This is a genomic window from Roseateles sp. L2-2 (genome assembly GCF_050613215.1).
Lineage (GTDB): Bacteria > Pseudomonadota > Gammaproteobacteria > Burkholderiales > Burkholderiaceae_C > Roseateles > Roseateles noduli.
In genome coordinates this window covers 1344683-1399299 of record NZ_CP192509.1, presented here as the reverse complement: position 1 = coordinate 1399299, position 54617 = coordinate 1344683, and the positions used below count along the sequence as shown (strand labels likewise).

Genomic DNA, 54617 nt, shown 5'->3' with positions numbered 1-54617 from the left:
AGACGCGGGCGGTTGGCGACCGGACGGCCTTGACGCCACCGCCCGGGACGGTGGGCAAAGTTCGTTCCTCCTCCGCAGTTGCTCACAGTGCCCACTGGTTGTGCACCGGGCCGCCAGACTGTCCACGGCCTCTGTGGACAAGTCTGTTGGCTGCCCGGGCAAGGATGCTGCAAGTGCTTGTCGTGGCAAGGAAATACTTGCAATGCTGCGGAATGAGGCAACCCCTCCTCGGAGGTACGCCCTCAGACGATCCGGATACCCAGGTTCGGCAGGCCGTCGATGTGGCAGTCGATGACGTCGCCCTTGACCACCGGGCCGACGTTCTCCGGCGTGCCGCTGTAGATGATGTCGCCCGGCTTGAGTTCGAATGCCCGCGACAGCTGCGAGATCTGCTCGGCGACGCTCCAGATCATTTGGCTCAGATCGGCGTCCTGCTTGGTCTGGCCGTTCACCTTCAGCCAGATCGCGCCCTTGGACGGATGACCGCCCAGCCGCGCGACCGGGTGGATCGGACCGATGGGCGCCGACTGGTCGAAGCTCTTGCCGATCTCCCACGGCTTCTTCTGGTCGCCCATGCCGCGCTGCAGGTCGCGTCGCGTCATGTCCAGGCCGATCGCATAGCCGTACACGAGGGCGAGCGCCTGTTCGGTGGAGAGGTCGCGCCCGCCCTTGCTGAGCGCCGCCACCAACTCGCACTCGTAGTGGTAGTTCTTCGTCAGCGTCGGATACGGGTGATCGGCCACGGTGCCCGGCGCGACGTTCTGGATCGCGTCGGTGGGCTTCTGGAAGAAGAACGGCGGCTCGCGCGTCGGGTCGCTGCCCATCTCGCGCGCATGCGCCGCATAGTTGCGGCCGATGCAGTAGATGCGGCGCACCGGGAAACGCTGGTCGCTGCCGACGATGGGGATCGTCGTCTGCGGCACGGCGAACGGGGTGTTCGCCGTCGCGGATGTCGAATCGGCCTGGCCCGGCAGCGCGCAGCCGGCCACGGCGCCGACAGCCATCACGGCCGAAGTGTTGAGCAGGGAACGTCGGTCCATCGCGGTCTCCTTCGAGGTTGAGTTGTCCGACGCGGCACGCCCCCTGGAAAGCGGACGGACCGCCGCGGCGCTTGCAGCGTAGGCGTCGGTCCGGACCACCGCGTCGGCGTTTCCCCTCGATGCCCACTGCTCGCGGGCGAGTCGCGCACCGATCGGTCGCCCCTTACTCGGACAGGACCTCCAGCGCGATCAGCTGCGTGATCTGCGACGGACTAAAGTTGTCGTCGGAGATCAGCATCAAGGTCCGATGCCCGTTGGGCAGCCGCGGGCCCCAGGCCGCGCCCTCGATGTTGTCGACCTGCGGCAGCCCGAGCGCCATCAGGTCGAGGACCAGCCGCTTGCGCATCGGCACCGATGCCGCGCGCGGGATTGCCTCGACACCGTGCAGATCCGTCGCGCCTGTCGCGTCGGTCTCGAAGATCCGCGCGGAGAAGCGGTAAGCCCCGCCGGCGGTCTCCCTGCCGGACCGTTCCACGACCAGCAGCGCCCCCGAGGGCGTCGCCAGCAACTCGCTGACGCCGTTGTCGGCCCGCGTGCCGCCGCCCTCGGGCGCGAAACGGATCGGCTCCAGCGGGTAGGCGAACTGGCCCAGCACCCGCCCATCACGGGCGACGCGAGAGAAGCGCGTCCACGCGCCCGCAGCGAGCGAGGGGACGTCGCCGTCCTGGCGGAGCGGCGCCTCCATCGACATCCACAATGAGCGGCCGTCGGGACTGAAGGCGAGTCCCTCGATCGTCAGGTTGGGTCGCGCGCCGCGCCGGCCCGCCGGATCGAAGCGCAGGTTGTCCGGCACGGACCACGACGACACGAAGCCGCCGTCGCGCGCGCTCACGCGGACGAAAGGGTCGCCGCCTCGCGTCGGATCTCCCTCGCTGGACCAGACCAGACGACCGTCGACGGGATCGATGCGGATCGCCTCAGGGTCCGGCACCTCGCCGCTGCCCCTGGCAGTCGCAGTATCAGCGGCGGCGGAAGCGGCGGCGGCTGTGGCGTCGGCCTGGGCCCCGCTCGGATAGACGCTCCCGTCAGGGCGCCGGAGCGCGACGGTGCCGGTGATCTCCACGGATCGGATCGCCGAGGCGTCGACGGCGATTCGCGCGGTGTAGAAGCGCGCCGGCGCGTGGTCGGACCGGTCGTCGCTGAGCAGGAACCAGGTGTCACGGTCGGCGTCGTAGTCGAGCCCCGAGATCCCACCCAGCGCTCGGTCCGGACCGCCGGCGGTGGGCGGCACCGTCCACGTGCCGATGAGTCGCAGCTGCATCGGCGCCGGACGCCAGGCCGATGGCGGCGCGAACTCCGAGCCGGCGCACCCGGAGAGCGCCACGGCGAACGCAGCGAAAGAAGCCGCGACAGCGGCGCGCCTCCACGCGGTCACAGTTCCGCCCGCAGCCAGAGCACCACCGTGCGGGGTGCGCCGATGAAGTAGCGTCCGGCGGTGGACGCCGTCGTCATCAGCTCGGGCGCGATGCCGGAGATGTAGCGCTTGTCGGTCAGGTTCTCGAGATTGAGGCCGACGGTGATGTGATCGAACTGGTACGACCCGTTGACGCCGAACAGCGCGTAGCCCGGCAGGCGCTCGTCGACGCCACTGCCCGCGACACGGGGGTTCGCGTAGTAGCCGGCGCGGCTGCCGAGGTAGCGCGCGTTGGCCGCCAGCTTCAGCGCGTCGGTCGGCCGCCAGGTCGCTTCGAGGAACAGGTTGCGCGGCGCGATGCCCACCAGTTCCGCGCCGTCGCGGATGAAGCCCTTGACCGGATAGCCCTGCGCGTCGACGTCGTCGAGCCGGTACTCGGTCTTCTGGTACGTGAACGCGCCGTACAGCCGGATCGATCGGTTGATCCGGCCGCTGGCGGTCAGTTCGAGCCCGCGCACGCGACGGCCCTGACCGACGTTCTCCGACTGCAGCGAGCCGGCGATGTCCGCCGCCACCGTCTCCTTCGACGTGATGGCGAACAGCTGCGCGCCGAGCGCGTAGTCCTCGCCCTTGTGGCGCAGGCCGAGGTCGAAGGCCTTGGCCGTGTCCATATCGCGCACCGATTGCGCCGCGCCCAGCGTCGCGGCCGCGCCGCCCTCCAGCGTGGCGTCGGTGACGGTGGCGGCGTTCTTCGCATAACCGGCGAAGACCTCGGTCGCGTCGGTCAGCGCGAACACGCCGCCCGCCTTCGGCAGCACGCCGGAATCGGCGCGCGCCCGGTTGACGAAGTTCAGCTTGGCCGTCTTCGAGTCCTGGATGGGCGCGCGGTAGTCGACGCGGTTGTCCAGGTAGGTCACGCCGTAGTCGACCTTCAAGCGCCCGTCCATCAGCGTCGTGCGGTTGGCCAGGTAGCCCATCGCGCTGCGGTTGGTCCAGTGCTTGTCCTCGCTGACGGCGTCGGCGGTCGCGGCGGTCGCCGGTCCGGACGACTCGTCGAGGATGGGATACCAGCTGCGCAGCTGCGAGCGTGTGTAGCGCTCGTACCAGGCGCCGGCGCGCCAGTCGAGCCAGTCGTTGACGCGGCCCGAGAGTTCAGCGAGCGCGCCGCGCCGCGTCATGTCGTAGGCGTTGGCGCGGAAGTAGAGGCTGGTCGCCTTGCCGTCGAGGCCCGGGAATCCGCCGTTGCCCAGGCCGGTTTCCTTGCCCACGCCGTCCTGCGTGTGCACATAGGCCTTGGCCGAGAGCTTCAGCCCCGCCGGCAGGCTGGTGCTGAGGTCCGCGTAGCCGATGCGGTCCGTGCGCGGATTGCCCTTCAGGCCGCGGTAGTTGCGGTCGGTGGCCGGCACGCCGGTCCACGAGTCGGTGTAGCCGTCGCGCTTGGGATCGGTGTTGAACTGCTTGAGCGTGACGATGTTGGTACCGCTGGTCTCGTCGCGGTCGTTGTAGCTGCCGCGCAGGCGCAGCACCGTGTCCTCGCCGAGCTTGGCGAGCACCTTGAAGTCCACGTGATCGCGTTCGTTGTGGCCGGCCGGATCGTCCACGTAGGACACCTGCCACTGCTGCTTGGACACGCTCAGGTAGCTGGTGACGCCCGGCGCGAGTTCGCCTGAATCGATGCGGGCGTAGAGGCGGCCGTACTCGGCGCTCCCGGCGGCCGCTTCGGCGCGCAGGCCGAAGCGGCGCTCGGGATCCTGCGTCAGGTAGTTGATGTGGCCCGCGAGCGCCTGGTGCGACGGCGCGCCGATCACGCCGGCCGACTGCGACACATCGACCGCGGCGAGGTTGCTCGAATCGAAGTAGCGCGTCGGCACTGACCCGCCGCCCAGGGTCGTGCGGCCGTTGGGGATGCCGTCGATCGAGAAGCCGATGCTGTCCTTGCCGAAGCCGCGCATGTTGATGGTGCTCTCGAAGCCGTCGCCGCCGAAGGCGTTCGACGACCCGACCTGGATCCCGGACACGCGCTCCAGCACCTTGTCGGCGCTGACGCCGGGCGGGTACTGGTCCAGATCGACGGCGACTATCTTCACGTTGGCGCGGGTCTGGCGCACGCCGACCGCCTCGCCGAAAACGACGACCTGTCCCATCGAGCGGGTGGTTTCAGCCGGCGCCGATGCGGCGGCGGCAGGCGGGACCGCTTCCTGGGCCAGGGCGTTCGGGACAGATCCGGCCATCGAGGCGGCCAGCACGGTGAGGGAGAGGACGGGGCGGCGCATGCAGACTCCGGGGCGCGGTGGACGCGATTGAGGACAGGAATGAGGAGCGGGTGAGATCGACCGGCCGCAATGTATCGTGGTACGTACCAGTTGATGATGAACCCCGTGACTGCAGTCCACCTTTGTGGATTTCACAGAATGGACACTGAACTCTGTGATCCGCGCGCGGGCTGACGACGTGTGGACGGCGTCGGCGTGTCCGATAGGCATTGGTACGTACCATGCTAGGATGAGCCGACCATGACATGAGCCCCCGGCGCGTGGTGCCCGGGCGCGGAGACTTCCCTTGAGCGAACGACCTTCCGACGCGGCCGCGCCGCGTTATCGGCAGTTGGCCGATGCCATCCGCCACGCGATCGACGACGGCACGCTGGGCGATCACCAGGCCCTGCCCTCGGAACGCGATCTCGCCGAACAGCACGAGGTGAGCCGGGACACGGTCCGCAAGGCCGTGCGCTTCCTGGAGGAACGCGGCGTCGTCTACAGCGACCACGGCCGCGGCACCTTCGTCGCGCCGGCGCTGGTGCGCCGGATGTCGCGCTTCATCGACGGTTTCTCCCAGGACACGGTGCACCGCGGCGGCGTGCCGTCGAACCTGGTGCTGACGGTCGAGCAGGTCGCCGCGCCTATGGGCATCGCGGCCTTGCTGCGGGTCGAGCCCGGCCAGCCGCTGACCCGCGTGCGCCGGGTGCGCCTGACCGACGGCGCGCCGATCGGCCTGCACGACGCGTGGTTCCCGCTGCCGCGCGGCGTCAAGCTGACGAAGGGCGAGGTCGAACAGACGACCTCGCTGTACCGGCTGCTGACGGAGCGGGCCGGCTTCGAGCCGGTCGAGGCGGTGGAGAACCTGTTCGGCGGACTGGCCGGCGCCGAAGACGCGCGACTGCTGCAGGTGCCGGAAGGCGCGGCCCTGCTGATGTGCGAGCGCATCACGCTGTCGGAGCGCCGTGAGCCGATCGAGTACTGCGAGATGAAGTACGTCTCCAGCTATCGCTACAACGCGCGGATCACGCGCACGAGCGGGCTGTCGTGAGCACGGACCGGCGCTGGGATCTGCTGGCGCTGGGCAATCCCTGCGCGGATCTGGTGGTCGACGTGGCGTCGCCGCCGCGTGCCGGCGAGAAGGTGCTGGGCCGGCTGCGCGGTCGCTTCGCGGGCGGCACGACGGCCAACGCGGCCTGCGCGTTGGCGCGGCTCGGCGGACGGGCGGCGGTCATGGGTCAGGTCGGCGACGACGACGCCGGCCGGCAACTGCGTGCCGCCTTCGAGACGGACGGCGTCGACGCGCGCCATCTCGCCACGCTGCCGGGACGATCCACCGGCTTGGCCATCGCGATGCGCCCGACCGGCGGGGACGCCGCACTGGTCGTCATTCCGCTGATCGCCGAGGCGATGAGTGAAACGACGCTGCGCGCGGCGCTGTCGATGAGCCGCGTCGTGCTTGCGACGCCCTCCGACTTGACCGAACTTCGCCGCCTCCGGCAGCTCGCGGCCGAGACAGGAACGCTGGTGGCGATCGACATCGATCCGGTGGTGGCCGCGGATCGCGGCGCGGTCCTGGCGCGCGCCGCGCTGGCGGACATCGTGCTGCTGAACGCACGCGCCCTGCACGGAACCGGCAAGGGCACCGCAGCGCACGACACCCCGGACGACGCGCTCCGCGCGCTGCAGGATCTGCGAGCGGCGCTTCCCTCCCCGCCTCTGCTGATGGCGGCGACCCGCGGCGCGCGAGGCGCCGGCGCGATCGACGCGACCGCTGAGATCGCTGAGATCGCCTCGGAAGACACGATCGTCAAGATGGCCGACGAGTCCGGCTTCCCGCGCGACGCCGTCGACACCACCGGCGCCGGCGACACCTTCAACGGCGCGTTGATCCTCGCCTGGCTCGAAGGCCAGCCGCTGCGTGAGGCCTTGCGCTTCGCCTGCGCGGCGGCGAGCCTGGCTGTCGGCGCCGTCGGCGCGCGCACGGCCATGCCGGATCGCGAAGCGACACAGCGACTGGCCGCCTCCGACGACGCGGGGCCCGCGCCCGCGACCTAGTTCGCCGCAGCAGTCGTCGCGTCGACGATCAGCTGCAAGCCTTTCAACACGGACGCGGCGTCCTCCGCGTACTGCGCCTGCACGATCGCCCCGTCGACCGCGACGGACAGCGCCGCGGCGATCTTCTTGCGTTGACGCGATGCGGGCAGCAATCCGGCGATCGCGTCGGTCATGTCCTGCTTGTGGCGGCGCGTCACCGCCACCACCTCGGGCAGGCTGGGCCCCATCTCGCCGACGCCGTTCAGGAACGCGCAGCCGCGGAACTCCCCGAGGGCCTGACCGCCGAACCACTCGGCCATCGTCGGCACCAGCGCACCGGCGCCGGAATCGGTGCCCCTGGCCGCGCCGCCGTGGCGTTCCAGCGCCCCGTTGAACCAGTCCATCCACCGCCCGTGCCGCAGGTCCAGGTAGGCCAGGATCAGGTCGTTCTTGCTCGGGAAGTGCCGGTAGAACGTGACCTTGGTGACGCCCGACGCGGCGATCACGCGGTCGATGCCGGTGGCGCGGATGCCCTCGGCATAGAACAGGTCATGGGCGGTGCGCAGGATGCGCTCGCGGGCGGGCAGCTCGCCGATGTCCACGCTGCCGTTGGTGTCGTCCATCCGATCATTGTAGACAGACCTGTCTACATCCGCCAGAATCCGCCCCACGTAGACAGACCTGTCTACATCAGCCGATCGACCGTTCCATTCATCGATCGATCGGCTGCCTGATCTCTACCGACCTCCCGCCTTCGACGAAAGGACCTGCACCATGGACACCCGCCCGCCCCTGCCCCCGTTCACCCGCGAGACCGCGATCCAGAAGATCCGCCTGGCCGAAGACGGCTGGAACAGCCGCGACCCGGCGCGCATCGTGCTGGCCTACAGCCCGGACACCAAGTGGCGCAACCGGGCCGAGTTCCCGCAAGGCCGCGACCAGGCGCAGGCGCTGCTGGAACGCAAGTGGACGCGCGAGCTGGACTACCGCCTGATCAAGGAGCTGTGGGCCTTCGAAGGCAACCGCATCGCCGTGCGCTTCGTCTACGAGTGGCATGACGACGCCGGCAACTGGTTCCGCAGCCACGGCAACGAGAACTGGGAGTTCGACGCCCAGGGTCTGATGACGCATCGTCACGCCAGCATCAACGATCAGCCGATCAAGGCCGCGGACCGCAAGTTCCATTGGCCGTTGGGACGTCGTCCGGACGACCATCCGGGCCTGACCGAACTGGGACTTTGAGCGCCATCCGATGACAACGGAAACTTGGCGCGCGGGCTGCAGGGGGGATCAATGGCCCTGCGCCGGCCCCTGCTCCCGCCACGCGCTCGGCGACCGCCCCGTGTGCCGCAGGAAGAAGCGCGTGAAGTACGCCGGGTCCGCGAAGCCGAGACCGTCGGCGATCTGCCGCACCATCAGGTTGGTGTAGCCGAGTTCGCGCTTCGCTTCGAGCAGCACGCGCTGGTGCAGGACGGCGAGCGCTGAGCATTGCAGGTGTCGGCGGCACAGCCGGTTCAGCTGCGTCGGCGTGATGCCGAGCGGCTCGGCCAGTTCGGCCACCGGCGGCTGGCGGCGGTAGTGGCGCTCCACCTGCTCGCGGTAGCGGGCCAGGTGTTGCAGGGCACGACCGTCGACGGACGCGTGCGCATGCGCTGGGGCGTTCCCGTGCGATGCCCCGTCCGAGGCGCCGAGGCGCGCCGCCTGCGTCGCCAGCAGCGCCACCGCGTGGTCCAGCGCCGGCGCGCGCCACGGACCGGCGCCCGCATAGTCCTCCCGCAGCCCGTGGCCGACCGCGAACAACGCGCGCGTCACCGTCGCACCGCGATCGAGCGCGACGAGCCGCGGCTCGGCCAGGCTGTCCAGCAGTTCGGGCAGGTGGTCGAGCAGATCCCGCAGCCGGCTCTGGTCCAGCGTGACGACCAACCCTTCCGTCTCCGGCGCGAAGCGGAAGCCGTGCACCGCCAGCGCCGGCACCCAGACCAGCGCCGGAGCGCGCAGCACGCGCTGCTCCTCGTCCATGCGAACGGTGACGCGGCCGCGTTCGATCAGCAGCAGCTGCACCAGCGCGCCGTGGCGGTGCGGCTGGATTTCCCAATTGTGCAAGCGGCTGCGGTCGGCGATGGACTCCAAATGCAGGCCATCCAGCGCCGGGGAACGACCATCCTCGCCGTAGAGCGAATACACCGGCGTTGAACCGCGGCGGCGGGAGGAGCGACGAAGCACGGGGTCGGTTGCCATGGGTTCGGATTGTGCAAGTCCATGTCGGAGTCGTCCATTCACCGTCGGGCGGTCGGTCCGTAGGCTCCATGCCATGAAGACCTTACGCACCCAGGTGCTCATCGTCGGCGCCGGACCGTCGGGCCTGCTGCTCGGCCAGCTGCTGCACCGCGCCGGCATAGACACCGTCATCGTCGAACGACAGAGCGGCGAACACGTGCTGTCGCGCATCCGCGCCGGCGTGCTCGAACAGGGCACGGCCGATCTGATGGACGAGGCCGGCGTCGGCGCGCGCATGCATGCGGAGGGGCTGGTGCACGACGGCTTCGAGCTGGCGGTCGACGGCGTGCGCCATCGCGTCGACCTGCGCAAGCTCACCGGCGGACGGACGGTGCTGGTCTACGGGCAGACCGAGGTCACGCGCGACCTGATGGGCGCTCGCGCTGCTGCGGGACTGACCACGCTGTACGAAGCGTCCGAGGTCCGGATCGAAGGATTCGACAGCGCAACGCCGCGCGCGCAGTGCACGGTCCATGGCGAGCCGGTCGAGATCACCGCCGACTTCATCGCCGGCTGCGACGGCTTCCATGGTGTCTGCCGCGCGAGCGTTCCCGCAAGCGCGATCCAGCTGTTCGAGAAGGTCTACCCCTTCGGCTGGCTCGGTCTGCTGAGCGATACGCCGCCGGTGTCGGAGGAACTGATCTACAGCCGCCATGCGCGCGGCTTCAGCCTGTGCAGCATGCGGTCGGCGACGCGCAGCCGCTACTACCTGCAGGTGCCGCTGACCGAGCGCGTCGAGGACTGGAGCGACGCGCGCTTCTGGGACGAGCTGCGCGGACGGCTCGATCCTGAAGCCGCGGAGTCGCTGGTCACCGGCCCGTCGCTCGAGAAGAGCATCGCGCCGCTGCGCAGCTTCGTGGCGGAACCGATGCGCTTCGGGCGGCTGTTTCTCGCGGGCGACGCGGCGCACATCGTGCCGCCGACCGGGGCAAAGGGACTCAACCTCGCGGCGTCGGACGTGCGCTACCTGTCGCAGGCGCTGATCGAGCACTACCGCGAACGCAGCGACGCCGGTCTGGACCACTACTCCGCCCGTTGCCTCGCCCGCGTGTGGAAGGCGGAGCGCTTCTCGTGGTGGTTGACCAGCCTGATGCACAACTTCGATCAGGAGCCTGCATTCCAGGCGAAGCTGCAGGCGGCCGAGCTGGATTACGTGCTCGGGTCCGAAGCCGCGCAGCGCGCCCTCGCGGAGAACTACGTCGGCTTGCCGCTGTAGCCGAGGCGACTAGCCTTCGATGATGTTGAGGAAATGGTCCAGGATCACGAAGTGGTCCTCGAACATCTGCGACTCCATCGCTGGCAGCTCGTCGCGGTGGAACCAGCGCGCCTCCTTGACGTCGTCGCTGCCGACGACTTCGGGCAGCGTGCCCATCTCGCCGAACTTGAAGTGGTGCGCCATCGTGATCAGCCGTCCGCGCGCGCTGCGCAGCGGATCCTCGAAGGTCTCGACGCCGTGCAGCGCCGCCAGGATCGAGGCCGGCAGCAGCGGGAACTGCGTCTCCTCGATCAGCTCGCGGACCGCGCAGGCGACCAGCTTCTCGCCGCGGTCCAGGTGGCCGCCGGGCACCGCCCAGAGGTCCTCGCCGAACGGCCCCTTGCGCCGCACCAGCAGCACATGGTCGCCCACCGTCACCACCGCGTCGCCCGTCATGTAGGCGACCGCCGTGTACTTCTTGCGATAGCTCGCGATGGCGGCGTGCTCGGCCTTGCGCCGGCGGTACTCGGGCAGGCGGCTCCAGGCCTGCAGCCAGGCCCGGACCGGCGCGCTGACGTAAGGGGTCATCACCGTCAGCGCCGCATCCGGATCGTCGGCTTCGAAGAAGACCTGGCGCATCGCCGTCGCGTCGACGTCGGCGAGCCGTTCCACCAGTTGCTGCCGCCAGCGCGGGAAGTTGTTGAGGTAGTAGCTCGTGTGGTCCTTCTGATGACCGACCAGCACGATGTCCGCCTCCTCGCCGGCAATGGCGCGCACACCCATCGTCACGGCGGCGTTCCAGCGCTTGTCGTCGAAGTAGTCGCGCACTGGCAGCACGTGCAGACGCTGCTGCTGCTCCGGCGTCAGGTTGGCCAGCAGCATCTGCCGGCGCTCCTCATGGACGAACGGGTTGCGCGGATCGCGCGCCTTGTACGAGGAACCCAGCACCGCGATCACCTCGTCGGCGAGTCCGAAGGCCGCCTGGAACAGCGCCTCCTGCCCGAGGTGCACCAGCTGCCAGCGGCCGACCACGACGGCGACGGTCTTGCGAGTCATGAATGTCCTTCCGATGCTCAGTGCAGTGTTCAATAGTGCTTCGCCGCGATCGGCAACTGCCGGCCGCTGCCGAAGGCGCGCGCCCGCAGCCGCACGATGGGCGGCGCCTGGCGGCGCTTGTATTCGTTGCGGGCGATCATGCCCTTGATCCTGGCGATCAACGCCTGACCTTCGTCGCTCTCGCGCAGCGCGGCGACGGCGGCTTCGGCGGCGGTGCGCTCGTCGTCGGCCAGGCGTTCGCCTTCGATCAGGACTTTCAGCACCTCGTCCAGCACCTCATACGGCGGGAGGCTGTCGGTGTCGCGCTGATCGGGCGCGAGCTCGGCGCTCGGCGGCTTGTCGAGGATCGCCGCCGGGATGATCTCCCGCCCGGCCGTCTCGTTGAGATGGCGGCTCAGTGCGAAGACCTCCGTCTTGTAGAGGTCACCGATCAATCCCAGCCCGCCGTTGGTGTCGCCGTAGAGCGTGCAGTAGCCGACGGCGATCTCGCTCTTGTTGCCGGTCGTCAGGAGCAGGTGGCCCTGCGCGTTCGAGACGGTCATCAGCAGCGTGCCGCGCACGCGCGCCTGCAGGTTCTCCAGCGCGAGGCCGGACGGCCGCAGCGCCAGCGTGCTCGCCGCCATGGTGTCGCCGACCTGGCGGACGATGTCCTCGATCGGGCAGACGTCCAACGGGATGCCGAGCGCGTCGCACAGCGCCTTGGAATCGTCGACGCTGCCCGATGAGGAGAACCGCGACGGCATCGTGATGGCCGAGACCTTGTCCGCGCCGAGGGCCTCCACGGCGAGCGCCAGCGTCAGCGCGGAGTCGATCCCACCCGAGGATCCGACGACGACGCGGTCGAAGCCGCAGCGTCGGGCGTAGTCGCGCAGGCCGAGCACGATCTGCCGGCGGTAGAACGCCATGGTGTCGAGTCCAGCGCTCGCCGGGGGCGGCGGGAGCGCGCCGCCGTCACGGGACGAGAAGAGGCCGCGGTCCGTCTCGAAGCGCAGCGTGACGACGTGCGATTCGAAGCGGTCGGCCTCGAACACCACGCCGGGCTCCGGCTCGATCGCGAAGGACGCGCCGTCGTAGACCAACTGGTCATGGCCGCCGACCTGGTTCACGAACACCAGCGGCAGGCGGCGGCGCCAGCAGGCGGCGCGGAACACCGCATGGCGCTGCTCGCGCTTGCCGATGTTGCTCGGACTCGCGTTGATCGAGACGATCAGGTCCGGCGCCGCGTCGGCCAGCCGCTGGAAGGGATTGACCGCGTAGTCCTTGCCGTCGTCATTCCAGCCGTCTTCGCAGATCATGAAGCCGACCTGCGTGCCGCCGATGCGCAGCACGCGGACGACGTCCGGACCAGGCTCGAAGTGGCGTCGTTCGTCGAAGACGTTGTAGGTCGGCAGCAGCTGCTTGTGATAGTCGAGGAGCACCTCGCCGTCGCGGATCACGAGCAGTGAATTGCGGAAGGCCTTGCCGGCGCCGGGATTGCGCGTGGGCGCGCCGACGACCCAGTAGACCGAGTCGACCTCGCGCGTCGCGGCCAGCAGCGCGGTCATCGCGCGGTCCAGGCGCTGACGGAAGTCCTCGTCGTCGAGCAGGTCCGCCGGGTAGTAGCCGGTCAGCGAGAGTTCCGGGAAGACGACCAGGTCGGCGCCGTCGTGGCGCGCCTGCCGCGCGGCGTCCAGATGCAGCGCGAGGTTGCCGTCGAGGTCCCCGATCGTCGGGTTGATCTGGGCCAGGGTGATCTTGAGCATGACTTCGCTCCTTGGGGGCTTCATTACTTCAACCGCCGCTGGCCCTCACCCCTGCCCTCTCCCGCAAGCGGGAGAGGGAGTAAGAAGGGTGCCAGTCGGGCTCCCTCTCCCGCTTGCGGGAGAGGGCGGGGGTGAGGGCTGCGGTCACCCGACCTGCTTCACCCTGAACACCTGCCGCAGATAGTCCAGGAAGGTCTGGTCATCGCAGAGCGTCTTGCCCGGCGCGTCCGAGAGCTTGGCGACCGACTGGCCGTTGCACCGGACCAGCTTCATGACGATGTTGAGCGGCTTCGGTCCGAGGTCGTTGCTGAGGTAGGTCCCGATGCCGAAGCCCACCGGCACGCGCTGCGCGAAGTGCGCGTGCAGCCGGAAGGCTTCGTCGCAGTTCAATCCGTCGCTGAACACCAGGCGCTTGGTGAACGGATCGATGCGCAGCCTTGCGTAGTGCGCGAGCGCCTTCTCGCCCCACACGACCGGATCGCCGCTGTCGTGCCGCAGGCCGTCGAACAGCTTCGCGAAGTACAGGTCGAAGTCGGCGAGGAACGCATCCATGCCGATCACGTCGGTGAGCGCGATGCCCAAGTCCCCGCGGTACTCCTGCACCCAGCCTTCCAGCGCGGCCTTCTGCGACAGCCTCAGCTGCACGCCGACCGCCTGGTAGGTCTGCAGGTACTCGTGCGCCATCGTGCCGATGGGGATCAGCCCATGGCGACGCGCCAACTCGACGTTGGACGTGCCCTTGAAGACAGAGGGGATCTCGCGCTTCAGCGTGGCGACGACTTCGTCGTGCCAGTCGCCGGAGAAGCGGCGACGCAGGCCGAAGTCGAAGAACTCGAAGGGATAGGCGTCCTCACCGAGCGCCGCCGGCACGGCCGCCGCGTAGTCGCACAGCCGCCGCGTCTTCGCCGCGAGCCGCGCGCGGCCTTCGGCCAGCACCTCGGCCTCGCGGCCCGCGCACAGGCGCCGGAAGTACAGCTCGTTCACGATGGCGAGCACGAAGATCTCGAACGCCATCACGTGGACCTGGGGGCCCTTCGCGACGATGACGAGTTGCCCCGCCTCGGCGCCCTCACCCGGCCGTGCCTCGATGAACCGGCGCTGGAAGCGGAAGATCCGCAGGAAGTCGATGAAGTCCGACTTCATGAAGCGCAGGCCGCCGAGGTAGGCCAGCTCCTCATCGCTGAAGCTCAGCGTGCAGAGATGGTCCAGCTCGCGGTTGACCGCGTCACTGAGCTCGCTCAGCGGAAAGGCCGGCGTGTTGCGGCAGACGAAGCGGTACTCGGCGTCGTTGGCGGGGAACGCGTGCAGCAGCGTCTGCCACATCGTGAACTTGTAGAGGTCGGTCTCCAGCAGCGAGCGGATGACGGGGGCGAAGGTCGTGTCGGAGGTGTCGTTCATGACATCGCTCCGCTCAGGCCGACAGCAGACCGAGCGCCTGCGCCGCAGTCATCGTCCGCACGCCGAGCGCCCGTGCCCGCTCGACGAAGGCCGTCGCGCCGGACTCGAATCCACCGACCGGGCTCATCGCATCCTCGATCAGCACGACGCGCGCGAGCCGCTCGGCGCTCATCTCGGCGAAGAGGTCCTCCGCCGTCGCCGCCACGCAATGGCTGCTGGCTTCCCCGGCGATGAAGGTCAGTCCCGGGAAGTCGACGATGCGGTCGACCAGCGCCCGGTTGGTCTGCGTGCGCGGATCGGCGGCGATGGGGACCTCGGCGCGCACGGCGCTGTACTGCTCGGTCATCGGGTTCTGGCCCTTGAGGACCTTCTCCACCGTGCGCAGCCGCGTGGCTTCCCATCGGCCCAGCGCGGCGGCGAGATCGCCGTGCACGTTGTGACCCCAGGTTCCGACCACGCAGTGCGTCGGCCACACCATCAGGATGTACTTCTTGGGGCTGGCCTCCAGCGCGTCGAGATAGGCCAGGACCTGCTCGCGCAACGCGGCGTCGCGCGGCGCGAAGCGGCCGGCGCGGACGTCCTCGGCCTTGATCTGCGTGAAGGGCGCGACGGGCGCGACGGGCGCGACCGGTTGCGGCGCGCCGCCCGCCGCGTCGGCGCCGTCAACACTGACAGCGCCCGGCTGTTGCCAGAACGCCGGCCGCTCGATGGCGTAGACCGGGTGCGAATCCAGGGTCACGACGATGTCCGCGATCGCGCCGCCGGCCTGGTCCACCAGCGCGGCCAGGCGCTTCATGTCCGCGTCCGCGCCGGTCACCGGCAGCGTCGCGCCGTCGATGTCGCAGAAGTCGTTCTGCGGGTCGACGATCAGCAGTTGGAGGGGCTGGGTGCGTGGGGTGGTCATGAGAACTCCGATTCCGTCTTTGTCATGTCGTGGCGCCAGCATATCCCACTTCGTGCTTGTTTGCACTAAGTCGTTTGGCAAGCATGTACCGAAGGTGCAACGAGGTGTAGCGCCGTGTGCCATTGATTCCAAGATGCGTTCAGCGCGCCGGTTTGACGTCCGGAATCGTTGCCACCCATAATTCGTGCCTTTGCGCACTAAGAAGAACAGGCTCGTGGACTTCCAACGCCCCATCGTCACCGTCGACATCGTCCTGCTGACGCTGCGCGACGGCGTGCTGCACGCAGGTCTTGCGCAGCGGGACAAAGCGCCGGCGCTCGGCGCGTGGACGCTGCCCGGCGGCTGGGTGCACACGGACACCGACCAGGACGCCGACGACGCGGCCACCCGCATCCTTCGGGAGAAGGCCGGACTGGTGTCGCCTTATCTGGAGCAGTTGAAGACCTTCTCGGGGATGCATCGCGACTCGCGCGGGTGGTCGCTGTCGGTCAGCTACTACGCGGTGGTGCCCACGGACGTGGAAGCCGCCGGGGCGGACGCGTCGGGCGGCGAGCGCTTCCGTTGGGCGGCCGTCGACAGCCTGCGCTCCCTGCCCTTCGACCACGCGCAGATCCTGCGCACGGCGGTCGAGCGCGTGCGGTCGAAGACCTTGTATTCGTCGCTGCCGGTGCACCTGATGCCGGCCGAGTTCACGCTCGGCGAGCTGCAGCGCACCTATGAGCAGGTGCTGGGCGCCGAGCTCGACAAGCGCGGCTTCCGCCGTCGCATCGAGGAGCTGGACGTGATCGAGGAGATTCCCGGCTCGTTCACCAGCGGCGGCAGCCATCGGCCCGCGCAGCTGTTCCGCAAGAAGGCGCATGCGCCGGCGTTGAAGACGGTGACGAGCAATCTGGCGGTGGGCTGAACGTCAAGGGCGTTCATCGCGCCCGCCGCGCTCACCGCGCGCTCAATCCCTTGAGCAGCGCCTCGTGGAATTCCTTCGGCGACTCCACCTGCGGCGAGTGCCCCAGCGCGGGGAACTCGATCAGCGACGCGCCGGGAATCATCTTCGCCGTCGAGCGCCCCAGCATCGCGTAGTCGCCGAGCTTCTCCGCGATCTCCTTCGGTGCGCGGATCGCGCCGGGCGCGGTGCGGTCCTTGCCGCCGATCATGAGCAGCGTGCGCACCTGCAGTCGCGGCAGCTCCTGCACCACCGGCTGCGTGAAGATCATCTCCGAGGTCTGCGCCTGGTTCCACGCCACCTGCTCGCGCCCCGGTCCCGCGTACTGGCCGGCGGACATGCGCACCCAGCGGTCGTACTCCGGCTTCCACTGGCCGTTGTAATAGAAGCGCAGCTGGTAGGCCTTGATGGTCTCCGCCGTGGTCTTCAACTCCTGCGCGTAGAGCTGGTCGATCGTCGCGTACGGGACGCCGGCCGCCTGCCAGTCTTCCAGGCCCAGCGGATTCACGACGACCAGCTGCTCGACCTGCGTCGGGTACGCGAGCGCGAAGCGCATCGCGAGCATGCCGCCCATCGAGTGGCCGATCACCGTCGCCTTGGCGATGCCCAGCGACTGCAGCAGCGCCTGCGTGTTGGCCGCGAGCTGGTTGAAGCTGAACTGGTAGCCCGTCGGTTTGCTCGATGCGCAGAAGCCGATCTGGTCCGGTGCGATGACGCGATAGCCCGCGCCAGTGAGCACGCTGATCGTCTGCTCCCAGGTCGCGCCGCAGAAGTTCTTGCCATGCAGCAGCACCGCCGTCCGCCCGTTGGGCTGGCCCGTCGGCGCGACGTCCATGTAGGCCATCTCCAGCGCCTGCCGCTGCGAGGTCAGCTTGAAGCGCTGCTGCGGATGCGGGTAGTCGAAGCCTTCGAGGCGCGCGCCATAGGCGGGTGCGGGTGCGGAGGCGGGGGCGCTCTGCGCATGGACGGACAGGGCGAGCACCGCGAGCGCGGTGGCGAGCAAGGTCTTCTTCACGGGGAACTCCAGGAGAAAAGAGGAACGGCGCGCCGCAGCGAGCAAGTGTCGTTCCCTCTCGTGCCCCGTGCGTGTCCCGGGGACTTCAGCGCTGATCGAGATAGCCGAAGCTGCCGTGGTCCCGGATCTCCTCGGCGGCCAGGCGCGCGGCCTTCATCGCATGCCGGAACAGCGACATCGCCAGGCTGACGCGCTTCACGCCGGCCTCGCCGAGTTCGCGCACCGTGAACGAGCGCCCCGGGATGCCGGCCATGAAGTTCACCGGCTTCGTCACCGACGCGCAGACCCGGCGCACCGCGTCGAGGTCCGGCAGCAGCGGCGCGAACAGCACGTCCGCGCCCGCGCGTTCGAAGGCCTGGAGGCGGCGGATCGTGTCGTCGAGATCATTGATGCCGTGGAGGAAATTCTCCGAGCGCGCCGTGACCAGGAACGGGAACGGCAGCGCGCGCGTCGCCTCGACCGCGGCGGCGACGCGCTCGACGGCGAGGTCGAAGTCCAGGATCGGTGATCCGCCCTCGCTCGACGAATCCTCGATGGAGCCGCCGACCGCGCCCGCCTCCGCCGCAAGGCGGATCGTCAGCGCGCAGTCCTCGGGACGATGGCCGAAGCCGTTGCCCAGGTCGGCGCTCAGCGGCAGCGGCGTGGCGCCCGCCAGCAGCCGCACGTGGGCGAGCGTCTCCTCACGCGTGAGCTGGCCGTCACGACGCCCGACGGCCTCGGCCGCCGCGGCGCTCGACGTCGCCAGCGCGGCGAAGCCCGCCTCCTGCAGCATGCGCGCCGACGCAATGTCCCACGCGTTCGCGATCACGAAGGGGCCGGGCCGTTCATGCAGCGCGCGCAGCGCCACCGCCTTCGCGGACAGGCTCTCGACGGTGAGGTCGGCGGTGGGGGTGACGGTCGTGGACGGGGTACTCATGGGGGCCTCCTCGGTGGGTAGACGCCGGATCCTAGGCCGCGCTCCTGCCGCCGTCTGGCAGCAATCGGACCTGTTCCTCGCCCGCCGCTACCTCCAAAAGGGTGGCGGCCCCGCGACGCTTTCCCTTCGAACGGGGCGGATCGCGCGACCAGCGCCCCCTAGGCCCCATCCACAATATTGCGAACCATTCGCATTTGATAACGTATCGCGTTACGCTGAATTTCAGATCCCCCTTCTCCCCGTCTCTCCCCGTCTCTCCCGGTCCACAGCATGTCCAACACCGTTTCCCGCGCCGCCGCGCCGCGCCTGTCTCCGATTTCCCTGTCCATCCTGGCGCTGCTGGTGCCGCTCGCGGTCCAGGCCCAGACCGCTCCCGCCGAGGCGCGGGCCGCCGACGCGAAGTCCTCGACCGCGGCATCGACCGCCACCGGCGACGGCACGCAGAAGCGCCTGCTGGACGAAGTCGTCGTCACCGGCGTGCGCAAGAAGACCTTCGCGGCCGAGACGGTGCGGGTCGGCGCCTTCCGCGACCAGGATCCGCTGGACGTGCCGCTGACCAACAGCGTGATGTCGCGCGACCTGCTGGACGCGCAGGCCGCGCAGGGACTGTTCGACGCGCTGAAGAACACCGCCGGCGTGACCCGCTCGCAGGTCAGCGGCTCCACCTACGACAACCTCTCCATCCGCGGGATCATTGTCGAGAACCGCAGCAACTACCGCCTCAACGGCAACCTGCCGGTCGTCAACCTGATCGACATCCCGCTCGAGAACAAGGAGCAGGTCGAGGTCCTCAAGGGCGCGTCGTCGATGTACTACGGCATGGTGCCGCCCTCGGGCATCGTGAACTTCGTGACCAAGCGCGCCGGCCCGACGCCGGTGACCTCGCTGACGACCACCGTCAACGACCACGGCGGCGCCAAGGTCCACATGGACATCGGCCGGCGCTTCGGTGAAGAGCAGAGCGTGGGCATCCGCGTCAACGCCGCGGCCAGCAAGGAAGAGACCGGCATAGCCCGCTACAAGGGCGACCGCGACGTGCTGACCCTGGCCGCCGACTGGCGTGCCACCTCCTGGGCCAACTTCAAGCTGGACGTCGAGCACTACCGCAAGAACACCAGCGAGCAGGCCGGCATCCAGCTGCCCGCCGCGGTGAACGGCGTGATCACGCTGCCGCGCGTGCCGGACAACAAGACCAACCTCGCGCCCGAATGGGCCCGCTACGACGCGCAGGCCAACAACGTGCTGCTGCGCGGCGACTTCGCGCTGAGCGAGGACTGGGTGCTGAGCGTCGAGACCGGCCGCGCCCAGACCGAGCGCGACCGCAACAACACGACCTTCATCAACTACAACCCGCAGACCGGCGCCGGCACGGCCAGCGTCAACACGCTGAAGGGCCAGAAGTACACCAACACCAACCACCGCGTCGAGGCCATCGGCCGCTTCGACACCTTTGGCGTCGGGCATGAACTGACCCTGGGCACGACCTACAACCAGCGCGAATCCGCCGGCTGGACCAGCGGCACCGCGACCGCGCCGCAGAACCTGTACGCGCCGGTCGACATCGCGCAGCTCAACCCGACGCTGCGCCAGGCCGGCTTCCCGTCCGAGATCAACGACCGCGGCCTGTACGCCTTCGACCGCGTCTCCGTCGGCGAGCAGTGGCAGTTCCTGGCCGGCGTGCGCAAGACCATCTACCGCAGCGAGGCGACCAGCCCCACCGCGCCGGTCAGCGTGTACCGCGCCGACAAGGTCACGCCCAACTTCTCGGTGATGTGGAAGCCGATGAAGAACCTGAGCGTCTACGGCAGCGTGCTGCGCGGCCTGGAAGAGACCGGCACCGCGCCACTGACCGCCGACAACGCGGGCCAGGTGCTGTCCCCGGCCGTCAGCAAGCAGCGCGAGCTGGGCGTGAAGGCGCGCGTGGGCGAGGTGCTGCTGCAGACTGCGGTGTTCCAGACGGACCGCGCGCTGACGACCACCATCAACCGCGTCTACCAGATCGGCGGCGAGGCGCGTTACCGCGGCCTGGAGTTCTCCGCCAGCGGCGAGATCGGCCGCGACTTCGCCATCGTGGCCTCGGCGCTGCTGCTGGACGCCGAGATCACCAAGGTCGGCACCACCAACGCGGGCGAGCTGGGCCAGTCGCCGGAGAACACGCCGAAGAACACGCTGAGCCTGTTCGGCGAGTACCGCGTCCCGATGGTGCCGGGCCTGTCGCTCAACGCCGGTGTGTACCACTTCGGCAAGCGCGCGGTGAACAACCTCAACCAGGGCTGGGTCGATGCGTACGAGACGCTGTCGATCGGCGCGCGCTACCAGTTCCGCGTCATGGACAAGGCGGTCAACCTGCAGGCCAACGTCGACAACCTGACCGACAAGAACTACTGGAGCACCGCCGGCAACAACCTGCTGGGCGTCGGCGCGCCGCGCACGGTGCGCCTGACCGCCAAGGTCGACTTCTGATCGCCGGCCCGGGGAGCGACGAGCCATGGCTCTGATGACCGCGCGCCGCGTGTGGATGTGGCTGCACCGCTGGATCGGGCTGACGCTGGGGATGCTGCTCGCCGCGGCGGCGCTGCTCGGCTCGCTGATGACGGTGCTGCGCCCGCTCGACGAGTCCCTGCATCCGGAGCTCTTCCGGGCGCCCGCCCACGACGCGACCCATGAAGCGGCCACGGCCGTCGTCGCGTCGAGCACGCCGTTCGAGACGCTGCGCCGCCGCGTGGCCGATGAATTCGGCCCCAAGGCGACGATGACCATCCGTCCTCCCCGCGAGGACGGCGAGTCGCTGCGCGTGGCGGTGCGCTCGCCGGGCTGGGCGGGCACGGTCTACCTGGACCCGGTCAGCGTCGTCGAGCTGGGCCGGCGCGGCGAGACGGAAGGTCTCGCCAACTTCATCTTCGAGCTGCACAGCGAGCTGCTGCTCGGCGACACCGGCAAGGCGACGCTCGCCTTCACCGCGCTGGCGTATCTCCTGCTGCTGCTCACCGGCCTGATCCTCTGGTGGCCGATGAACGCGGCGCAGTGGAAGCACGCCTTCAAGCTGAAGCTGGACAAGGGCACGACGCGCAGCCTCTTCGACCTGCACCGCTTCGGCGGTGCGGTGCTGGGCCTGATGATCGCCGTGACCGTCGCGAGCGGCGCGTGGATGGCCTACCGACCCATCGGCGGCTGGCTGAACGCGCTGGTCGGGGACGTCGCGCCCAAGCCGCCCAAGATCGAGAAGACCACGGGCGATCGCGTGCCGCTGGACCTGGTCGTCGCCGAGGCGCGGATGCGCTGGCCGGGCGCGATGCTCGGATTCGTCCAGCTGGGTGCGGCGGACACGCGGCCGGTGCGCCTGCGCTTCAAGCTCGCAGGCGATCCGCATCCGAACGGGCTGTCCTCGATCTGGGCGCATCCGGTCGACGGCCGCGTGCTCAGCCAGCAGCGCTGGGACGACCTCGACCTCGCGGTCCGGTCCACCGCGTGGATCTACCCGCTGCATGCGGGCGAGCTCTTCGGACTCCCCAACCGCGTGATCACCGGCGTGCTCGGGCTGGCGCTGTTCGGCATGGGCGTCACCGGGGCGTGGTTGTGGTGGCGTCGGCGGCGCTGAGCCGCCAAGGCGCAGAGGCGCTGAGGCGCTTCAGGACCGGATCAACTCATCCACGCAGCGCGCCACCAGCGCGCTGTCGGCGTCGAAGTAGTGCGTGTGCGCCCCCGCGCCGACGCAGAGGTCCTTGCGCGGCGGCTCATCGAGTGCCGCCGCGCCCGGCGCATAGAACGCGGACTGGTGGACCGCCCGCGGCGACGCCGGTTCCCAGATCCAGCGCCCGACATAATCCCCGGCGGCGAAGGCGTTGGTCCACTTGTCGATGCCGAGCTGATCCAGCACCGGCCCGGTGCGGACCCAGTGGTACAGGTCGGGGAAGCGCGCCGCATAGAGCTGTCGCAGCGGACTGCCCGCCGTGAACAGGTGGACCTCGATGTCCTGCAGCCACTGTCCCAGCTGCCCCGCGCGGCTGGTCGGATCGCGCATCGCGCGGTAGGTCAGGTAGCGCAGCAGGTCGGCGGTGATGACCGTGCCCTGGCTGTGCGACACGATCACGATGCGCGAGGCGCCGTCCCGCTTCAGGTGCTCCAGCAGGGCCACGTAACGCGCGAAGATGCGGGCGCGCGGGATCGCGTTGCGCGGGAACTCCCTCAGGTAGTTGTCGACGTCCAGCATCGCGTCCAGCGGCGCCCGCAGCCACGGCGCGTACTTGGACAAGGTGCGGCCGAACAGCGTCAACGCGCCCAGCGCCGACACCGAGCCGATCACGAACGGCGCCAGCAGCGACTGGGACGCGAACCCCGTGCCGGAGATCGCTTGCTTCAGGTCCGCCGCGGTAAACGGCTCCACCAGACGCAGCAGATCCACCAGGTAGACGCCGCCGATGTAGGTCGTCGCCAGCGCGCTCGCGATCGCGAGCAGCGCGATGAAGTCCTCCAGACGCTGGTAGCCGCCGGTCAGCCAGCGGCCCAGGTTGCCCGCGGTGCCCACGCTGCGCTGCAGCTCGGCCAGCACGCTGGGCAGCAGCGTCACCAGCACGTAGGCCACCAGCGCCAGCAGCAGCATCGCCACCAGGAAGAAGGTCGCCGTGCTGTAGACATAGCGCAACGTCAGGAAACTCTCCGCCGGCAGCGCGCGCACCATGTCGGCCGCGCGATGCTGGAAGCCCCACACGTCGGCACTCACCTCGAACTGCAGGTCGAACAGCCACGGCCGGTAGCCCCACTTGCCGGCGGCCCGCTCCAGGACCTGATGACCGGCGGCCCAGATCACCATGCCCACCGCGGTGAAGGAAGTGACTGACACGAACAGGCCCAGCCGCGCCGTCGCCACGCTGGCCCGCGCCGCGTCGCCGAGCCCGGCCTGCCGCACGCCGTACCAGGTCCACGGCACCAGCAGCGCGGCGGCGATGATCCACCAGACGTAGGTGCCCATCAGCATCAGCTCGAAGGCGCGCAGCGCCGCGGCGGTCCACCAGATCCAGAGGTCCTCCTTCGGCGAGAACCACAGCATGACGGTCGCGAGGGTGCCCAGGCTCGCCGCCAGGAAGGCCAGACCGATCTGGCGGGTCGACACGAAGCGCCGGTCGGCCAGATTCAGGCCGGCGTCGCACAGCAGCGACAGCACGGCCAGCACGGCCACCCCCAGCAGCCACGGCGCGGCGAAGGCCTTCAGGGCGAAGCCGGCGGCCACCGCCAGCAGGAACAGCAGCACCCGCCCGACGGCCGTCCGGACGTGGCGGTACACCAGCCACCAGAAGGCCAGCGCCGGCAGCCCCACCGCGAGCATCGTCTGGACGCTGCGCGCGGTCTCGCCGCGCGGGTCCTCGTTGAGCGCCGACATCACCACGATGAAGGTCCCCAGCAGCAGCGCCTGCAGGAACAGGTTGGACAGCAGGTGGGCGAAGGACCAGTCCAGCGCCGTCTGCAGCCAGGACAGCCGGGCCCAGCGCTGCCGGATCCCCGCCGGCGCGCCGGCCGCATCGGCGGCATGACGCGCCTGGTCGATCGTGTCGCGCGCCAGCTTGGACAGGCGGAACAGGATGGTGAACAGTTCGGTCAGGATGGTCGGCAGCGCGCTGGACAACCGGGAGAGGTCGGCCCAGTACATCTCGTGGAGGTCCACCCGCTGGGTGGTCCGTACCGCTTCGTCCTCACGGGTGATGCGGATGCGGTGGCCCTCGACGTGCTCGGTGGCCGCCTTGCCCCGCTGCGCCTTGAAGAGCAGGTAGTCGGTGAAGGCGATGCCGGCGTCGGGTTCGCCCTTCAACGGATCCCCCGGCGCCTGGGTCGCCATGCCCTTGGCCGCATGTGCGGACCGGACCGTCGACTGGTAGTGCTGCGCCTTCGCGCGATCCTCCGCCTGACCGCGCGCCGAAGCGTCCAGCCAGCCCGTCCGCTGGAAGTCCGACCGCAGCGACTGCCGCAACGCCTTCATCGCGGAAGGCCGGTCGTCGGGGTCGCAGGCGGCCGGCACGCAGCCTTCGAGGACCGGCACCTGCAGCAGCAGGCAGTCGCAGGTCGCATCGCGGTACTGCACGCCTTCGGGCGGACGCACCGTCAGCAGCGCCGCCAGCGCATGCACCGTGGCCCCGGGCGCCTGGTCCGCGACGCCGTGCACGGCGACGACTGCCACGCGCGGGCCGCTTCCGGCGCTGTCCTCACGGGGTTCCTGCGGGTCCGGTCCTGGTTCGGTCATGGCCATTGCCTCCCAGACCACCAGGATGGTGCGCCGCGCCCGCGGTGTCATCCCCCATGAATGGAAGAGCGCCTCCGGCAGCTTTTCCCGATGCCGGCGCCTGCGAGCAAGACCCGGCCCCGCACCCCGTGTCCGGGCGTCCCCGACGACGGCGACGGACTCACCCTCCCCCGGGACTCCCATCTGCCCCGCTCGTGCGCCACCGCCTCCCTCACCCCGGTGCGCCCCACCTGATGCCGCTGTACCACTTGCCTCCCTCGCCCATCCCGCCCTCACCGGTCGGGATGCCTCCCACGCCTTTCGGACTGACGTCGTCCGACGGCTTCCCCGACCCCGCCTCGCCGCCGAACCCGCCGAACCCGGCTGTTGCGCCCTCCGCGCCCGACGCACCGGGCGAACGCGCACTGGAACGGCGCTGGGCGCGCTCCATCGCGGCGCATGCGCTGTGGTCCCGGCAAGCGCCCATCGTCCCGCTGCTGCTGGACTGGCTGCGCGACGCCGAGCCCATCGCCCGCGTGCTGGGCCCCGCGATGTGGCGGCACTTCGCACAGCATCTGTTGCAGCACGCCAGCACCCGCGACCTGCGCGCGATGGGGCTGGACGAGCGCGTCGAGTCCCGCGTCTGGAGTTCCTGGCCCGAATGGCGGACCGCCGGCTTCCGCATCGCGGACGCGCCGGGCCGGCTGCACCGGGCCGTCGTCTGGTGGGAGGACGGGCGCACGCCCGAGTACCCCGACACCGAGCGCGTCTTCGAGATGCCCTACGGCGCGGCGCTCTGGCTCGACGGCCGGTTGCTGCCCTATCCGCAGGAACTCACCTTCGGCTGCTCGATCAACGGATCGGGCGAATGGATCGACGACCGCTACTTCGTCGTCGACGTCGACGGCCCCCAGGAGCATCCCGACTACGTCGAGGAACTGGCCAACGGCCGGGGTTCGGTGCTGAGCCTGCTGGTCGTCGACGCCCGCCACCGCAGCTGCCACCTGCTGAACCCCCGCGCCCATGAGCCGTGGCTGCGCCCGCGCATCACCGTGCAGGCCGACGGCCGCTGGCGCATCGATCCCGGCACCGACGCCGGCGACGCCGATACGCAGTACGACGAGGACGCCGACCGGCCGCCCGTGCCGTCGCGCCTGATGCTGCCGTCGGACCTGCCGCCGGCGTCCATCGAGGCCGAGATCCCCGACGACGAGGCCGAGCCGCGCTCGCTGGCGCCGGCCTGGCGCCACGTGGTCGACGCCTGGAACACGGACCGCGACCGGCTGGTCGGTCTGCTCGGGGAACTGAACTACGAGCTGGCCCTGGACAGCTTCCGCGACGCCGCCTTGGGCTGGTGAGGCGCCTGGGGTCGTCGGGATCGCTGCGGCGATTGAGCGGCGGCCACCTCGCGGCAGCAGGTCATGAACTGTTCCGCCGCCGGGGACGCCCGGCGGTTGCGCATCGTCAGCAGGCCCACGGGCGGGAGTTCGATCGGCACGTCGATCGCCAGCGCCTTTGCCAGGCCTTCCCTGGCGAGATAGCGCGCGACGTTGTCCGCCACGAAGGCCGCCGCCCCGCGCTGGCGCAGGAAGGTGAGCGTGACCAGGAAGGACGCGCTCTCGACGATGTCGCTGGGCGGATCCAGCTGCTGGGAATAGAACATCTGGTTCAGCTTGATGCGCGACGAGGCCCACGGCGGCGGCATCACCCACGGCATGCGGGCGAGCTCGGCCCACGGCGGCCGCTTCGTCCTGCGGGCCGCCGCCAGCGGATGGTCCGGCCGCACGACGATGCGCATCGCCTCCTCGACCAGCGGCTCGGTCGCCAGGTCCGGCGCCGCGTAACCCGGCTCCAGCCGCGCGACGATCACATCCAGTTCGCCCACGCGCAGCCGCGGCAGCAGCCGCGTGAGATCGCCTTCCTCGATGTGGACCGTCGTCAGGGACGAATGGCGCTTGAGCCGCTCGACCGCGCCGGCCACCAGCCCCGGCGTGGCCACCACCATCGCGCCGACGCTCACCCGCCCCGCCGCGCCGCTGGCCACGGCGTCGATCTCGTCGCGGGTGCGCGCGAAGTCCGACAGCACCGAGCGCGCGAAGCGCACCACGGCCTCGCCGAAAGGCGTGGGCTCGGTGCCGCGCGTGGAGCGCGTGAACAGGTCCAGGCCGAACATGCGCTCGACCTCGGCCAGCGACTTGGACACCGCCGGCTGCGTCTGCGAGAGGAACTCCGACGCCCGGCCGAGATGGCGGAACTGGTCGAGCGCCACCAGCATCTGCAGGTGGCGCAGCTTCAGGTTGGAACGGAGGACGCGGTCGATCTGGCTCATGGGCCGATCTTAGGAGCTTGGCGGCCCTTCATGCCGTTCATGACATGAAGGCAGTCCAGTTCTTCAATTGAGCTGCATGGAGGGGATGCCCACAATGCATCGCACAGAGACCTCGCGGCGACTGGCCAAGCGCCCGGAGCCCAACGAGGCCCCAGCCCACGATCCCGATCGGTGCGAGCATCGATCCTGAGCCAGGAGACAAGACATGACCATCCGCATGGACCGCCGCCGCGTCCTGCTTGCCGGCGCCGCCGGCCTCGGCGCCAGCGCCCTCGCACTGCCTCGCCTGGCGCACGCCGCCGCCTATCCGTCCGAGCGCGCCATCACCTTCATCTGCCCCTGGCCCGCCGGCGGCACCGCCGACGTGACCATGCGCTCGCTGTGCATGGCCGCGGGCAAGGTCCTGGGCCAGACCATCATCATCGAGAACCGCGCCGGCGCGTCCGGCATGCTGGGCACCAAGGTGCTGTCGACGTCCAAGCCCGACGGCTACACGATCGGCCAGGTGCCGATCTCGGTGACCCGCTTCGCGCAGCTGCGCACCGTGCAGCTGGACCCGCTCAAGGACTTCACCTACCTCGCCCGCGTCAACGGCCAGACCTTCGGGCTGGTGGTGCGTGCCGACTCGCCGTGGAAGACGCTGGCGGAGTTCGTCGCCGCCGCCAAGGCCAAGCCCGGACTGATCACCTACGGCAGCGCCGGCATCGGCGGCGCCACCCACGTCGGCATGGAGGAGTTCAACCTGCTCGCCGGCATCCAGCTCAACCACATCCCGTACAAGGGCGGCGCCCCGGCGCTGCAGGACCTGCTCGGCGGCCAGGTGGACGCGGTGGCGGACTCCACCTCGTGGGCGCCGCACGTCAAGTCCGGCAAGCTGCGCCTGCTGGTCACCTGGGGCGCGACGCGCACCAAGGACTTCCCCAACGTGCCCACGCTCAAGGAAGCCGGCTACGACCTGGTCGTCGACGCGCCCAACGGCATCGGCGCGCCCAAGGGCATGGACCCGGCGGTCGTGGCCAAGCTGCGCGACGCCTTCCGCAAGGCGGCCGCGGATCCCGATTTCATCGCCACCTGCGACCGCATCGACTCGCCGGTGATGTACCTCGACCAGCCCGACTACGAGAAGTACATCGCCGCCACCTACCGCAAGGACACGCAGCTGATCGAACGCCTGAAGCTGCGCGAACTGCTGGCGAAGGGCTGAGCATGACCGCGATCGCCGCAGGGGCCGCTGACGCAGGGGCCATCAACGCGTCCGGCGCCACCACCTCCGACGCGGTCGCCGCCGCGTCGGCCGCGATGGCGACCTCGTCGCCGCTGCTGCGCCTGCATCGCGACGACAACGTCCTGATCGCGCGCCAGGTGTTGACGCTGGGTCAGGAGCTGCCGGAATTCGGTCTGCGCCTGAAGGCGCAGGTGCCGGCCGGTCACAAGATCGCGGCGCGCCGCATCGCCGCCGGCGAGCCCATCCGCAAGTACAACGCCGTGATCGGCGTCGCCGCGCGCGACATCGAGCCCGGCGACTACGTGCACGCGCACAACATTGCGCTGGTCGAGTTCGACCGCGATCCGGCCTTCGGCGCCGACGTGAAACCCGTCGACTATCTGCCCGAGTCGGAGCGCGCCACCTTCATGGGCATCGTGCGCGCCGACGGCCGCGTGGCGACACGCAACTTCATCGGCATCCTGGCTTCGGTGAACTGCTCGTCGACGGCGATCAACCGCATCGCCGAGCATTTCACGCCGGAGCGCCTGAAGGACTTCCCCAACGTCGACGGCGTGGTCGCCTTCGCGCAGACGACCGGCTGCGGCATGTCGTCGCCCAGTCCCCACTTCGACCTGCTGCGCCGCACGATCGCCGGCTATGCGAAACATCCCAACCTGGGCGGCGCGCTGATCGTCGGGCTCGGCTGCGAGCGCAACCAGGTCGCCGGCCTGATGGAATCGCAACACCTGGTCCCCGGCGAAACGCTGAAGACGCTGGTGATGCAGGACACCGGCGGCACGCGCGCCACCATCGAGGCCGGCATCCGCGCCGTCGAGGCCATGCTGCCGATCGCCAACCGCGTGACGCGGCAGCCGGTCAGCGCGTCGCACCTGAAGATCGGGCTGGAGTGCGGCGGCTCGGACGGCTTCTCCGGCATCGGCGCCAACCCGGCGCTGGGCGCGGCGATGGACATCCTCGTGCGCCACGGCGGCACCGCCATCCTGTCGGAGACGCCGGAGATCCACGGCGTCGAATACATGCTCACCCGCCGCGCGGTCACGCCCGAAGTCGGCCAGAAGCTGCTCGACCGGCTGGCCTGGTGGGAGGAATACACCCGCGGCCAGAACGGCCAGTTCAACGGCGTCGTCGGTCCCGGCAACCAGGCCGGCGGACTCGCCAACATCTTCGAGAAGTCGCTGGGCTCCGCGATGAAGGGCGGCACCACGCCGCTGCAGGAAGTCTACGAATACGCCGAGCCCATCGAGCAGTCGGGCTTCGTGTTCATGGATTCTCCGGGCTACGACCCGGTGGCCGTCACCGGCCAGATCGCCAGCGGCGCCAACCTGATCTGCTTCACCACCGGGCGCGGCTCGATGTTCGGCTCCAAGCCGGCGCCGACGATCAAGCTCGCGAGCAACACGCCGATGTTCACGCGCCTCGAAGAGGACATGGACATCAACTGCGGCCTGGTCATCGACGGCGCGCTGACCATCGAGCAGATGGGTCAGCAGATCTTCGAGCACATCCTGCGTTCCGCATCGGGCGAGCTCACGAAGAGCGAGCTGCTCGGCCTCGGCGACCACGAGTTCGTGCCCTGGCATCTGGGCATCGTGAGTTGAGCGCTTCGCCCTGGCGCTTCTGCCTTCCGCCTCCTGCTTCCGCTTCCTGATCCCGAGGTCTCCATGCAGACGAAGAACCACATTGCCGGTCGCTGGTGCGACGCGGCCGCGGGCGACCGCTTCCCGGTCGTCGATCCCGCCGATGACAGCCTCATCACCGAGGTCCCGGACAGCCGGGCCGACGACGCGCGCGGCGCGGTCGACGCCGCTCATGCGGCGTTCTCCACCTGGCGCACCGTGCCGGCGAAGCAGCGCGCGGCCATCCTCAAGCGCTGGAACGATCTGATCCTGCGCGACCAGGACCGCCTGGGCGCGTTGATCTCGCAGGAGCAGGGCAAGCCGCTGGCGGAAGGCCGCGCCGAGGTCGCGTATGCAGCCAGCTACGTCGAATGGTTCGCCGAGGAAGCCACGCGCTCCAACGGCGAGGTGATCCCCGCACCGGTGCAGGGGCGTCGCATGCTCGCGCTGCGCGAGCCGGTCGGTGTCGTCGCCGCGATCACGCCGTGGAACTTCCCCGCCGCGATGATCGCCCGCAAGATCGCGCCCGCGCTGGCCGCCGGTTGCACCGTCGTCGCCAAGCCGGCCGAGGACACGCCGCTGACCTCGCTGGCGCTGGTGGAGCTCGCCGTCGAAGCCGGCCTGCCGCCGGGCGTGCTCAACATCGTGTGCGCCTCGCGCGAGCGCACGCCGGAAGTCGTCGACGTCTGGCTGGCCGACGCGCGGGTGCGCAAGATCACCTTCACCGGCTCCACGCCGGTCGGCAAGCACCTGGCGCGCGAGTCGGCCTCGACGCTGAAGAAGCTGTCGCTGGAACTCGGCGGCAACGCGCCCTTCATCGTCTTCGACGACGCCGACGTCGACGCCGCCGTCGAGGGCCTGATGGCGGCCAAGTTCCGCAACGGCGGCCAGACCTGCGTGTGCCCGAACCGCGTGTTCGCGCAGGCGGGCATCCACGACCTGTTCGTCGAGAAGCTCGCGGCGCGTGTGCGGGCGCTGAAGGTCGGACCGGCCAGCCGTCCCGACTCGCAGATCGGCCCGATGATCAACGCCCGCGCGCTCGACAAGATCGAGCGCCACGTCGACGACGCCGTCGAGCACGGCGCCCTGGTCATCACCGGCGGCGAGCGCGTGCGCAACGACGTCGCGACAGGCCCCAACTACTTCGCCCCGACCGTGCTGACCGGCGCGACGACGGCGATGCTGCTGTGGCACGAGGAGACCTTCGGCCCGGTCGTGCCGGTGTTCCGCTTCGAGTCCGAGGACGAGGTCGTCGCCGCCGCGAACGACACGCCCTTCGGCCTGGCGGCCTACTTCTATACGCGGGACATCGCGCGCGCCTGGCGCGTGGCGGACGCGCTGGAAAGCGGCATCGTCGGCCTCAACGAAGGCGCGATCGCGGCCGAGTCCGCGCCCTTCGGCGGCGTCAAGGAATCCGGCTACGGCCGCGAGGGTTCCACGCACGGACTCGACGACTACCTCCGCATCAAGTACGTTTGCCAGGGCGGACTGTCGTGAGCCCCTCCAGACCCTCCAGCGACTCGACGACCGCATCGCCGCCTGCCTCCATGAGCGCCTCCATGAACTTCTCCAACACCTTCAAGCAAGGCCTGGCCGCGCGACGGCCGCAGGTCGGCCTGTGGCTGTCGATGGCGCAGGCCTACAGCGCCGAGGTCTGCGCGACGGCCGGCTTCCAGTGGCTGCTGATCGACGGCGAGCACGCGCCCAACGAGCTGACCAGCACGCTGCAGCAGCTGCAGGCGGTGGCGCCCTACCCGGCCCATCCGGTGGTGCGCGCGGTCAACGCGGACAAGGACGGCATCAAGAAGCTGCTGGACATTGGCGTGCAGACGCTGCTGGTGCCGATGATCGACACGGCCGAGCAGGCGGCGGCGGTGGTCGCCGCGACGCGTTATCCGCCGTTGGGCGTGCGCGGCGTCGGCGCGGCGGTGGCGCGCGCGTCGCGCTGGGGCCTGCGTCGCCAGTACCTCGATGAAGCCGACGGCGAGGCCTGCGTGCTGGTGCAGGCCGAGACCGCGACGGCCCTGAAGAACCTCGCGGCGATCTGCGCCGTGGACGGCGTCGACGGCGTGTTCATCGGGCCGGCGGACCTGGCGGCCTCGATGGGCCATCGCGGCAACCCGACGCATCCGGACGTGCAGGCGGCCATCGACAACGCGATCCGCACCATCGTCGCCAGCGGCAAGGCCGCCGGCACGCTGACCGGCGATGCGAAGCTGGCCCGTCATTACCTGTCCCTGGGCGCGACCTTCGTGGCGGTCGGCATCGACGTCACGCTGCTCGCACAGGCCACGCGGCGCCTTGCGGCAGACTTCGACCTGGCCCCGCCGTTGCCGGCGCCGACCGGCTCGCCCTACTGACCCCTGTTGAATTCACGATCGAGAGCACGACCATGAGCAAGACGTACAAGATCGCCGTCATCCCCGGCGACGGCATCGGCAAGGAAGTGATGCCCGAAGGGCTGCGCGTGCTGGACGCCGCCGCGAAGCGCTTCGGCATCCAGTTCGAGTTCACCCACATCGAGTGGGCCAGCTGCGACTACTACGCCGAGACCGGCCAGATGATGCCGGACGACTGGAAGGCGCAGCTCGAAGGCCAGGACGCGATCTTCTTCGGCGCGGTGGGCTGGCCGGCGACGGTGCCGGACCACATCTCGCTGTGGGGTTCGCTGCTGAAGTTCCGCCGCGAATTCGACCAGTACATCAACCTCCGTCCGGTGCGCCTGTTCGAAGGCGTGCCCTGCCCGCTGGCCAACCGCAAGCCGGGCGAGATCGACTACTTCGTCGTGCGCGAGAACACCGAGGGCGAGTACACCAACCTCGGCGGCGTGATGTATGCGGGCACGGATCGCGAGATCGTGATCCAGGAATCGGTCTACTCGCGCTTCGGTGCGGACCGGGTGCTGAAGTACGCGTTCGATCTGGCGCAGAGCCGGGATCGCAAGCACCTGACGGTGGCGACCAAGAGCAACGGGATCGCGATCTCGATGCCGTGGTGGGACGGCCGCGCGGACGCGGTCGGCGCCGGGTATCCGTCGGTCACGGTGGACAAGCAGCACATCGACATCCTGAGCGCGCGCTTCGTGCTGCAGCCGGGACGCTTCGACGTGGTGGTGGCGTCCAACCTGTTCGGCGACATCCTGTCGGATCTGGGACCCGCGACGACCGGCACGATCGGGCTGGCGCCGTCGGCCAACCTGAACCCGGAGCGCAACTTCCCCTCGCTGTTCGAGCCGGTGCACGGCTCGGCGCCGGACATCTACGGCAAGAACATCGCCAACCCGGTCGCCATGATCTGGTCGGGCGCGCTGATGCTGCAGTTCCTCGGCGAGCAGGCCGCGCATGACGCGATCCTGAAGGCGATCGAAAAGACGCTGGCGTCGGGGCCGCGCACCGGCGACCTGGGCGGAACGGCGAACACGACGGAGATGGGCAAGGCGATCGCTGAGTTGATCTGAGTCGGGAAGAGCGCTTCAGTACTTCCACCGCCGCTGACCCTCACCCCTGCCCTCTCCCGCAAGCGGGAGAGGGAGTAAGAGAGACCGAGCGCGTCAGAGCCAGCCAGCCTTGCGGAAGCGCCAGAAGAGCACGCCGCAGGTCGCGGCGATGACGCCGAGCGCGACGGGATATCCGAAGCGCCACTTCAGTTCCGGCATGACTTCGAAGTTCATGCCCCAGATGCCGGCGAACGCCGTCGCGGCCGCGAAGATCCCGGCCCAGGCCGCCAGCCGCTTGGTCGTCTCCGAATCCTCGATCGCCGCCATCGACAGGTGGACCTGGATGACGGTGGTCGCGGTATCGCGCAGCGAGTCGAGCGCCGACTGCATGCGCTCCAGGTGGTCGTAGACATCGCGGAAGTACTCGCGGGTGTCTTCGCAGACCGGCGGCACGCGGCCGCGCACCAGCTTGCCGACGGCGTCGAGCAGCGGCGACACCGCATGCTTGACGACCGTCACGCGCTGCTTGAGCTCGTACACCCGGCGGATGTTCTCGCGCGTCACGCCCGGCTCGAAGATCTGCGACTCGATCGCTTCGAGCTCCGTCTCCAGCGCCTCGATCACCGGGAAGTAGCGGTCCACGACCGCGTCCATGATCGCGTACATCACGAAGCCCGGACCGCGCTTGAGCATGTGCGGCTCCTTCTCCGCGCGGGCGCGCACGCCCAGCAGGCTCTGCGCGACGCGATTGCGGATCGACAGCACGAAGTTGTTGCCGACGAAGATGGACACCTCGCCGGTGCAGAGCTCGTCCGTCGGCGTGAACTGCACCGTCTGCATCACGGCGAACAGGGTGTCGCCGTACTCCTCGACCTTGGGCCGCTGCTGCCCGTGCAGCGCGTCCTCGACGGCGAGTTCGTGGAGGTCGAACTCCTCCTTCATCGCGAGGACTTCTTCGGTCGACGCGTCGCGCAGGGCGACCCAGACGAAGCAGTCGGGCAGCTTGACGTACTCGCTGATCTCTTCCGGCTGGATATCGGCCAGCCGGCGGCCGTCGCGGTAGGCGACACAGTTGATGAGCATGGCTTGTCTCGCTTGTTCTGGAATGCAGGAACGCTCAGGGCGAGCGTAGCCCGTCCCGCATCAAGGTCGCATCAAGAGAAACCGAGGGGAAGCCGCCCAGTTCGGGGGGCTCAGTCGGGCAGCAGTTCCAGCACTTCGTCGCCGAGACCATCGCGCTCACCGGTGGGCCGCCAGCCGAGTCGGCGATAGAAACCGTGCGAGCGATGCGCCGGGTTGTCCGAGCAGCCGAGGAACAGGCGCTGATGCCCCAACCCGCGCAGATGTGCGACGGTGCGCTCCAGCAGCGCACGGCCGAGGCCGTGGCCCTCGTGCTCGGGCAGCAGCGCGAGCACGACGATCTCGCCGCTGCCGGCGTCGCCGAAGCAGTAGCCCGCGAGCACGCCGCCGGACTCGGCGACGAAGCCCGGGAGCTCGCCGTCGCGGACCTGGCCGGACCAGGACGCTTCCGTGATGCCGAGCTCGGCCAGACGGGAGGCGGGCACCGCGTTCTCGCGCGTGCGGCCACGCAGATCAATGCAGGCGACGATGTCGGCAGGCACGGCGGGGCGGATGAAGAAGCTCATGGGTCTTCGCGATTCAGCAGGTCGAGATAGGCGGTGTACACCAGGATGCGCTGGCCTGCCGTTCCGCACATCGTCCACCAAGTTTCACCCGGTCGCCATCGCCTGCGTGGGTCGCCATTCGACGAGCCGCCCGCCCGCCATCACGCCGATCCAGTCGCCCATGGCCTCGGCTTCGTCGGCATCGTGCGTGACCATGAGCGCGGTCTGGCCGGCATCGCGCAGGATGTCCCGCACTTCCGTCGCGAGCCTGTCCCGGGTCACCGCATCCAAGCTGGAGAACGGCTCATCGAGCAGCAGCAGGCGCGGCGACGGCGCCAGCGCGCGGGCGAGCGCCACCCGTTGCTGCTGACCGCCGGACAGCTCGTGAGGCATGCGCGATCCCAGTTCGTCGAGCCCGACCAGCGCCAGCAGCTCGCGCACACGATGATCGCGCTCGGCACCCGGCCGGCGGCGAAGGCCGAAGCCGACGTTGGCCGCCGCGGTCAGATGCGGGAACAGGGCGATCTCCTGGAAGAGCAGACCCACGCCACGGTGCTCCGGCTCGACGTGGACGCCGGGGCCGGACAGCACACGATCGCCGAGCAGGACCCGCCCCCCGCTCAGCGGCTCGAAGCCGGCGATCGCGCGCAGCGCCGTGCTCTTGCCGCACCCCGAGGGGCCGAGCAGGCAGGCGATGCCGCCCAGCGGCAAGGTCAGCGACAAGCCCTTCAGCACGGCGGCTTCGGCGCCCGGGTAGCGGACACGGAGGTCCTCGAGGGCGAGCGTGGTCATGGGACTTCTTTCATGGCGGCAGTGCGGCGGATGTTTTCGCCTCGAATCGGGCGTCCGACACAGGGGGCACAGACGGCTCGGGCGGCATTGTCGTCGCCGGCGCGGCGGGCTCCCGGCTCAGCAGCAGCACCGCCGGCAGGCCCACCGCCACGATCAGCAGCGCCGCGAGCGCGCCATGCTCGTAGCTCCCGCGCGCGGCTTCGGCGTAGAGCAGCGTCGGCAGGGTCTCGACGTTCGCCGGCCGCAGCAGCAACGACGCGGGGAGTTCCTTCATCACGTCGATGAAGACCAGCAAGGCGCTCGCCGTGAGCGCCGGACGCAGCAGCGGCAGATGCACGCGCCGCAGCGTGCCGAACGGCGTCTCGCCGAGGCTGCGCGCGACCTGTTCCAGCGGCGCCGGCAGACGCGCCAGCCCCGCCTCGACGCCGCCGATCGGCAAGGCAAGGAATCGCATCGCGCAGGCCACGACGAGCACCGCGCCGAGGCTCATCAGCGGCAGGCCCGGCAGGCCGAGCGCCCCGGCGATCCAGCCGTCCACGGCCAGCGCCGGCGGCAGCAGGCCGATCGCCAGGACCGTGCCAGGCACCGCGTAGCCCAATGCGGCGCTGCCCAGCCACCAGGCGCGGGCGCGTCCGGCGCCACCTGTGGAGCGGGCCGCCCAGGCGACCACCAGCCCCGCCGCGACAGCAATCGCCGTGACGCTCAAGGCGAGACCCGCCGAATGCATCGCGCCGGAGACGACCTCGCTCGACAGGCCGTGCCCCTCCGACGCCCGCTTCCAGGCCAACACCGCGAGATGCCCTGCGGGAAGCACGAAGCCGATCAGCACCGGCAGCAACGCCGCCGTCGTCGCGAGCCACGCTGAGGCTCCGCGAAGCCGACGCGGCGCCGCGGCGCGCATCGCGCGCAGGCTGCCGGCGCGCTGACGGCGACGTCCCTGCCGCTCCAGCCAGACCAGCAACGCGACCATCGCCAGCATCGCGCAGGCGATCTGCGCGGCCGCGCCGAGATCCGAGCGCGTCACCCAGGTCGTGTAGATCGTCGTGGTCAGCGTGCTCACGCCGAGGAACTCGGACGCGCCGACGTCGTTCAGCACTTCCAGCAGCACCAGCCCGACACCGACGGCGAGCGCCGGCCGCGCCATCGGCAGTGCGACGCGCCGGAACGCGCCCCACGGCCCTTCCCCGAGCAGTCGCGCCGCTTCCAGCAACCGCGCAGGCTGCGTCGCGAACATCGCGCGCATGCTCAGGTAGACGTAGGGATAGAGGACCGCCGACAGCACCAGCACCGCGCCGCCCATCGAGCGGGCGTCGGGCAACCGGAACTGGCGCGGCGAATCGAAGCCGAGCAGCGCGCGCACGGCGCCCTGGAACGGTCCGATCGGATGCAGCAGATCGACGTAGCTGTAGGCCGCGATATAGGTCGGCACCGTCAACGGCAGCAGCAGCGCCCAGCGCAGCACCGTGCGACCGGGGAAGTCGACGCGCGTCACCAGCCAGGCGCAGCCGGTGCCGACGACGGCCGTCAACAGGCCGACGCCGGCGAGCAGCGTCGCGGTCTGCGCGGCGGCGCGCGGCAGCACGTGCTCGAACAGGTGGGCCCAATGCGCGACCCCGGCGCCCAGCGCCGTCCACGCAAGCGCGACCAGCGGCGCCAGCACGACGAGCGCGACGGCCAGGGCCGTCAGGCGCCAGAGCGGACCGACCGCATGCGGCCGGTCGAAGACCCGCCTCACGCGATCACTGGTCGAAGGCGACCTTGTCGATCAGCAGGCTGGCCTGCTTGCGATGGCGCGCGATCTCCGTCAGCGGCAGCGGATCGGCCTTCAACGGGCCGATCGCCGACTGGATCAGCGGATCCAGCGTGACGCCGGTGCGCACCGGGTACTCGTAGTTGGTCTGCGCGTAGAGCTGCTGTGCCGGCTCGGACACGAGGAACTCCATCAGCGCCTGCGCGGCCGCCTTGTTCGGCGCGTGCTTCGCCACCGCGGCGCCGCTGATGTTGACGTGCGTGCCCGAGCCCTTCGCGAAGGTCGGCTTCAGCACCTGGATGCCGTCGCCCCACTTGCGCGCGTCGCTGCCGGGCTTGGACGCCTTCATCTGGCCGACGTAGTACGAGTTGGCCAGGCCGACATCGCAGATGCCGCCCAGGATGTCGCGCGCCACGTCGCGGTCGCCACCGGTGGGCTTGCGGCCGAGGTTGGCCTTCAGGCCGCGCAGCCACTGCTCGGTCCTGGCCTCGCCGTCGTGCGCGATCATCGCGGCGACCAGCGCGGTGTTGTACGGGTGCTGGCCCGAGCGCGTGCAGACCTTGCCCTTCCACTTCGGATCGGCCAGGTCCTCGTAGCGGATGGCCGTCGCCTTCAGGGCAGGATCGGCGTACAGCACGCGGGCGCGCACCGACAGCGCGGTCCACTGGCCGTCGGTGGCGCGCAGGTTGGCCGGCACGGCCGCGTCGACCTCGGCCGACTTCAGCGGCTGGGTCACGCCGCCCTCGACGAGGTCGATCAGGTTGCCGACGTCCACCGTCATCAGCAGGTCGGCCGGCGAGCGCGCGCCTTCGGCCTTGACGCGCTCCAGCAGACCGTCCTTCACGAACACGGTGTTGACCTTGGTCCCGGTCTTCGCGGTGAACGCGGACAGCAGCGGCTGGACCAGCGCGACCTCGCGCGTCGTGTAAAGCGTCAGCTCACCGCCGGCAGGCACGTTGGCCTGCGCAACACCTGGCACCAGGGCGACCGCGGACAGCGCGACCGCCGCGGCGGCGCCGATCGGACGGACATGGAAGCGGAACGAGGGAGTGGCGCGGCGCATCGTCTGGTCTCTTTCTCTGGCGTTGATGAGAACGACTCTCATCTGAGGAAGGCGCAATGTAGGCGCCCTGTCCGCCTGGCGGAAGGAGACAAAAGCTGCGAGGGTTCGCAGGGATTACCGGGTCCCGGACGGCAGCGACGAGGGCGGCCTTCCTTCAGCGTGCCTTCAGGCTGAGGTCAGACGAGGTCAGACCGCGCCGGCCGTCTGCGGCAGCGCCCGCGCGCCGGCGGCGATCACGTCGGAGATTTCCCCGATGATTTGCCGCAGCCAGCGCTGCGCCGGGTCCGGTTCGGCGCGGATGTGCCAGACCTGGCTGATGTCGATGCCGCGCAGCGCGAAGGGCAGGTTCCGGCAGGCGAGCTGGCCCGCGAAGCCGGTCGCCGGCACGAAGCTGTCCGGCAGCACCGTGATCAGGTCGGACTGCTGCACGGCCATGGTCCCGGTGAAGAAGCTGTTCACCGTCATGGCCACGCGGCGCTTGCGCCCGATCATGGCCAGCGCGTCGTCGACGAAGCCGTGCGCCCGGCCGGCGAAGCTCACGCGCAGGTGCGGCGCGGCGCAGTAGGCGTCCAGCGTCAGGGCGCCGGGCGCGGCCAGGGGGTGGTCGGCCCGCATGACGCAGACGTAGCGGCTGGCGTAGAGCGCCTCGCGCCGGAAGGCGGTGCTGTCGTCCTCGACCAGCAATTGCTCGGTCAGATCGGGGAAGAAGCCGATCGCCAGGTCCGCCCAGCCCTGCTCCAGCAGCTCGCGGGGGTCGCGGGTGGTCAGCGGCACCACGCGCAGGCCGACGTGGATGCCTTCCTCCAGGAAGCGCCGGCTCAGCTGCGGCACCACCAGCGCGGCGGTCGCGTCCGCCATCGCCAGCGTGAAGCTGACCGTGTTGCCGGCGGCGCGCGGGTCGAAGACCTGGGGTTCCAGCGCCTGCTGCAGCGCCGACAGGGCCCGGCGGACGACTGGCCAGAGCGACTGGGCGTGGGGGGTGGGCTCGACGCCGGTGGAGCTCGGGATGAAGAGTTCCTCGTGCGTGGCTTCCCGCAGACGTCTCAGGGCGTTGCTGACGGCGGGCTGGGTGATGGCCAGCCGGTGGGCGGCGCGGGTGACGTGGCGTTCTTCCATCACCACGTCGAAGACGCGCAGCAGGTTCAGGTCCAGCGTCCGGAAGTTGACGGGGCGGGGGGTGCTCATGGCCCGGATGCTAAATCCGTCACGGGTCATTTCCGGCAGTGATGACCCGATTCCCAAGTGCAATTGGCGTGCCGTACGTGAAAACCGCAATATGACGTCCATGGCGCAACGGCCACCCGCCAAGCGCCACCGAACATCACCTCAGAAGGGAACCGCCATGACCACCACCACGCTGAACATCCAAGTGATGGCTGCCGACGCAGCCCGGGCGCGCACCGCGAGCGCCGCCGGCGAGCGTCTGGTGAGCCTGGCCCTGCGCGCCGGCCACGCCGTCGTCGAATTCGTCCACGCCTCCATCGAGCTGCGTCCCCGCGAAGCCGTCCTGCAAGCCGCCGCCGAGCAGTCGGCCGAGCGTCCGGACCTGGCCTTCTCGCTGCGCCGCGTCGCCCGCAACGGCTGGATGATGTACTGAGTTTCTTCAGGACGCCTGACCAGCGTCCCTCCTGCAAGGAAAAGCCGGGCCGCGAGGTCCGGCTTTTTTCTTTGTCGCGCGGAAGCCGCAACAGGGTGTCGGGAGACAGCCTGGCTAGCAAGTTCAAGGCAGTCCGCGAGTCCAGATCCGTCAAACTGTCGGCCAACATGCCCCTGCTGGCCGGCCACTGCGCACCGCTCAGCTTCGGCGGCGTCGAGGCGAGCGACTACGTGGTGGCGATGCTCGGCGTGTACGAGCGCAACGACGTGTCCGTGGCCGTCGATCTTTTCGAATGGCTGTATCGAAGGTCGATGCAGAAATATCCGTGGATGTTGAGCTAACAATCGACGGATGTCCCACGTCTCCCTCCTCGACGCCGCCGGCTTCGCCGGCGCCCATGCGCTGGCGATCTACGGCGCGTTGCTGGTCCTGGTCACCGGCACGACCTGGCTGGTTGCGCGCGCGCTGCTGCCGGACCGCGGCGGACAGGCCGCCGCGCCCGAGCCGCTCTCTCCGGTCTCGCTGCTGCTGCGCTTCGCGGCCGGCTTCGCCTTCATCGTCGGCGGCGCATACCTGTTCGCCGAGATTGCCGAGGAGCTGCACACCGAGCAGACGCTCGGTCAGCTCGACGAGGCCTTCATCGTCGCGATGATCGAACAGGTGCCCGACCTCGCGCTGCATCTGTTCTACCTGATCACCTTCGTCGGCAACCGGGAAACGCTGATCACGCTCGGCCTCGCCGTGACGGTGGGCTTGCTCGTCCTGCGCCGCCGCGGACTCGCGCTCGGCTGGGCGCTGGCGATGCTGGGCAACGCCGCGCTCAATCCCACCTTGAAGCAGATCTTCGAACGCGCCCGCCCGGTGCATCCGACCCAGTGGCTCACCGAGGAGGGATTCAGCTTCCCCAGCGGCCACAGCTCCGGCTCGGTGATCGCGATGGGGATGCTGGCTTACCTCGCCGTGCGGTTGCTGCCCAGACGCTGGCATGTGACGGCCTGGATCGCGGCAGCGGCGCTGGCCTTCTCGGTCGGCGCGAGCCGCATCTTCCTGCGCGTGCATTTCCCCAGCGACGTGCTGGCCGGCTTCGCTTCAGGCGCCGCCTGGCTCACCGTCTCGATCGTGAGCATCGAACTCGCGCGCTGGGCAAGGCGAAGACGCGCCGGGCGTCAGGCCAGCGGCGTCGAGTTCACGCGCTGAAAGACGCCGGCCGTCTCGTCGACGTCCCAGCGTTCGACGACGGCCGTGCGCGCCGGGCCCGTCCGGATCACGTTGACCGAATTCGGGATCCCGCCGCGCACGCGGACGCTCAGCGCCGTGCCGGCCTGCACCGCCCAGACCGGGTGCGGCAGGTCCGTCCTTCGTTCGTGCAACGGCAACACGTAGGGCAGATGGATGTGGCCGCCGACGACGGCATCCGCGCCGGCCTCCGACCAGCGTCGCACCGCCTTCGCGTGGCCGCGCAACAGGTTGGAGACGTCCACGGTCTTGATCACCGCCACCGGCTGATGCACGGCCACGAGCCGCACCTGCCCGGGCTTCGCTCGCGCGATCCGCTGCGCGGTGCGCTCGACCTGCGGGTCGGACACCTCGCCGTTCTTGTGCCGGTAGCGGCGCGTCGTGTTGAGCGCGACGACCAGCAGGTCGTCGGTCTCGAACTCACCGTCCTCGGCGGGCCCGAACGCGCGCTCGTAGCGCTGGTAGGGATGCAGCAAACGCGTGGCCATCGCGTACAACGGGATGTCGTGGTTCCCCGGGATGACCAGCCGCGCCGGCACGCCGAGCTTCTCGACGAAGGCCTTCGCGCGCGAGAACTCGATGGGCCGCGCGCGCTGCGTGATGTCGCCGGTGATGAGGAGCAGGTCGGGCTTGAGCTCGCCGCACAGCCGCTCCAGCGCACCCACCGCCATCGGCCGCTCGGTGCCGAAATGCGGGTCGGACATCTGGAGCACGACCGTCATCGGCCGCTCTCCTGCGCCTGCCGGCGCTCTTCCGACAACCCATCGGGCCGGATCAGCATCAAGGGCTCCGGCGCGACCTCGAAGCGCACCGGCAGACGCATCCACAGCACCTCGCCGTCGGTGGCGACCTTCACGCGGCGTGCGCCGAATCTGCGGTTGCGCACGGTCAGGCGGGTGAAGGGGAAGTTGACGACCTGGTCCGCCTCCGCGAGCTTGCCCATCGCGCCGCGCGCGAGCACCTTCAGCAGCCCCCAGCGCCCGACCGGCTTGAGCATCACGCCGGCCAGCTCGCCGCGATCGATCGCCTGCGCTTCGGGCAGGCCGACCTGCTCCATCTGGAGCGCGTTGTTACCGACGAACACCGTCGGGGTCCGGACATTGCGCGGTTGCCCGTGCAACTCGATCGTCAAGCCGAGGCTGCGATGGCCGCGCAGGATGGTCGCCAGCACCGCGCCGACGGCGATCAGGCGGCTGCGGCCGAACTGCTTCTTCCAGACCTCGCGGTCCTCCAGCGACTGCGAGTAGAGCCCGAGGCTCGCATTGACGAGGAAGACCCGGTCGTTCAGCAGGCCCACCTGGACCGGCGAGGGGCTTTCATTGAGGAGCACACGCAGCGCGCCGTCGATGTCGGAAGGGATGCCGTGCGTCCGGGCGAAGTAGTTGAAGGTGCCGCGCGGCAGCACGCCGAAGGTGCAGCCGCTGCCGAGCACCTTCTGCGCCACGCAGTTGATGGTGCCGTCGCCGCCGGCGGCGACGACGACGCCGTCCACCTCGCGGGCCAGGCGGACGGCCTCGCGGGCGGTGTCGGCGAGCTGATTGGGGCTCTCGACGGGCAACAACTGGCACTCCCGCCCCGCGGCGCGGCAGGCGGCCTCGACGGCGGGGCCGACTTCATCCCGGTCCCCGCGGCCCGAGGCGCGGTTGAACACGACGAAGAGCGGAGGGAGGCGGGACGCGGTCGGCAGGGACATGGACGATGGGGCGCGCGACGAGGCGGAAAGCTGGAACGATAACCGTCCCGGCAAGCCGGACGCCCGACGCCCCTAGCCCGATGCCTTCCCGCGCCCTCCCCGCTCCCTGCCCGTCGCAGGCATGGCCCCGTCAGGCGCCGTAGCCCGGACGGGGCATGCCGCTCAGACGCCGCCGGGCAGCGGTGCGTCCGGATGCACCAGCTTGGTCTGACGCAGTTCGCGCCAGAAGTCCATGGGCACCTTCTCGTTCAGCGCCGCGCGATCTTCCGCGAGCCGGCTCGGCTGGCTGGCACCGGGAATCACGGCGGCAACCGCAGGATTTGCGAGCGAGAACTGCAAGCCCGCCGCCTTCATGCTGATCCCGTGACGGTCAGCGATCGCCTTGATGCGGGCGACCCTGTCGAGGATGGCCGGCGTGGCGGGCGCGTATTCGAAGTTCGGCCCGCCGACCAGCGCACCGGAGCTGTACGGACCGCCGACGACGATGCCCAGCCCCTGCTTCGTGACCTCCGGCATCACGCGCTGGAGCGCGCGGTCGTGGTCGAGCAGCGTGTAGCGCCCGGCGAGCAGGAAGCCGTCGGGCCGCGCGCTGTCGAGCGCCATCACCAGCTCGATCGGCTCGACGCGGTTCACGCCCAGTCCCCACGCCTTGATCACGCCTTCGTCGCGCAACCGGTCGAGTGCCTTGAAGGCGCCCTTGCGCGCGCCTTCGAACACGCCCAGCCACTCGTCGCCGTAGAAGTCCTGCGCGACGTCATGCACCCAGACGATCTCGATGCGATCGGTCTTCAGGCGCTTGAGGCTGTCCTCGATGGAGCGCAGCGTCGCGTCCTCGGAGTAGTCGTTGACGATCTTGTTGGGGCGGCCGTACTTGAAGACGTCGCCCTTCTCGCCGTTGTCGCGGGCGCTGACGTCCTCGACCTCGTCGAGGATCAGGCGGCCGACCTTGGTGCTGATGACGTATTCGTCCCGCGGGCGGCCGGCGAGCGCGTCGCCCATGCGGATCTCGGCCAGGCCGGCGCCGTAGAACGGGGCGTTGTCGAAGTAGCGGATGCCGTCGTTCCAGGCGGCGTCGACGGTGGCGCGGGCCTCGGCTTCCGGGATGTCGCGGAACATGTTGCCCAGCGGGGCGGTGCCGAATCCCAGCTTGCCGGGGAGGAGTTCTTTCAGAGCCATGGGAAGTCCTTTCAGGAAGAGCGTGTTCCCAATCTAGGGGCTGACCGGCGATTCATGAAATTGAATCGGTGAACTGCAGATATTTGCGGATCGCATGGGCCGCGTCTGCTGCTCATAAGGGCTAGCGGCCGCCGCGGAGGGCGACGTCTTCCAAGCCGATCACCAGGCGCCGTCCGAGCAACTGGACCGCCTCGGCGATACGCGGCAGCTTGGAGGCGTGATGGGGATCCAGCAACCGCCGGACTTCCTTTTCGTCGACGCCAAGCCGGCGCGCCAGTTGAACCTTAGACACGCTGGCGGACTGCATGGCGGCGTGCAAGGCAGCCTTGGCCACGGTCTCCGGCGGCGGCGACACGAGATGTTCACGACGACGGGCCCGCGTCGGTGCCGGAAAGGCGGCGCCCTCAGACATGTAGAGCGCAAACACCTCGTCCATGGCATCGCTGGCTTCACTTAGCGCGTGATCAACATCCTCGCCCTGTGTGATCAGTTCCGGCAGGTCCCGGCAAGTGACCACGAATCCGCCCTCGGATGCAGGCTCCAGATGCACGGCGTACTCGAATCGTTCCACGGCTTTCTCCTTCATAGGTCAGTGACGCGAATTCCGAGCTGAGTGCGCATGGCATGCAGCATCCCCGTCTTCAATTCGTCTTTCGGATTGCGGACAGTCGTCCTTGTCTTCCCCAGGAACAGCACTTGGTGGCTCCCCTTTCCTCGCTTGGCGTCCAACTGAACCGGTACGCCGCGCGTGCGTGCGAGCGCTCGCACTCGCCTGATGAATTCGTTGCCGGTCATGCAACGAACTCTCGGACAATTATGTCCGATTCATCAATGACTGCAACTCGTGGAGTTCAGCCGCTCTCACACAGAAATCAGGGTCAGAACTACAGATTCAGGAGGGTTGAACCTCTTAGGTTCAATCCTGGCCGCCCATAAGCGCCGTCACCAACGCGATCACCCCCGGCTGCTCCAGCGCCTGCGCCGTATGGCAGAGCATCAGCGTCCTGCGGGCCCACGGCTCGTCGAGACTGGCGATATGGACGCCCTCCGTCCGCTCGCGTTCCGCCGCGCTGCGCGACATCACTGCCACGCCGGCCCCGGCTTCGACGAGCCGGACGATCGCCTCGAAGCCGGACACGCGCACGCGGTGATGCGGCACGCGGCCGCTGCGTGCGGCCTGCGCGAGCAGATAGCGGCTCAGTCCGGCGTCGGCGCCGAGGCCGACGAACGGACGGTCCAGCAGTTCGATGAAACGCACGCTCTTTGGCGCCCGTCCCCGCCTGACGGCGGGCAGCAGCGCGACCAGCTCGTCCTCCACCCAGGGCCGCGCCGTCAGCCCCGTCGTGTCGACGTGGTTCGTGACGATCACGACGTCGGCGACGCCTTCGCGCAAGGCCTGCAGCGCGGCGTCGCTGGGCGCCTCCTGCAGTTCGACGTCGATGTCCGGATGCTCCGCGAGGAAGCGGCCGAGCCGCGGCGGCAGCGCCTCGACCAGCGCGGCCGTGTTGCCGAGCAGGCGCACCGTGCCGCGCAGCCCGCGGCCGAAGGCCGACATCTCGATGTGCAGCGAATCCAACTCGGACAGCACCCGCCTGGCCTGGCGCGACAGCGCGCGACCCGCGTCGGTCGCCACCACCCCGGACTTGGAGCGATCCAGCAGCCGCACGCCGACCCGGTGCTCCAGGCCTTTCAAGCGCGCACTCGCGGCGGCGAGCGACAGGCTCATCGCCGCCGCGCCGGCGGTGATCGAGCCGTGCACGACGACCGCCTCGAACAGCTGCAGGTCGAAGGGATCGACGCGGTAGTCGATCGGGCGGGCGGTGGTGCGCGTTGCGGTCATCGAGGCGTTCCAGGTCCTGCGGTCTTCGAGGTCATCCTCTTGCAAACACGAAGGATATCCGCCGCACATCGAGATCGACAGCGTCGCGCCTCCACTCGAAGATCCGCCGCATGGCTTCCACCTCCTTCGCGGCGCTCGCACCCTGGCTCGGCATCGGACTCGTCTTCGTCCTGGCCGGCGGCGTCAAGGGCGTCACCGGCATGGGCCTGCCGACCGTCGCCATGAGCCTGCTCGGCCTGTGGATGGCGCCCGCGCAGGCCGCGGCGCTGCTGGTGATGCCGTCGCTGGTCACCAACATCGCGCAGTGCCAGGGACCGGCCTGGCGACGCATCGTCACGACGCTCTGGCCCGTGTGGCTCGGGATGATCGTCAGCACCGTCTGGGGACCCGACCTGAGTTCGATCGCGCCTATCGACGCGCGGCTCGCGCTGGGCGTCATCCTCGTCGCTTACGGCCTGTGGGGGCTGTGGAAACCGGTCGTGCCGCAGGTGTCGCCGCACGCGTGGTGGATCGGCCTGGCCGCCGGACTGGCGACCGGCTTCGTCACCGCGTCGACCGCCGTCTTCGCGCTGCCGCTGGTGCCCTACCTCCAGGCGCTGCGGCTGGACAAGGACACGATGATCCAGGCACTCGGCTTGTCCTTCACCGTCGCGACGCTGTCGCTGGCCGCTCGGCTGCATTCGTTCGAGAGCGGGTCGGTGCTGACAGTGTCCTCGCTGGTGGCGCTCGCCGCCGCGTTCGCCGGACTGGGCGTCGGCGCCGCCGTGCGGGCGAGGATCAGCCCGACGACTTTCCAGCGCGCGCTGTTCGTCGTGTTCATCGCGCTCGGCATTGCGAACCTGTGGCGTGGCCTATGAACGCGCGGGATGAACGCTGCGAGCTGGCGGCGCTACTGGAGCGCGCCTACCGGCTCGCCCTGTGGCTGCACGACGCGGAACGCGTCGATCGCATGGACACGCCGGGCGAACCCGACGCCTCGCAGGCGAGCTTCGCGGTGCACGTCGCCTCGTCGGAGCTGGTGGACGTGCTCGACGAAGCCCGTGCGCGGCTGGTCGCCGGCGCGGGTCATGCGATCGGAACCGCGACCGATCCCTCGATCGATCCGGCGATCAACCCAGCCGGAATGCCGACGCCAGCTCGTTCATCCGCTCCGCCTGATCGTTGAGCGAGGCGGCCGACGCGGCGGCTTCCTCGACCAGCGCGGCGTTCTGCTGGACCATGCGTTCGACATCGGTGAAGGTGCCGCGCAGCTGCTGGAGGCTGATCGCCTCCTCGGCCACCTCATGCGCGATGCGCTCGATCTCGGCGCTGACCCGGCCGATGCCGCGCTCGATGCCGGCGATGGCCGTGCCCGCGGCCTGCACTTCGGCCTGACCGCGTTCGACGCGCGTGACCGACTCGCCGATCAGCACCTTGACCTCGCCGGCCGCGCCCGCGCTGCGCTTGGCCAGGTTGCGCACCTCGGCCGCGACCACGGCGAAGCCGCGGCCCTGCTCGCCGGCGCGCGCCGCTTCGACGGCAGCGTTCAGCGCCAGGATGTTGGTCTGGAACGCGATCGTGTCGATCACCGAGACGATCTCCGACATGCGCTTGGAGCTCGCGCCGATCGAGCTCATCGTCTCGACGAAGCCCTGCACCATGCGGCCGCCGGCGGCCGCACTGGCGCTGGCCTCGTCGGCCAGCCCGCGCGTGCGCACGGAAGCCTGCGCCGTGCCGTCCAGCGTCTCCGACAGCCGCTGCACGTTGCTCGACGCCTCCTGCACGCGCGCAGCGGCGTGCTCGCTGCGCACGCTGAGGTCCTGGTTGCCGGAGGCGATCTCGTCGGCGGCACCGTGGATCTCACCCGATGCGACTTGCATCTGCGTCACCAGACCACGCAGCCGATCGCGCATCGAGCGGATCGCATCGAGCATCCGACCGAGGTCGTCGTTGGTATGCCACGACGACTCCGCGGTCAGATCGCCTTGCGCGATGCGCTCGGTCAGCGTCTCGGCCTCGCGGATCGGACGCCAGACGCCGAGCAGCGTGCGCCACAGCACCAGACCCATGGCGATCAGCCCGCCGATCACGACGACGGTCGTCAGAAGGAAGCGGTGCGCGACGGCGGACTCGCTGTCGTCGAGCCGCTGCGCGAGCGTGTCCATCACGCGCGCCGAGAGCTCCGACTGCAGCACCGCGCCCTTCTTCAGCGTGGCGACGAGTTGATCGAGCGGGTAGTTCACATCCTTCGCCGACGCGTCGAGCGCTTCTAGCACGACCTGGCGCTGCTGGGCGACGCGCTGCAGCGTCTCGGCGTAGTCGGCGGCGTGCGCTTCATCGGCGACGGCGGCCTGGCGCAGCGCGGCATTGAGCTGGCGCAGGTCCGCGCGGTAACGCCCGGCGGCATTGCCGACCGCAGCGACGTCGTCCACCGCGGCGGCGGCGCCGATCGCGCCGAGCTCCGCCAGCGTGTCGGTCAATTGGGGCGCGACTTGCAGACCGGCGACGACGTTGAAGTAGGTGGCGCCGTCTTGCTGCATCAGCAGCCCGGAGCGCGCATTCAGTTGCGCCACCGCATCGAAGATCGCATCGAACACGACGCGGTACTGGGGCGTCTGGACCTGGAGCATCTGGCTCACGCCTTTCGCGTGGAGCGCCTTGAACTGCTCGCGGACTTTCGTCGCTTCTTCAGTCAGCGCATCGCTGTGGCGCACGTTGTCGAGTTCGGCGAGTACTGCTTCGAAGTCCTTCTCGATCTTCGCAGCGGCGGCGTCGCGGGCGGCGGCTTGTTCCGGATGACTGGACGCCGTGGCTGAGGCGAGCCGGTGTTCGGACAGATCGGCGATCACGCGCTGCCAGGCCTGGTTGGCGGGGAGCGCGGCGCGTTGCGCCTTGACGGTGCGCAGCGCTTCCAGGAGGTTGAAGCCCAGCTGCGCGGTGGGCAGCAGGCAGACGGCGCCGCACAGGAGCGCGACGACGGCGAGACGGTGTTTGAGAGACATGCGGCGGGACCTTGGGAGGCCGGTGCTGGGGAGGCGCCGCGAGTCTTGCAACGCTTCGTTACAGCGACAGGACAACCCGGAGATTCGCCTGTGAGGTGGCCGGGAAGCGGGGGTTTTTAACGGTCGGGCGGTGGGGTCGGGCGCAGGCCGCCCGAAGTGCCTCGGCACGGATCAGGCGTAGCGATCGCGACCGTCCGGGAGCACAAACACCAACGAGCCTTCGTCACAGGCGCCGATGCGCTGGAAATTTTCTCTCGCCTCGCGCAGCGTCATGTGATTGGACCCGCTCCTTTGGTCCAACGGGGAGTTGCCTTCGTCTTCCCAGAAGCAGACGCGGCAGATCTCATAGTGGCCGCGTTGACCCAGGGAGCGATACCCGCAACACGGGCACGCGACCATTGGTTCGACCGGCCCGTCAACCGCCGCGTCGATGCCGAGAGCGGCGAGACGTCGGCTGAGATAGTCGTTGCGCACGCCGACATGACAATACCGAAGGGCGATCAGCAACAGCGGATCGAAGAGTCGAAGGCTCGGATCTGCAGGGGCGTCGGTGTCGAGCAGCGCCTGCTTCAGCTCGACGGGCAACCCGGCGAACTCCTCATCTTCCTCATCGATGGACCACCAGTTGAGCAGGTGAGACTCGCGGGCTGACGCGGTCAGCTCGGCAAGCTCATGCCGAGCCAGTAGATCGATCGCTTCGGAGCGGGTCATTCGGATTCCAAGGCGACGAGTTGCTGAAGATAGAGGCGCACCAGCGCCAGCGGAGACTTGTCTTCGATCCCGTTGTACCAGTCGTAATGGACCTCGACGCCCCCGGCATAGAACAGGTTGGCTTCGTCATTGTGCGGCTCCAACCAAGTGGGGACGGCGCTGCCATCGAAAAACGCCATGACCTCGGTGTCTGTCAGTTCCATTGCCACGTCCGCCACATCACCGACCTCGTCCATGTCGAGCAACGGAACGGATCGCAGGAATCCGATCATCGATCGACGCAGATCGTCGGTCGACGCGCTCGAAGCGTCGCGGTCGATGAAGTCGCAAAGGCGCTGGGCCGCCGTCCGCCGATCGGGTAGTCCGCCGCGCACGGCGCGCTCAAGGTCGACGCCGTCGCGCTCGCCAGCGTGGTCGCGCCACATCAACACCGGCGGAAGCAGTGCGTATCGGAGTACAGCGAGACGCAGGAGACCGACTGACGACACGTGTTGAACGGGGAGTTTCTCCAGCCCACGTCGCAGATGTTCAAGATCGGCTGAGCGCATGCCTTGCTCCGTGCATGCCCTCATGAGATCACGAGAGAACCGGAGCACTTCAGCGCGAAGCACTGCCACCTCGACGATGGCTGAACAGGCAACGTCCGCACCGCGCCGGTCCTCAATGCAGTCCAGCGTCACCGTGGTTGCGTTCTGCCGCTTCATGACGATCCAGTAGGGACCGTCCATGAATTGCAGCCTGGCGCTGGGTTGGCCGCCCTCGATCTCCTCGATCGCCGTCAGCCACCAGGCTGCAATCACGACCACGAAGTCGTTCCACTCCGCAACGGGGAACTGCGACCCAGGGTCAAAGTCGAAATGGACGACGCCGGTGATGGCGCCGCTTCCGCTCTGATGAAGGGTGGTGGAGTCGAAACGGACCTTCATGCCAACCAATCGAAATAAGACTGTGCGGCCTCCCAGAAATCGGGACGGAACACAGTTTCCTTGTCCAGCTTCAGCGCGACCCCGATGGCTCGCATCTCAACTCGGTCTTCGGCCTCCGGGGAGATTCGCTCTTCCATCAACGTGAGCACGAAGGACTCAAAGGCCATCTCGAGTTCGCCGACGTCGATGTAATGGTCCACGTGCGTGCGACCGTCGGCCGACAGTTTGTCGGCATAGCTTCGAAAGAGGAGCGCCACGCGCGCTGCGATATCTTCGTCGTCTTCCATGCGTTCACGTCTGGGGGAACCAGAGGCCTCGGATCAGGCACGACCCCATGTTCGGCAGCACATGAAGCGGATTCAATGTGGAGACGTCGACGTCCTCCGCGATCGATGCGATCTCCAGGGCACCATGCTCCTTGAACACGGTCGCTTCCAACAGCTTCAGCGCATCGTGATGGTCAAACGCCGAAATGCCGCACCCGATCCCCAAGGGGCTGAAGGCGGGGGGATTCCTGAAAACGACCCAAAATCTCTGGAGTTTCATGATTCGATCGGATCGACGGAACCGTCCTCGCTGAACGCGCTTGGATCAAACGCCTTTGGCCACGGCTCGATGTGGGCCACGAACTCCAGCTCAATCACATCTGGATAGACCAACGACGCCATCAGAGATCCGCCGTGCTCCAGATCGCGATGCGAGAAGTTCCAGTCCCGTTGCAAGGCGCCAATGGCCGATGGCAGTGGATCCGGAAAACGAATGGTGGCGAATGCTCCGCAGGTCGTCGAGCTTCGTTCGATGACAGTCGCTCGATGCGCCGTCGAGGCGATGGCCGCATCCAAGGCATCGGTGCCCGCGAAAAGCCTGCCGAGCGCGAACGTTTCTTCGTCCGTGAGCTGCATCAGATACCCTTCCCCTGAATTCTTTTATCCCGGGTCATGCTCAAGCGAGCACTGCCCGCTCTGGGAACCGGGAGATCAGCGCATCCAGACTCGTCAGGATCTCCTGCCTGCGCCGCTCATTCCAATCCAGCTCCAGCAGACATTCCGTGTCGATGCCGTGCCGATAGGAACCTTCGTTGGGATGCAATGCGTAGTCCAGGACGACGACCAACTTCCCGCCCTCCCGGTCGAATCGGAAAGCGAGTTCGTTCTCGATGAAGGAGATCGTCGCTCCGACTCCCGTCGTCAGCGCCGAGAACCAGTGTCGAAGCCTGACCAGTTCCCAGGTCAGCAGACACGCCGATGACGCGGTCCACGACGACGAATCGGTCTGAGCTCGAATTCGGACTTGAAGCCAGTTGGCATCGTATTTGTCGCTGGCCCGAGAAAACTCGTAGGTCAGGACATCCAAAGAAAACGAATTTCCTGTCGTCATGAATTCCGGCCCTGCCCTTACATGGAGAACACAATGGCGCGCCGAAACTCCTTCGCGCGATCCACAGTCTTCTGCGGTGGTGCGTTGCCCTTGACTCGTAAGAGATCTCGCCCCAGCGAGACGCTCACGTTCCTGGCAAACGTCGCAAGAAGAATTTCTCCACGCATCGAGTGCTCACCGTGTCCCGGAGCCGGCACCACATGACGGAAGAGCTCCGATGCCGAATATCGATCGTGCTGAAGCCAGTCGAAGTCGCTGCCGACGAGCCACCATTCTCCGTCTCGAACCATTGAACAGGTGCCTCCGCCCAACTCGATGACGTCAGCCATCAAGTAGGCAAGGAGGCCAATGGGCTCGACTTTGCCAGTCGGAAAAAACTTCTGCGGATGGGAACCTACCCAATCCACCGGATCAACGCTGACGATGTCCATAGGTCCTCCTCTGACCGGAACCACCTCGATTTGGCAGCCCCCTCACCGTCCTGATGATCCGGAACCGGGAAAGACCACCACGATGGTCGTCGCCTCAGCTTCCCCGCCTTCGACACGCGCATCCACGTCGAGGTGGTCGACCTCCGCAACACCGTCACGCACGGTGCGAAGCGTGAAGTGCACCCATCGTTCAAGCTCCGTGCCATCCAGCGACAAAACGATCTTGTTCTTGATGGACTGGACCGATGTGGAGCGGGCGCCAGCGGTCAAACGAAGCACACGGTCGCTGTCTGATTCGACCAGATCCAGGCTCTCGACCAACCCCTTGTCCAGGAGACAAAGACCGATGCAGAACTGATGGAGCGATCCGGCCAGCAGGCGCACCTTCAGTCCCGCCGGCATGAAGGTGCCGTCCTCGCCGCCAGTCAGCGAGCAAGTCCCTGCAAGTCTCCAATTCATCGTCCAGTTCCCTTCGGTCGACGCAAACATAGGCTCCCAAGCGCCGTCTGGAGAGATTATTGTTTCAAGTCCCGGGGGCGGCTGCGTCGCGATCCGGTCGTCCGCCAAACGCGCGACTATCGCCCGTCCATCCGTTTTCCCCCACCCGGCAACCGTCCCTTACACTCGCCGCGCAACGACAACGCTATCCCCTTCATGAAGAGCACCAAGTCCGCCCGCACGCCGCCCTCGAAGGTGACGCTGGGCATGGTCGCCGAAGTCAGCGGGGTCTCGCCGAGCACCGTCTCGCGCATCCTCAACGGCACCGCCGTCGTCAGCCAGGAGAAGAAGGACGCCGTCGACCGCGCGATCGCGGACCTCGGCTTCGTCCCGAATCCGATCGCCCGCGTGCTGGCCGGCGGACGCTCGCTGAGCGTCGGCGTGGTGACCCAGGCCATCGACAGCCCGTATTACGGCGTCGCCCTGCGCGGCATCGAGGAAGTCCTCGACGCCGCCGGGTATGTGCCGCTGTTCGCCAGCGGCCATTGGAACGCCAAGGAAGAACAGCGCTGCATCGACACGCTGCGCGCGCGCCGCGTTGACGGGATCATCGTGCTCACCGGCCGGCTCAGCGACGAGTCGCTGCGCAAGCTGGCGAAGGAACTGCCCGTCGTCGTCACCGGCCGGACGCTGAAGGCGCCCAGCCTGTATGCGCTGAACTTCAACGACTTCGAAGGCGCGCGGCTCGCGACGCATCACCTGCTCACGCAGGGTCACCGCAAGATCGCGTTCATCACCGGCGATCCGGTCCACCCCGATGCGCAGGAGCGTTTGAGGGGATACCGCGCGGCGTTGGAAGCGGCGGGGGTGAAATACAAGCCGGCGCTGGTGCTGCCCGGTCTGTTCCAGGAAGACAGCGGCGTGATGGCCGTCGAACGGCTGATCGACAGCCGCGAGCCGTTCACCGCGATCTTCGCGGCGAACGACCAGATGGCGTTCGGTGCGTCGTTGGCGCTGTATCGGCGCGGGCTGCGTGTGCCGGAGGACGTCTCCATCGTCGGCTTCGACGATCTGGCCGGCGCGGCGCATTGCATTCCGCCGCTGACGACCATCCACCAGGCGGGCCTCGAACTCGGTCGCTGCGCCGCGCAGGCGCTGCTGGATCTGCTGGGCAACAAGAATCCCACCGCGCAGCTTCCCGAGCCGCGGCTGATCATCCGGTCGTCGACGCGCTCGCTCTGATCGGGCCTCGGTACTGCCACCGCCGCTGGCCCTCACCCCTGCCCTCTCCCGCAAGCGGGAGAGGGAGTAAGAAGAGCGCCGGCCACCCTCCCTAGCGATAACCCTGGTACGGTCACACTCTCTCGTTCGTTATCATGAAAGCGCTTTCATAAACAGAACGACGACGGAGACAGACAGCATGCGGCAGTGGGCACGATGCCTATGGGCGATGGCATTGACCTTGGGCGTCGCCCAGGCAGGGTCAGGCGTTGCCGCTCAAACCTCCGCTTCCGCATCGACGCCCTCGACCACGTCAGCCGCTCCCTCGACGGCGCCCCCGACCGTCACCACCACGCTGACTGTCGCCGCCTTCCCCGCCATCGACGAGATCGTCCGCAGTGCCCTTCCCGCCTGGAAGGAGCTCCATCCCGACGTCGACGTGAAGATCGTGAGCCGCGAGCTCAACGACCACCACACCGCGATGACGACGGCGCTCTCCACCGCCAAGGGCCTGCCCGACGTGATGGCGCTGGAGATCGGCTATCTCGGCCGCTTCGCGCAGGGCACCGGCCTCGAAGACCTGTCCGGTCCGCCCTACAACCTGAGCGCCGACAAGTCGCGCTTCGTCGGTTACGCCTTCGACCAGGCCACCACGCCCAAGGGCGCCGTGCTCGCAGTCCCCACGGACATCGGCCCCGGCGCCCTGCTCTACCGCACCGACCTGCTCGCCAAGGCCGGACTCAAGGAGTCCGACCTGACCGGCAGCTGGGAGGGCTACGTCGCCGCCGGCGTGAAGATCAAGGCCGCCACC

General features: G+C 69.0%; 54 protein-coding genes (1 of these 54 cut by a window edge). 20 read left to right on the top strand and 34 right to left on the bottom strand.

All coding sequences use genetic code 11. The features are described from left to right. Nucleotides 1–242: 242 nt before the first annotated feature. The 3 genes from ACQZ13_RS06370 to ACQZ13_RS06360 form a co-directional block, all read right to left on the bottom strand. The gene (locus ACQZ13_RS06370) at nt 243–1040 is read right to left on the bottom strand and encodes a fumarylacetoacetate hydrolase family protein (protein ID WP_431050373.1); all 798 of its coding nucleotides are present in this window, start codon (nt 1038–1040) and stop codon (nt 243–245) included. Between the two features lie 163 nt (nt 1041–1203). Then, a complete protein-coding gene (locus tag ACQZ13_RS06365; RefSeq protein ID WP_431050372.1) occupies nt 1204–2301 on the bottom strand; it encodes an esterase-like activity of phytase family protein in 1098 nt (365 codons plus the stop codon). 110 nt (nt 2302–2411) lie between these two features. Further along, a complete protein-coding gene (locus ACQZ13_RS06360) occupies nt 2412–4667 on the bottom strand; it encodes a TonB-dependent receptor (RefSeq protein ID WP_431050371.1) in 2256 nt (751 codons plus the stop codon). A gap of 286 nt (nt 4668–4953) precedes the next feature. On the opposite strand from ACQZ13_RS06360, the gene ACQZ13_RS06355 reads away from it, so the two are divergent. After that, a complete protein-coding gene (locus ACQZ13_RS06355; RefSeq protein WP_431050370.1) occupies nt 4954–5700 on the top strand; it encodes a GntR family transcriptional regulator in 747 nt (248 codons plus the stop codon). Further along, nucleotides 5697–6707, top strand: coding sequence for a carbohydrate kinase family protein (locus tag ACQZ13_RS06350; protein WP_431050369.1), 1011 nt, complete (start codon nt 5697–5699; stop codon nt 6705–6707). Before ACQZ13_RS06355 ends, ACQZ13_RS06350 begins: the two co-directional genes overlap by 4 nt. Here the strand turns inward: ACQZ13_RS06350 and ACQZ13_RS06345 are convergent. Further along, nucleotides 6704–7309 carry a TetR/AcrR family transcriptional regulator gene (locus tag ACQZ13_RS06345; RefSeq protein ID WP_431050368.1) on the bottom strand — a complete coding sequence of 202 codons (606 nt, stop codon included), beginning with the start codon at nt 7307–7309 and terminating at the stop codon, nt 6704–6706. The genes ACQZ13_RS06350 and ACQZ13_RS06345 overlap by 4 nt on opposite strands. A 151-nt stretch (nt 7310–7460) precedes the next feature. Between ACQZ13_RS06345 and ACQZ13_RS06340 the strand changes: the two genes are divergently transcribed. Beyond that, the gene (locus tag ACQZ13_RS06340; RefSeq protein ID WP_431050367.1) at nt 7461–7928 is read left to right on the top strand and encodes a DUF1348 family protein; all 468 of its coding nucleotides are present in this window, start codon (nt 7461–7463) and stop codon (nt 7926–7928) included. Nucleotides 7929–7976: 48 nt separating this feature from the next. Here the strand turns inward: ACQZ13_RS06340 and ACQZ13_RS06335 are convergent, their stop codons facing one another. Next, nucleotides 7977–8924, bottom strand: coding sequence for a helix-turn-helix domain-containing protein (locus tag ACQZ13_RS06335; protein ID WP_431050366.1), 948 nt, complete (start codon nt 8922–8924; stop codon nt 7977–7979). Between the two features lie 73 nt (nt 8925–8997). Here ACQZ13_RS06335 and pobA point away from each other — a divergent pair, with 73 nt between their 5' ends. Next, the gene (gene pobA, locus ACQZ13_RS06330; RefSeq protein WP_431050365.1) at nt 8998–10179 is read left to right on the top strand and encodes a 4-hydroxybenzoate 3-monooxygenase; all 1182 of its coding nucleotides are present in this window, start codon (nt 8998–9000) and stop codon (nt 10177–10179) included. A gap of 9 nt (nt 10180–10188) precedes the next feature. Here the strand turns inward: pobA and ACQZ13_RS06325 are convergent, their stop codons facing one another. From ACQZ13_RS06325 to ACQZ13_RS06310, 4 genes are all read right to left on the bottom strand, one after another. Beyond that, nucleotides 10189–11214: an NUDIX domain-containing protein gene (locus ACQZ13_RS06325; RefSeq protein ID WP_431050364.1), complete on the bottom strand. Its 1026-nt coding sequence runs from the start codon at nt 11212–11214 to the stop codon at nt 10189–10191. A 29-nt stretch (nt 11215–11243) separates the two neighbouring features. Then, nucleotides 11244–12956: an NAD+ synthase gene (locus tag ACQZ13_RS06320; RefSeq protein ID WP_431050363.1), complete on the bottom strand. Its 1713-nt coding sequence runs from the start codon at nt 12954–12956 to the stop codon at nt 11244–11246. 144 nt (nt 12957–13100) lie between these two features. After that, the gene (pncB, locus tag ACQZ13_RS06315; RefSeq protein WP_431050362.1) at nt 13101–14354 is read right to left on the bottom strand and encodes a nicotinate phosphoribosyltransferase; all 1254 of its coding nucleotides are present in this window, start codon (nt 14352–14354) and stop codon (nt 13101–13103) included. Nucleotides 14355–14367: 13 nt separating this feature from the next. Then, nucleotides 14368–15258 carry a cysteine hydrolase gene (locus ACQZ13_RS06310; protein WP_431050361.1) on the bottom strand — a complete coding sequence of 297 codons (891 nt, stop codon included), beginning with the start codon at nt 15256–15258 and terminating at the stop codon, nt 14368–14370. A gap of 214 nt (nt 15259–15472) precedes the next feature. Here ACQZ13_RS06310 and ACQZ13_RS06305 point away from each other — a divergent pair, with 214 nt between their 5' ends. Beyond that, nucleotides 15473–16162, top strand: a complete 690-nt coding sequence (locus ACQZ13_RS06305) for an NUDIX hydrolase (protein ID WP_431050360.1) — start codon at nt 15473–15475, stop codon at nt 16160–16162. Nucleotides 16163–16193: 31 nt separating this feature from the next. Here ACQZ13_RS06305 and ACQZ13_RS06300 read toward each other — a convergent pair whose 3' ends face one another. Together ACQZ13_RS06300 and ACQZ13_RS06295 are read right to left on the bottom strand one after the other, a co-directional pair. Then, a complete protein-coding gene (locus ACQZ13_RS06300) occupies nt 16194–17213 on the bottom strand; it encodes an alpha/beta fold hydrolase (protein ID WP_431050359.1) in 1020 nt (339 codons plus the stop codon). Between the two features lie 85 nt (nt 17214–17298). Beyond that, the gene (locus ACQZ13_RS06295) at nt 17299–18129 is read right to left on the bottom strand and encodes an isocitrate lyase/PEP mutase family protein (RefSeq protein WP_431050358.1); all 831 of its coding nucleotides are present in this window, start codon (nt 18127–18129) and stop codon (nt 17299–17301) included. 270 nt (nt 18130–18399) lie between these two features. Between ACQZ13_RS06295 and ACQZ13_RS06290 the strand changes: the two genes are divergently transcribed. Together ACQZ13_RS06290 and ACQZ13_RS06285 are read left to right on the top strand one after the other, a co-directional pair. Then, nucleotides 18400–20592, top strand: coding sequence for a TonB-dependent siderophore receptor (locus ACQZ13_RS06290; protein WP_431050357.1), 2193 nt, complete (start codon nt 18400–18402; stop codon nt 20590–20592). Nucleotides 20593–20617: 25 nt separating this feature from the next. Beyond that, on the top strand, nt 20618–21727 hold the full coding sequence (locus ACQZ13_RS06285; protein WP_431050356.1) for a PepSY-associated TM helix domain-containing protein: 1110 nt from the start codon (nt 20618–20620) through the stop codon (nt 21725–21727). Nucleotides 21728–21757: 30 nt separating this feature from the next. Here the strand turns inward: ACQZ13_RS06285 and ACQZ13_RS06280 are convergent, their stop codons facing one another. Beyond that, a complete protein-coding gene (locus ACQZ13_RS06280) occupies nt 21758–24361 on the bottom strand; it encodes a hypothetical protein (RefSeq protein ID WP_431050355.1) in 2604 nt (867 codons plus the stop codon). Between the two features lie 284 nt (nt 24362–24645). Here ACQZ13_RS06280 and ACQZ13_RS06275 point away from each other — a divergent pair, with 284 nt between their 5' ends. Further along, the gene (locus ACQZ13_RS06275; protein WP_431050354.1) at nt 24646–25698 is read left to right on the top strand and encodes a hypothetical protein; all 1053 of its coding nucleotides are present in this window, start codon (nt 24646–24648) and stop codon (nt 25696–25698) included. Here the strand turns inward: ACQZ13_RS06275 and ACQZ13_RS06270 are convergent. Further along, complete coding sequence (locus ACQZ13_RS06270; protein ID WP_431050353.1) at nt 25650–26669, bottom strand: LysR substrate-binding domain-containing protein; 1020 nt, start codon at nt 26667–26669, stop codon at nt 25650–25652. The genes ACQZ13_RS06275 and ACQZ13_RS06270 overlap by 49 nt on opposite strands. Nucleotides 26670–26874: 205 nt before the next feature. Between ACQZ13_RS06270 and ACQZ13_RS06265 the strand changes: the two genes are divergently transcribed. The 5 genes from ACQZ13_RS06265 (at nt 26875) to ACQZ13_RS06245 (ending at nt 32970) form a co-directional block, all read left to right on the top strand. After that, a complete protein-coding gene (locus ACQZ13_RS06265; protein WP_431050352.1) occupies nt 26875–27873 on the top strand; it encodes a tripartite tricarboxylate transporter substrate binding protein in 999 nt (332 codons plus the stop codon). 95 nt (nt 27874–27968) lie between these two features. Then, nucleotides 27969–29495: a UxaA family hydrolase gene (locus tag ACQZ13_RS06260; protein ID WP_431053141.1), complete on the top strand. Its 1527-nt coding sequence runs from the start codon at nt 27969–27971 to the stop codon at nt 29493–29495. A 63-nt stretch (nt 29496–29558) separates the two neighbouring features. Beyond that, nucleotides 29559–31010 carry an NAD-dependent succinate-semialdehyde dehydrogenase gene (locus tag ACQZ13_RS06255; RefSeq protein WP_431050351.1) on the top strand — a complete coding sequence of 484 codons (1452 nt, stop codon included), beginning with the start codon at nt 29559–29561 and terminating at the stop codon, nt 31008–31010. Between the two features lie 62 nt (nt 31011–31072). After that, nucleotides 31073–31873 (top strand): 4-hydroxy-2-oxoheptanedioate aldolase, encoded by an 801-nt coding sequence (gene hpaI / locus ACQZ13_RS06250; protein WP_431050350.1) that lies wholly within the window; start codon nt 31073–31075, stop codon nt 31871–31873. Between the two features lie 32 nt (nt 31874–31905). Continuing rightward, nucleotides 31906–32970, top strand: coding sequence for a tartrate dehydrogenase (locus tag ACQZ13_RS06245; RefSeq protein ID WP_431050349.1), 1065 nt, complete (start codon nt 31906–31908; stop codon nt 32968–32970). A 93-nt stretch (nt 32971–33063) separates the two neighbouring features. Here ACQZ13_RS06245 and corA read toward each other — a convergent pair whose 3' ends face one another. The 6 genes from corA to ACQZ13_RS06215 all read right to left on the bottom strand — a co-directional run bounded on the left by corA (nt 33064) and on the right by ACQZ13_RS06215 (nt 39364). Continuing rightward, entirely contained in the window at nt 33064–34032 is a 969-nt protein-coding gene (gene corA, locus ACQZ13_RS06240) for a magnesium/cobalt transporter CorA (RefSeq protein WP_431050348.1), read from the bottom strand. Between the two features lie 110 nt (nt 34033–34142). Next, on the bottom strand, nt 34143–34595 hold the full coding sequence (locus ACQZ13_RS06235) for a GNAT family N-acetyltransferase (RefSeq protein WP_431050347.1): 453 nt from the start codon (nt 34593–34595) through the stop codon (nt 34143–34145). 84 nt (nt 34596–34679) lie between these two features. After that, nucleotides 34680–35366 carry an ABC transporter ATP-binding protein gene (locus ACQZ13_RS06230; RefSeq protein WP_431050346.1) on the bottom strand — a complete coding sequence of 229 codons (687 nt, stop codon included), beginning with the start codon at nt 35364–35366 and terminating at the stop codon, nt 34680–34682. Between the two features lie 10 nt (nt 35367–35376). Beyond that, complete coding sequence (locus tag ACQZ13_RS06225; protein ID WP_431050345.1) at nt 35377–37101, bottom strand: ABC transporter permease; 1725 nt, start codon at nt 37099–37101, stop codon at nt 35377–35379. Nucleotides 37102–37105: 4 nt separating this feature from the next. Next, nucleotides 37106–38179 carry a Fe(3+) ABC transporter substrate-binding protein gene (locus ACQZ13_RS06220; RefSeq protein ID WP_431050344.1) on the bottom strand — a complete coding sequence of 358 codons (1074 nt, stop codon included), beginning with the start codon at nt 38177–38179 and terminating at the stop codon, nt 37106–37108. Nucleotides 38180–38365: 186 nt separating this feature from the next. Then, nucleotides 38366–39364 (bottom strand): LysR family transcriptional regulator, encoded by a 999-nt coding sequence (locus tag ACQZ13_RS06215; RefSeq protein WP_431050343.1) that lies wholly within the window; start codon nt 39362–39364, stop codon nt 38366–38368. A 157-nt stretch (nt 39365–39521) separates the two neighbouring features. On the opposite strand from ACQZ13_RS06215, the gene ACQZ13_RS06210 reads away from it, so the two are divergent. The 3 genes from ACQZ13_RS06210 to ACQZ13_RS06200 all read left to right on the top strand — a co-directional run bounded on the left by ACQZ13_RS06210 (nt 39522) and on the right by ACQZ13_RS06200 (nt 40973). Beyond that, nucleotides 39522–39776, top strand: a complete 255-nt coding sequence (locus tag ACQZ13_RS06210) for a hypothetical protein (RefSeq protein ID WP_431050342.1) — start codon at nt 39522–39524, stop codon at nt 39774–39776. Nucleotides 39777–39943: 167 nt separating this feature from the next. Next, entirely contained in the window at nt 39944–40117 is a 174-nt protein-coding gene (locus tag ACQZ13_RS06205; RefSeq protein WP_431050341.1) for a hypothetical protein, read from the top strand. A 10-nt stretch (nt 40118–40127) separates the two neighbouring features. Beyond that, nucleotides 40128–40973 (top strand): phosphatase PAP2 family protein, encoded by an 846-nt coding sequence (locus ACQZ13_RS06200; RefSeq protein ID WP_431050340.1) that lies wholly within the window; start codon nt 40128–40130, stop codon nt 40971–40973. Here the strand turns inward: ACQZ13_RS06200 and ACQZ13_RS06195 are convergent. The 6 genes from ACQZ13_RS06195 to ACQZ13_RS06170 form a co-directional block, all read right to left on the bottom strand. Beyond that, nucleotides 40943–41734, bottom strand: coding sequence for a metallophosphoesterase family protein (locus ACQZ13_RS06195; protein ID WP_431050339.1), 792 nt, complete (start codon nt 41732–41734; stop codon nt 40943–40945). The two genes, ACQZ13_RS06200 and ACQZ13_RS06195, sit on opposite strands and share 31 nt — an antisense overlap. Continuing rightward, complete coding sequence (locus ACQZ13_RS06190) at nt 41731–42705, bottom strand: diacylglycerol/lipid kinase family protein (RefSeq protein WP_431050338.1); 975 nt, start codon at nt 42703–42705, stop codon at nt 41731–41733. The genes ACQZ13_RS06195 and ACQZ13_RS06190 overlap by 4 nt, the downstream gene beginning before the upstream one ends. 162 nt (nt 42706–42867) lie before the next feature. Beyond that, nucleotides 42868–43881, bottom strand: a complete 1014-nt coding sequence (locus tag ACQZ13_RS06185; protein WP_431050337.1) for an aldo/keto reductase — start codon at nt 43879–43881, stop codon at nt 42868–42870. Nucleotides 43882–44002: 121 nt separating this feature from the next. Further along, entirely contained in the window at nt 44003–44452 is a 450-nt protein-coding gene (locus ACQZ13_RS06180; protein ID WP_431050336.1) for a type II toxin-antitoxin system HicB family antitoxin, read from the bottom strand. Nucleotides 44453–44463: 11 nt separating this feature from the next. Then, nucleotides 44464–44676 carry a type II toxin-antitoxin system HicA family toxin gene (locus ACQZ13_RS06175; protein ID WP_431050335.1) on the bottom strand — a complete coding sequence of 71 codons (213 nt, stop codon included), beginning with the start codon at nt 44674–44676 and terminating at the stop codon, nt 44464–44466. A 121-nt stretch (nt 44677–44797) separates the two neighbouring features. Then, complete coding sequence (locus ACQZ13_RS06170; RefSeq protein ID WP_431050334.1) at nt 44798–45721, bottom strand: LysR substrate-binding domain-containing protein; 924 nt, start codon at nt 45719–45721, stop codon at nt 44798–44800. A gap of 110 nt (nt 45722–45831) precedes the next feature. Here ACQZ13_RS06170 and ACQZ13_RS06165 point away from each other — a divergent pair, with 110 nt between their 5' ends. Together ACQZ13_RS06165 and ACQZ13_RS06160 are read left to right on the top strand one after the other, a co-directional pair. Further along, a complete protein-coding gene (locus ACQZ13_RS06165) occupies nt 45832–46578 on the top strand; it encodes a sulfite exporter TauE/SafE family protein (RefSeq protein ID WP_431050333.1) in 747 nt (248 codons plus the stop codon). After that, nucleotides 46575–46886, top strand: a complete 312-nt coding sequence (locus ACQZ13_RS06160; RefSeq protein ID WP_431050332.1) for a hypothetical protein — start codon at nt 46575–46577, stop codon at nt 46884–46886. The genes ACQZ13_RS06165 and ACQZ13_RS06160 overlap by 4 nt, the downstream gene beginning before the upstream one ends. Here ACQZ13_RS06160 and ACQZ13_RS06155 read toward each other — a convergent pair. From ACQZ13_RS06155 to ACQZ13_RS06115, 9 genes are all read right to left on the bottom strand, one after another. Then, nucleotides 46831–48702, bottom strand: a complete 1872-nt coding sequence (locus ACQZ13_RS06155; protein ID WP_431050331.1) for a methyl-accepting chemotaxis protein — start codon at nt 48700–48702, stop codon at nt 46831–46833. The genes ACQZ13_RS06160 and ACQZ13_RS06155 overlap by 56 nt on opposite strands. A 171-nt stretch (nt 48703–48873) precedes the next feature. Continuing rightward, nucleotides 48874–49413 (bottom strand): CPCC family cysteine-rich protein, encoded by a 540-nt coding sequence (locus ACQZ13_RS06150; protein ID WP_431050330.1) that lies wholly within the window; start codon nt 49411–49413, stop codon nt 48874–48876. Then, the gene (locus tag ACQZ13_RS06145; protein WP_431050329.1) at nt 49410–50339 is read right to left on the bottom strand and encodes a hypothetical protein; all 930 of its coding nucleotides are present in this window, start codon (nt 50337–50339) and stop codon (nt 49410–49412) included. Before ACQZ13_RS06145 ends, ACQZ13_RS06150 begins: the two co-directional genes overlap by 4 nt. Then, nucleotides 50336–50626 carry a hypothetical protein gene (locus ACQZ13_RS06140; RefSeq protein WP_431050328.1) on the bottom strand — a complete coding sequence of 97 codons (291 nt, stop codon included), beginning with the start codon at nt 50624–50626 and terminating at the stop codon, nt 50336–50338. Before ACQZ13_RS06140 ends, ACQZ13_RS06145 begins: the two co-directional genes overlap by 4 nt. A gap of 4 nt (nt 50627–50630) precedes the next feature. Continuing rightward, entirely contained in the window at nt 50631–50885 is a 255-nt protein-coding gene (locus ACQZ13_RS06135; RefSeq protein WP_431050327.1) for a hypothetical protein, read from the bottom strand. Beyond that, nucleotides 50882–51241: a hypothetical protein gene (locus ACQZ13_RS06130; RefSeq protein ID WP_088408515.1), complete on the bottom strand. Its 360-nt coding sequence runs from the start codon at nt 51239–51241 to the stop codon at nt 50882–50884. Before ACQZ13_RS06130 ends, ACQZ13_RS06135 begins: the two co-directional genes overlap by 4 nt. Before the next feature lie 40 nt (nt 51242–51281). After that, a complete protein-coding gene (locus ACQZ13_RS06125; protein WP_431050326.1) occupies nt 51282–51716 on the bottom strand; it encodes a WapI family immunity protein in 435 nt (144 codons plus the stop codon). Nucleotides 51717–51733: 17 nt separating this feature from the next. Continuing rightward, on the bottom strand, nt 51734–52147 hold the full coding sequence (locus ACQZ13_RS06120; protein WP_431050325.1) for a hypothetical protein: 414 nt from the start codon (nt 52145–52147) through the stop codon (nt 51734–51736). Nucleotides 52148–52189: 42 nt separating this feature from the next. Beyond that, complete coding sequence (locus tag ACQZ13_RS06115) at nt 52190–52636, bottom strand: hypothetical protein (protein WP_431050324.1); 447 nt, start codon at nt 52634–52636, stop codon at nt 52190–52192. Between the two features lie 165 nt (nt 52637–52801). On the opposite strand from ACQZ13_RS06115, the gene ACQZ13_RS06110 reads away from it, so the two are divergent. Together ACQZ13_RS06110 and ACQZ13_RS06105 are read left to right on the top strand one after the other, a co-directional pair. Next, nucleotides 52802–53827, top strand: coding sequence for a LacI family DNA-binding transcriptional regulator (locus ACQZ13_RS06110; protein ID WP_431050323.1), 1026 nt, complete (start codon nt 52802–52804; stop codon nt 53825–53827). Between the two features lie 208 nt (nt 53828–54035). Beyond that, nucleotides 54036–54617: the 5' end (the start) of an extracellular solute-binding protein gene (locus ACQZ13_RS06105; protein WP_431050322.1), read on the top strand. The gene runs 720 nt beyond the window's last position; only the first 582 of its 1302 coding nucleotides appear in the window; the start codon lies at nt 54036–54038; the stop codon falls past the right edge of the window.

Excerpts from the sequence above, each read along its gene's own strand:
- ACQZ13_RS06260 (WP_431053141.1), top strand. The coding sequence starts at position 27,969 with ATGGCGACCTCGTCGCCGCTGCTGCGCCTGCATCGCGACGACAACGTC.
- ACQZ13_RS06255 (WP_431050351.1), top strand. The coding sequence starts at position 29,559 with ATGCAGACGAAGAACCACATTGCCGGTCGCTGGTGCGACGCGGCCGCG.
- ACQZ13_RS06130 (WP_088408515.1), bottom strand. The coding sequence starts at position 51,241 with ATGCAGCTCACGGACGAAGAAACGTTCGCGCTCGGCAGGCTTTTCGCG.
- ACQZ13_RS06125 (WP_431050326.1), bottom strand. The coding sequence starts at position 51,716 with ATGACGACAGGAAATTCGTTTTCTTTGGATGTCCTGACCTACGAGTTT.
- ACQZ13_RS06325 (WP_431050364.1), bottom strand. The coding sequence starts at position 11,214 with ATGACTCGCAAGACCGTCGCCGTCGTGGTCGGCCGCTGGCAGCTGGTG.
- ACQZ13_RS06215 (WP_431050343.1), bottom strand. The coding sequence starts at position 39,364 with ATGAGCACCCCCCGCCCCGTCAACTTCCGGACGCTGGACCTGAACCTG.
- ACQZ13_RS06200 (WP_431050340.1), top strand. The coding sequence starts at position 40,128 with ATGTCCCACGTCTCCCTCCTCGACGCCGCCGGCTTCGCCGGCGCCCAT.
- ACQZ13_RS06175 (WP_431050335.1), bottom strand. The coding sequence starts at position 44,676 with ATGACCGGCAACGAATTCATCAGGCGAGTGCGAGCGCTCGCACGCACG.
- ACQZ13_RS06280 (WP_431050355.1), bottom strand. The coding sequence starts at position 24,361 with ATGACCGAACCAGGACCGGACCCGCAGGAACCCCGTGAGGACAGCGCC.
- hpaI (WP_431050350.1), top strand. The coding sequence starts at position 31,073 with ATGAACTTCTCCAACACCTTCAAGCAAGGCCTGGCCGCGCGACGGCCG.
- ACQZ13_RS06360 (WP_431050371.1), bottom strand. The coding sequence starts at position 4,667 with ATGCGCCGCCCCGTCCTCTCCCTCACCGTGCTGGCCGCCTCGATGGCC.
- ACQZ13_RS06340 (WP_431050367.1), top strand. The coding sequence starts at position 7,461 with ATGGACACCCGCCCGCCCCTGCCCCCGTTCACCCGCGAGACCGCGATC.
- ACQZ13_RS06270 (WP_431050353.1), bottom strand. The coding sequence starts at position 26,669 with ATGAGCCAGATCGACCGCGTCCTCCGTTCCAACCTGAAGCTGCGCCAC.
- ACQZ13_RS06195 (WP_431050339.1), bottom strand. The coding sequence starts at position 41,734 with ATGACGGTCGTGCTCCAGATGTCCGACCCGCATTTCGGCACCGAGCGG.
- ACQZ13_RS06135 (WP_431050327.1), bottom strand. The coding sequence starts at position 50,885 with ATGAAACTCCAGAGATTTTGGGTCGTTTTCAGGAATCCCCCCGCCTTC.
- ACQZ13_RS06170 (WP_431050334.1), bottom strand. The coding sequence starts at position 45,721 with ATGACCGCAACGCGCACCACCGCCCGCCCGATCGACTACCGCGTCGAT.
- ACQZ13_RS06345 (WP_431050368.1), bottom strand. The coding sequence starts at position 7,309 with ATGGACGACACCAACGGCAGCGTGGACATCGGCGAGCTGCCCGCCCGC.
- pncB (WP_431050362.1), bottom strand. The coding sequence starts at position 14,354 with ATGAACGACACCTCCGACACGACCTTCGCCCCCGTCATCCGCTCGCTG.
- ACQZ13_RS06155 (WP_431050331.1), bottom strand. The coding sequence starts at position 48,702 with ATGTCTCTCAAACACCGTCTCGCCGTCGTCGCGCTCCTGTGCGGCGCC.
- ACQZ13_RS06265 (WP_431050352.1), top strand. The coding sequence starts at position 26,875 with ATGACCATCCGCATGGACCGCCGCCGCGTCCTGCTTGCCGGCGCCGCC.
- ACQZ13_RS06190 (WP_431050338.1), bottom strand. The coding sequence starts at position 42,705 with ATGTCCCTGCCGACCGCGTCCCGCCTCCCTCCGCTCTTCGTCGTGTTC.
- ACQZ13_RS06365 (WP_431050372.1), bottom strand. The coding sequence starts at position 2,301 with ATGCAGCTGCGACTCATCGGCACGTGGACGGTGCCGCCCACCGCCGGC.
- ACQZ13_RS06120 (WP_431050325.1), bottom strand. The coding sequence starts at position 52,147 with ATGGACATCGTCAGCGTTGATCCGGTGGATTGGGTAGGTTCCCATCCG.
- ACQZ13_RS06285 (WP_431050356.1), top strand. The coding sequence starts at position 20,618 with ATGGCTCTGATGACCGCGCGCCGCGTGTGGATGTGGCTGCACCGCTGG.
- ACQZ13_RS06290 (WP_431050357.1), top strand. The coding sequence starts at position 18,400 with ATGTCCAACACCGTTTCCCGCGCCGCCGCGCCGCGCCTGTCTCCGATT.
- ACQZ13_RS06310 (WP_431050361.1), bottom strand. The coding sequence starts at position 15,258 with ATGACCACCCCACGCACCCAGCCCCTCCAACTGCTGATCGTCGACCCG.
- ACQZ13_RS06245 (WP_431050349.1), top strand. The coding sequence starts at position 31,906 with ATGAGCAAGACGTACAAGATCGCCGTCATCCCCGGCGACGGCATCGGC.
- ACQZ13_RS06110 (WP_431050323.1), top strand. The coding sequence starts at position 52,802 with ATGAAGAGCACCAAGTCCGCCCGCACGCCGCCCTCGAAGGTGACGCTG.
- ACQZ13_RS06160 (WP_431050332.1), top strand. The coding sequence starts at position 46,575 with ATGAACGCGCGGGATGAACGCTGCGAGCTGGCGGCGCTACTGGAGCGC.
- ACQZ13_RS06210 (WP_431050342.1), top strand. The coding sequence starts at position 39,522 with ATGACCACCACCACGCTGAACATCCAAGTGATGGCTGCCGACGCAGCC.
- ACQZ13_RS06275 (WP_431050354.1), top strand. The coding sequence starts at position 24,646 with ATGCCTCCCACGCCTTTCGGACTGACGTCGTCCGACGGCTTCCCCGAC.
- ACQZ13_RS06370 (WP_431050373.1), bottom strand. The coding sequence starts at position 1,040 with ATGGACCGACGTTCCCTGCTCAACACTTCGGCCGTGATGGCTGTCGGC.
- ACQZ13_RS06165 (WP_431050333.1), top strand. The coding sequence starts at position 45,832 with ATGGCTTCCACCTCCTTCGCGGCGCTCGCACCCTGGCTCGGCATCGGA.
- ACQZ13_RS06235 (WP_431050347.1), bottom strand. The coding sequence starts at position 34,595 with ATGAGCTTCTTCATCCGCCCCGCCGTGCCTGCCGACATCGTCGCCTGC.
- ACQZ13_RS06150 (WP_431050330.1), bottom strand. The coding sequence starts at position 49,413 with ATGACCCGCTCCGAAGCGATCGATCTACTGGCTCGGCATGAGCTTGCC.
- pobA (WP_431050365.1), top strand. The coding sequence starts at position 8,998 with ATGAAGACCTTACGCACCCAGGTGCTCATCGTCGGCGCCGGACCGTCG.
- ACQZ13_RS06205 (WP_431050341.1), top strand. The coding sequence starts at position 39,944 with ATGCCCCTGCTGGCCGGCCACTGCGCACCGCTCAGCTTCGGCGGCGTC.
- ACQZ13_RS06185 (WP_431050337.1), bottom strand. The coding sequence starts at position 43,881 with ATGGCTCTGAAAGAACTCCTCCCCGGCAAGCTGGGATTCGGCACCGCC.
- ACQZ13_RS06335 (WP_431050366.1), bottom strand. The coding sequence starts at position 8,924 with ATGGCAACCGACCCCGTGCTTCGTCGCTCCTCCCGCCGCCGCGGTTCA.
- ACQZ13_RS06320 (WP_431050363.1), bottom strand. The coding sequence starts at position 12,956 with ATGCTCAAGATCACCCTGGCCCAGATCAACCCGACGATCGGGGACCTC.
- ACQZ13_RS06145 (WP_431050329.1), bottom strand. The coding sequence starts at position 50,339 with ATGAAGGTCCGTTTCGACTCCACCACCCTTCATCAGAGCGGAAGCGGC.
- ACQZ13_RS06220 (WP_431050344.1), bottom strand. The coding sequence starts at position 38,179 with ATGCGCCGCGCCACTCCCTCGTTCCGCTTCCATGTCCGTCCGATCGGC.
- ACQZ13_RS06140 (WP_431050328.1), bottom strand. The coding sequence starts at position 50,626 with ATGGAAGACGACGAAGATATCGCAGCGCGCGTGGCGCTCCTCTTTCGA.
- ACQZ13_RS06295 (WP_431050358.1), bottom strand. The coding sequence starts at position 18,129 with ATGAGTACCCCGTCCACGACCGTCACCCCCACCGCCGACCTCACCGTC.
- ACQZ13_RS06115 (WP_431050324.1), bottom strand. The coding sequence starts at position 52,636 with ATGTTTGCGTCGACCGAAGGGAACTGGACGATGAATTGGAGACTTGCA.
- corA (WP_431050348.1), bottom strand. The coding sequence starts at position 34,032 with ATGCTCATCAACTGTGTCGCCTACCGCGACGGCCGCCGGCTGGCCGAT.
- ACQZ13_RS06230 (WP_431050346.1), bottom strand. The coding sequence starts at position 35,366 with ATGACCACGCTCGCCCTCGAGGACCTCCGTGTCCGCTACCCGGGCGCC.